Source organism: Agrobacterium sp. ST15.16.055, assembly GCF_027956555.1.
Taxonomy (GTDB): Bacteria; Pseudomonadota; Alphaproteobacteria; order Rhizobiales; family Rhizobiaceae; genus Agrobacterium; species Agrobacterium salinitolerans.
Genome location: NZ_JAQKGN010000018.1, coordinates 1 through 54817 on the forward strand (window position 1 = coordinate 1; position 54817 = coordinate 54817).

At 59.7% G+C, this 54817-nt stretch carries 59 protein-coding genes and 1 other RNA gene (1 of these 60 cut by a window edge); 31 read left to right on the plus strand and 29 right to left on the minus strand.

Features of this window, described 5'->3' with window-relative positions; genetic code table 11:
• Positions 1 to 233: 233 nt before the first annotated feature.
• Both pyk and PL599_RS20010 read right to left on the minus strand, forming a co-directional pair.
• The gene (pyk, locus tag PL599_RS20005; protein ID WP_077984889.1) at positions 234 to 1673 is read right to left on the minus strand and encodes a pyruvate kinase; all 1440 of its coding nucleotides are present in this window, start codon (positions 1671 to 1673) and stop codon (positions 234 to 236) included.
• Complete coding sequence (locus tag PL599_RS20010; RefSeq protein WP_373692768.1) at positions 1673 to 2059, minus strand: DUF1036 domain-containing protein; 387 nt, start codon at positions 2057 to 2059, stop codon at positions 1673 to 1675. The genes pyk and PL599_RS20010 overlap by 1 nt, the downstream gene beginning before the upstream one ends.
• A gap of 292 nt (positions 2060 to 2351) precedes the next feature.
• Here PL599_RS20010 and PL599_RS20015 point away from each other — a divergent pair, with 292 nt between their 5' ends.
• From PL599_RS20015 to PL599_RS20025, 3 genes are all read left to right on the plus strand, one after another.
• Positions 2352 to 3140, plus strand: a complete 789-nt coding sequence (locus PL599_RS20015) for an N-formylglutamate amidohydrolase (protein WP_142914122.1) — start codon at positions 2352 to 2354, stop codon at positions 3138 to 3140.
• Between the two features lie 15 nt (positions 3141 to 3155).
• Positions 3156 to 3461 (plus strand): DUF1244 domain-containing protein, encoded by a 306-nt coding sequence (locus tag PL599_RS20020; RefSeq protein ID WP_077984886.1) that lies wholly within the window; start codon positions 3156 to 3158, stop codon positions 3459 to 3461.
• A 147-nt stretch (positions 3462 to 3608) separates the two neighbouring features.
• On the plus strand, positions 3609 to 3866 hold the full coding sequence (locus tag PL599_RS20025; protein WP_006314683.1) for a DUF2312 domain-containing protein: 258 nt from the start codon (positions 3609 to 3611) through the stop codon (positions 3864 to 3866).
• Between the two features lie 66 nt (positions 3867 to 3932).
• Here PL599_RS20025 and PL599_RS20030 read toward each other — a convergent pair whose 3' ends face one another.
• The 5 genes from PL599_RS20030 to PL599_RS20050 all read right to left on the minus strand — a co-directional run bounded on the left by PL599_RS20030 (position 3933) and on the right by PL599_RS20050 (position 6732).
• The gene (locus PL599_RS20030; protein WP_173991108.1) at positions 3933 to 4553 is read right to left on the minus strand and encodes a hypothetical protein; all 621 of its coding nucleotides are present in this window, start codon (positions 4551 to 4553) and stop codon (positions 3933 to 3935) included.
• A gap of 99 nt (positions 4554 to 4652) precedes the next feature.
• On the minus strand, positions 4653 to 4778 hold the full coding sequence (gene ykgO / locus PL599_RS20035; RefSeq protein WP_003497670.1) for a type B 50S ribosomal protein L36: 126 nt from the start codon (positions 4776 to 4778) through the stop codon (positions 4653 to 4655).
• A 146-nt stretch (positions 4779 to 4924) separates the two neighbouring features.
• Positions 4925 to 6001, minus strand: coding sequence for a 5-(carboxyamino)imidazole ribonucleotide synthase (locus PL599_RS20040; RefSeq protein ID WP_269823902.1), 1077 nt, complete (start codon positions 5999 to 6001; stop codon positions 4925 to 4927).
• 11 nt (positions 6002 to 6012) lie between these two features.
• Entirely contained in the window at positions 6013 to 6513 is a 501-nt protein-coding gene (purE, locus tag PL599_RS20045; protein WP_077984884.1) for a 5-(carboxyamino)imidazole ribonucleotide mutase, read from the minus strand.
• 15 nt (positions 6514 to 6528) lie between these two features.
• Complete coding sequence (locus tag PL599_RS20050) at positions 6529 to 6732, minus strand: YdcH family protein (protein ID WP_003497661.1); 204 nt, start codon at positions 6730 to 6732, stop codon at positions 6529 to 6531.
• A gap of 233 nt (positions 6733 to 6965) precedes the next feature.
• Here PL599_RS20050 and PL599_RS20055 point away from each other — a divergent pair, with 233 nt between their 5' ends.
• Positions 6966 to 7142: a YdcH family protein gene (locus PL599_RS20055; RefSeq protein WP_006314700.1), complete on the plus strand. Its 177-nt coding sequence runs from the start codon at positions 6966 to 6968 to the stop codon at positions 7140 to 7142.
• A 100-nt stretch (positions 7143 to 7242) separates the two neighbouring features.
• Here the strand turns inward: PL599_RS20055 and PL599_RS20060 are convergent, their stop codons facing one another.
• Positions 7243 to 8007 (minus strand): sulfite exporter TauE/SafE family protein, encoded by a 765-nt coding sequence (locus PL599_RS20060; RefSeq protein ID WP_269823818.1) that lies wholly within the window; start codon positions 8005 to 8007, stop codon positions 7243 to 7245.
• A 104-nt stretch (positions 8008 to 8111) separates the two neighbouring features.
• On the opposite strand from PL599_RS20060, the gene PL599_RS20065 reads away from it, so the two are divergent.
• The 6 genes from PL599_RS20065 (at position 8112) to PL599_RS20090 (ending at position 14826) form a co-directional block, all read left to right on the plus strand.
• Complete coding sequence (locus tag PL599_RS20065; protein ID WP_269823817.1) at positions 8112 to 8765, plus strand: thiamine phosphate synthase; 654 nt, start codon at positions 8112 to 8114, stop codon at positions 8763 to 8765.
• A gap of 8 nt (positions 8766 to 8773) precedes the next feature.
• Complete coding sequence (locus tag PL599_RS20070; protein WP_162520612.1) at positions 8774 to 9874, plus strand: tetratricopeptide repeat protein; 1101 nt, start codon at positions 8774 to 8776, stop codon at positions 9872 to 9874.
• A 164-nt stretch (positions 9875 to 10038) separates the two neighbouring features.
• Positions 10039 to 10839 (plus strand): inositol monophosphatase family protein, encoded by an 801-nt coding sequence (locus PL599_RS20075; protein WP_077984894.1) that lies wholly within the window; start codon positions 10039 to 10041, stop codon positions 10837 to 10839.
• A 200-nt stretch (positions 10840 to 11039) separates the two neighbouring features.
• Positions 11040 to 12056: a flagellar motor protein MotA gene (locus PL599_RS20080; protein WP_269823816.1), complete on the plus strand. Its 1017-nt coding sequence runs from the start codon at positions 11040 to 11042 to the stop codon at positions 12054 to 12056.
• A gap of 2 nt (positions 12057 to 12058) precedes the next feature.
• On the plus strand, positions 12059 to 13090 hold the full coding sequence (locus PL599_RS20085; protein ID WP_003520358.1) for a peptidoglycan -binding protein: 1032 nt from the start codon (positions 12059 to 12061) through the stop codon (positions 13088 to 13090).
• An 89-nt stretch (positions 13091 to 13179) separates the two neighbouring features.
• The gene (locus PL599_RS20090) at positions 13180 to 14826 is read left to right on the plus strand and encodes an FAD-binding dehydrogenase (RefSeq protein WP_269823815.1); all 1647 of its coding nucleotides are present in this window, start codon (positions 13180 to 13182) and stop codon (positions 14824 to 14826) included.
• Between the two features lies 1 nt (position 14827).
• On the opposite strand, the gene PL599_RS20095 is transcribed toward PL599_RS20090, so the two are convergent.
• Positions 14828 to 16627 carry an ABC transporter transmembrane domain-containing protein gene (locus PL599_RS20095; RefSeq protein ID WP_269823814.1) on the minus strand — a complete coding sequence of 600 codons (1800 nt, stop codon included), beginning with the start codon at positions 16625 to 16627 and terminating at the stop codon, positions 14828 to 14830.
• A gap of 261 nt (positions 16628 to 16888) precedes the next feature.
• On the opposite strand from PL599_RS20095, the gene rpmE reads away from it, so the two are divergent.
• A complete protein-coding gene (rpmE, locus tag PL599_RS20100) occupies positions 16889 to 17110 on the plus strand; it encodes a 50S ribosomal protein L31 (protein WP_003497640.1) in 222 nt (73 codons plus the stop codon).
• Positions 17111 to 17260: 150 nt separating this feature from the next.
• Here rpmE and rcdA read toward each other — a convergent pair whose 3' ends face one another.
• From rcdA to PL599_RS20115, 3 genes are all read right to left on the minus strand, one after another.
• A complete protein-coding gene (rcdA, locus tag PL599_RS20105; RefSeq protein ID WP_077984878.1) occupies positions 17261 to 17776 on the minus strand; it encodes a protease adaptor protein RcdA in 516 nt (171 codons plus the stop codon).
• 403 nt (positions 17777 to 18179) lie between these two features.
• Entirely contained in the window at positions 18180 to 18371 is a 192-nt protein-coding gene (locus PL599_RS20110) for a DUF1192 domain-containing protein (protein WP_077984877.1), read from the minus strand.
• Positions 18368 to 19657, minus strand: coding sequence for an MFS transporter (locus PL599_RS20115; protein ID WP_077984876.1), 1290 nt, complete (start codon positions 19655 to 19657; stop codon positions 18368 to 18370). The genes PL599_RS20110 and PL599_RS20115 overlap by 4 nt, the downstream gene beginning before the upstream one ends.
• A gap of 137 nt (positions 19658 to 19794) precedes the next feature.
• Here PL599_RS20115 and PL599_RS20120 point away from each other — a divergent pair, with 137 nt between their 5' ends.
• Complete coding sequence (locus tag PL599_RS20120; RefSeq protein WP_003520354.1) at positions 19795 to 19950, plus strand: hypothetical protein; 156 nt, start codon at positions 19795 to 19797, stop codon at positions 19948 to 19950.
• A gap of 87 nt (positions 19951 to 20037) precedes the next feature.
• Here the strand turns inward: PL599_RS20120 and PL599_RS20125 are convergent, their stop codons facing one another.
• Complete coding sequence (locus PL599_RS20125) at positions 20038 to 20523, minus strand: Lrp/AsnC family transcriptional regulator (protein WP_137411389.1); 486 nt, start codon at positions 20521 to 20523, stop codon at positions 20038 to 20040.
• A gap of 161 nt (positions 20524 to 20684) precedes the next feature.
• Between PL599_RS20125 and PL599_RS20130 the strand changes: the two genes are divergently transcribed.
• Both PL599_RS20130 and PL599_RS20135 read left to right on the plus strand, forming a co-directional pair.
• Positions 20685 to 21251, plus strand: coding sequence for a DUF296 domain-containing protein (locus PL599_RS20130; RefSeq protein WP_269823813.1), 567 nt, complete (start codon positions 20685 to 20687; stop codon positions 21249 to 21251).
• A complete protein-coding gene (locus PL599_RS20135) occupies positions 21238 to 21645 on the plus strand; it encodes a PPC domain-containing DNA-binding protein (protein WP_162520610.1) in 408 nt (135 codons plus the stop codon). The genes PL599_RS20130 and PL599_RS20135 overlap by 14 nt, the downstream gene beginning before the upstream one ends.
• A gap of 38 nt (positions 21646 to 21683) precedes the next feature.
• On the opposite strand, the gene PL599_RS20140 is transcribed toward PL599_RS20135, so the two are convergent.
• From PL599_RS20140 to PL599_RS20190, 11 genes are all read right to left on the minus strand, one after another.
• Positions 21684 to 22577, minus strand: coding sequence for a PCC domain-containing protein (locus tag PL599_RS20140; RefSeq protein WP_269823812.1), 894 nt, complete (start codon positions 22575 to 22577; stop codon positions 21684 to 21686).
• A complete protein-coding gene (locus PL599_RS20145; RefSeq protein ID WP_077984873.1) occupies positions 22574 to 23353 on the minus strand; it encodes an SDR family NAD(P)-dependent oxidoreductase in 780 nt (259 codons plus the stop codon). The genes PL599_RS20140 and PL599_RS20145 overlap by 4 nt, the downstream gene beginning before the upstream one ends.
• 31 nt (positions 23354 to 23384) lie before the next feature.
• Entirely contained in the window at positions 23385 to 25010 is a 1626-nt protein-coding gene (locus PL599_RS20150) for an acyl-CoA synthetase (protein WP_269823811.1), read from the minus strand.
• Positions 25007 to 26176 (minus strand): acetyl-CoA acetyltransferase, encoded by a 1170-nt coding sequence (locus PL599_RS20155; protein ID WP_269823810.1) that lies wholly within the window; start codon positions 26174 to 26176, stop codon positions 25007 to 25009. Before PL599_RS20155 ends, PL599_RS20150 begins: the two co-directional genes overlap by 4 nt.
• The gene (locus tag PL599_RS20160) at positions 26173 to 27030 is read right to left on the minus strand and encodes an IclR family transcriptional regulator (protein ID WP_142914111.1); all 858 of its coding nucleotides are present in this window, start codon (positions 27028 to 27030) and stop codon (positions 26173 to 26175) included. The genes PL599_RS20155 and PL599_RS20160 overlap by 4 nt, the downstream gene beginning before the upstream one ends.
• Before the next feature lies 1 nt (position 27031).
• Complete coding sequence (locus PL599_RS20165) at positions 27032 to 27835, minus strand: SDR family NAD(P)-dependent oxidoreductase (protein ID WP_170985604.1); 804 nt, start codon at positions 27833 to 27835, stop codon at positions 27032 to 27034.
• 76 nt (positions 27836 to 27911) lie between these two features.
• Positions 27912 to 28922 carry a TRAP transporter substrate-binding protein gene (locus tag PL599_RS20170; RefSeq protein ID WP_003520342.1) on the minus strand — a complete coding sequence of 337 codons (1011 nt, stop codon included), beginning with the start codon at positions 28920 to 28922 and terminating at the stop codon, positions 27912 to 27914.
• A gap of 66 nt (positions 28923 to 28988) precedes the next feature.
• Entirely contained in the window at positions 28989 to 30866 is a 1878-nt protein-coding gene (locus tag PL599_RS20175) for a TRAP transporter large permease (protein WP_269823901.1), read from the minus strand.
• Between the two features lie 681 nt (positions 30867 to 31547).
• On the minus strand, positions 31548 to 32573 hold the full coding sequence (locus PL599_RS20180; RefSeq protein ID WP_003523197.1) for a class I fructose-bisphosphate aldolase: 1026 nt from the start codon (positions 32571 to 32573) through the stop codon (positions 31548 to 31550).
• A 191-nt stretch (positions 32574 to 32764) separates the two neighbouring features.
• Positions 32765 to 33967: a phosphoglycerate kinase gene (locus PL599_RS20185; RefSeq protein ID WP_077984868.1), complete on the minus strand. Its 1203-nt coding sequence runs from the start codon at positions 33965 to 33967 to the stop codon at positions 32765 to 32767.
• A gap of 67 nt (positions 33968 to 34034) precedes the next feature.
• Positions 34035 to 35900: a potassium/proton antiporter gene (locus tag PL599_RS20190; RefSeq protein ID WP_269823809.1), complete on the minus strand. Its 1866-nt coding sequence runs from the start codon at positions 35898 to 35900 to the stop codon at positions 34035 to 34037.
• A 473-nt stretch (positions 35901 to 36373) separates the two neighbouring features.
• On the opposite strand from PL599_RS20190, the gene PL599_RS20195 reads away from it, so the two are divergent.
• Entirely contained in the window at positions 36374 to 36550 is a 177-nt protein-coding gene (locus PL599_RS20195; RefSeq protein ID WP_244614297.1) for a hypothetical protein, read from the plus strand.
• A gap of 198 nt (positions 36551 to 36748) precedes the next feature.
• Here PL599_RS20195 and gap read toward each other — a convergent pair whose 3' ends face one another.
• Both gap and tkt read right to left on the minus strand, forming a co-directional pair.
• A complete protein-coding gene (gap, locus tag PL599_RS20200; protein ID WP_137411395.1) occupies positions 36749 to 37759 on the minus strand; it encodes a type I glyceraldehyde-3-phosphate dehydrogenase in 1011 nt (336 codons plus the stop codon).
• Between the two features lie 62 nt (positions 37760 to 37821).
• A complete protein-coding gene (gene tkt / locus PL599_RS20205; RefSeq protein WP_077985291.1) occupies positions 37822 to 39804 on the minus strand; it encodes a transketolase in 1983 nt (660 codons plus the stop codon).
• Between the two features lie 324 nt (positions 39805 to 40128).
• Between tkt and PL599_RS20210 the strand changes: the two genes are divergently transcribed.
• From PL599_RS20210 to PL599_RS20240, 7 genes are all read left to right on the plus strand, one after another.
• Positions 40129 to 40401 carry a DUF4164 domain-containing protein gene (locus tag PL599_RS20210; RefSeq protein WP_003506205.1) on the plus strand — a complete coding sequence of 91 codons (273 nt, stop codon included), beginning with the start codon at positions 40129 to 40131 and terminating at the stop codon, positions 40399 to 40401.
• Positions 40402 to 40411: 10 nt separating this feature from the next.
• Positions 40412 to 40789 carry a cell division protein ZapA gene (locus PL599_RS20215; protein ID WP_080795010.1) on the plus strand — a complete coding sequence of 126 codons (378 nt, stop codon included), beginning with the start codon at positions 40412 to 40414 and terminating at the stop codon, positions 40787 to 40789.
• Positions 40790 to 40868: 79 nt separating this feature from the next.
• Positions 40869 to 41027, plus strand: a non-coding RNA gene (ssrS, locus tag PL599_RS20220) — 6S RNA.
• A 229-nt stretch (positions 41028 to 41256) separates the two neighbouring features.
• Positions 41257 to 42519 carry a hemolysin family protein gene (locus PL599_RS20225; RefSeq protein ID WP_162520614.1) on the plus strand — a complete coding sequence of 421 codons (1263 nt, stop codon included), beginning with the start codon at positions 41257 to 41259 and terminating at the stop codon, positions 42517 to 42519.
• Entirely contained in the window at positions 42519 to 43136 is a 618-nt protein-coding gene (locus PL599_RS20230; RefSeq protein ID WP_137411397.1) for a 5-formyltetrahydrofolate cyclo-ligase, read from the plus strand. The genes PL599_RS20225 and PL599_RS20230 overlap by 1 nt, the downstream gene beginning before the upstream one ends.
• Positions 43137 to 43209: 73 nt before the next feature.
• Complete coding sequence (locus PL599_RS20235) at positions 43210 to 44034, plus strand: TIGR00282 family metallophosphoesterase (RefSeq protein WP_077985287.1); 825 nt, start codon at positions 43210 to 43212, stop codon at positions 44032 to 44034.
• A gap of 116 nt (positions 44035 to 44150) precedes the next feature.
• Complete coding sequence (locus PL599_RS20240; RefSeq protein WP_269823808.1) at positions 44151 to 44993, plus strand: MBL fold metallo-hydrolase; 843 nt, start codon at positions 44151 to 44153, stop codon at positions 44991 to 44993.
• Positions 44994 to 45030: 37 nt separating this feature from the next.
• On the opposite strand, the gene PL599_RS20245 is transcribed toward PL599_RS20240, so the two are convergent.
• Entirely contained in the window at positions 45031 to 45534 is a 504-nt protein-coding gene (locus PL599_RS20245) for a pyridoxamine 5'-phosphate oxidase family protein (RefSeq protein ID WP_269823807.1), read from the minus strand.
• 196 nt (positions 45535 to 45730) lie between these two features.
• Between PL599_RS20245 and PL599_RS20250 the strand changes: the two genes are divergently transcribed.
• Positions 45731 to 46477 (plus strand): YebC/PmpR family DNA-binding transcriptional regulator, encoded by a 747-nt coding sequence (locus PL599_RS20250; protein WP_003523214.1) that lies wholly within the window; start codon positions 45731 to 45733, stop codon positions 46475 to 46477.
• Between the two features lie 53 nt (positions 46478 to 46530).
• On the opposite strand, the gene PL599_RS20255 is transcribed toward PL599_RS20250, so the two are convergent.
• Together PL599_RS20255 and PL599_RS20260 are read right to left on the minus strand one after the other, a co-directional pair.
• Positions 46531 to 47532, minus strand: coding sequence for an LLM class flavin-dependent oxidoreductase (locus PL599_RS20255; protein WP_173991081.1), 1002 nt, complete (start codon positions 47530 to 47532; stop codon positions 46531 to 46533).
• 143 nt (positions 47533 to 47675) lie between these two features.
• Positions 47676 to 49985, minus strand: a complete 2310-nt coding sequence (locus tag PL599_RS20260) for a methyl-accepting chemotaxis protein (protein WP_269834073.1) — start codon at positions 49983 to 49985, stop codon at positions 47676 to 47678.
• Positions 49986 to 50234: 249 nt separating this feature from the next.
• Here PL599_RS20260 and ruvC point away from each other — a divergent pair, with 249 nt between their 5' ends.
• The 8 genes from ruvC to ybgC form a co-directional block, all read left to right on the plus strand.
• Positions 50235 to 50747, plus strand: a complete 513-nt coding sequence (gene ruvC / locus PL599_RS20265) for a crossover junction endodeoxyribonuclease RuvC (protein WP_077985356.1) — start codon at positions 50235 to 50237, stop codon at positions 50745 to 50747.
• A 31-nt stretch (positions 50748 to 50778) separates the two neighbouring features.
• Positions 50779 to 51396 (plus strand): Holliday junction branch migration protein RuvA, encoded by a 618-nt coding sequence (gene ruvA, locus PL599_RS20270; RefSeq protein WP_077985283.1) that lies wholly within the window; start codon positions 50779 to 50781, stop codon positions 51394 to 51396.
• A 126-nt stretch (positions 51397 to 51522) separates the two neighbouring features.
• Positions 51523 to 52563 carry a Holliday junction branch migration DNA helicase RuvB gene (gene ruvB, locus PL599_RS20275; protein ID WP_077985282.1) on the plus strand — a complete coding sequence of 347 codons (1041 nt, stop codon included), beginning with the start codon at positions 51523 to 51525 and terminating at the stop codon, positions 52561 to 52563.
• Between the two features lie 51 nt (positions 52564 to 52614).
• A complete protein-coding gene (locus PL599_RS20280) occupies positions 52615 to 52833 on the plus strand; it encodes a DUF2945 domain-containing protein (protein WP_137411402.1) in 219 nt (72 codons plus the stop codon).
• A gap of 36 nt (positions 52834 to 52869) precedes the next feature.
• Positions 52870 to 53451 (plus strand): DinB family protein, encoded by a 582-nt coding sequence (locus PL599_RS20285; RefSeq protein WP_269823805.1) that lies wholly within the window; start codon positions 52870 to 52872, stop codon positions 53449 to 53451.
• Positions 53448 to 53972, plus strand: a complete 525-nt coding sequence (locus PL599_RS20290) for an NUDIX hydrolase (protein WP_269823804.1) — start codon at positions 53448 to 53450, stop codon at positions 53970 to 53972. The genes PL599_RS20285 and PL599_RS20290 overlap by 4 nt, the downstream gene beginning before the upstream one ends.
• Positions 53969 to 54505, plus strand: coding sequence for an NUDIX hydrolase (locus tag PL599_RS20295; protein ID WP_269823803.1), 537 nt, complete (start codon positions 53969 to 53971; stop codon positions 54503 to 54505). Before PL599_RS20290 ends, PL599_RS20295 begins: the two co-directional genes overlap by 4 nt.
• Positions 54502 to 54817 carry the 5' portion of a tol-pal system-associated acyl-CoA thioesterase gene (gene ybgC / locus PL599_RS20300; RefSeq protein ID WP_065656478.1) on the plus strand. It continues 125 nt past the right edge of the window, so 316 of the gene's 441 nt are visible here — the first part of the coding sequence; it begins with the start codon at positions 54502 to 54504; its stop codon lies beyond the right edge, outside the window. Before PL599_RS20295 ends, ybgC begins: the two co-directional genes overlap by 4 nt.

A 54817-nucleotide genomic window follows, 5' to 3' on the forward strand; every position in this document is an offset into this window, starting at 1 on the left:
CCCGGCCGCGGGGAAAGGGCCCCGGTTGTTGCCCCCACCCGCATGCCCAGCACCGATTGGCCGCTTCCCGCGCCCCCCGCGAGCTCCAAGCCGGGGCCCGCGGCAATCGAACCCACCCGCTTCAGCACGCGGGGAAAGATGAACGGACCCAATTTTCATAAGGAAGAGGGCGGAGAGCCAAAAAAAAACCCCGCCGTTACCGGCGGGTTTTTTTATGCTGGATAGTTCAAGCTTTAGACGCCGCTTTGGCCGTCCGAGCCGATATAGGCGATGCGTACCATATTGGTCGCGCCGGGGGTGCCAAGCGGTACGCCTGCGGAGATGATGATACGATCGCCCGGCTTGCCGAAACCTTCGGAAACCACGATACGACAAGCGCGGTTCACCATGTCGTCCAGGTCGCTGGCATCGCCGGTGACGACGCAGTGCAGGCCCCAGACGACCGACAGGCGGCGGGCGGTCTGGATGATCGGCGACAGCGCGATGATCGGAACCTGCGGCCGTTCACGCGCGGCGCGCAGGCCGGTCGTGCCCGAGGACGTATAGGTGACGATCGCCGCAAGCTTCAACGTTTCGGCGATCTGGCGGGCGGCAAGCGAAATGGCGTCGGCGCCGGTCGGTTCCGGCTGGGCGCGCTGCGCATAGATGATATTGGAATAATAGGGGTCCTGCTCCACCGTGCTGGCAATGGAGGCCATGGTGGAAACCGCTTCGACCGGATAGTCGCCCGATGCGGACTCGGCAGAAAGCATGATGGCGTCTGCGCCTTCGAAGACGGCGGTGGCGACGTCTGATACTTCGGCGCGGGTCGGCACAGGTGCTGTTATCATCGATTCCAGCATCTGGGTGGCAACCACGACCGGCTTGCCGGCGCGGCGGCAGGCGCGGGTCAGCTGTTTCTGGATGCCCGGAACGGCTTCCAGCGGCATTTCGACGCCGAGATCGCCACGGGCGACCATCAGCGCGTCGGAAAGCTCGATGATTTCCTCGATGCGCTCGACAGCCTGCGGCTTTTCGATCTTGGACATCAGGCCGACGCGACCGCGTGCAATCTTGCGCACTTCGGCAAGGTCTTCCGGACGCTGGACGAAGGAAAGCGCCACCCAGTCGACTTCGCCGGTAGCGAGAACGGCATCGAGATCGACGCGGTCCTTGTCGGTCAGAACACCGACGCCGAGCAGAGTGTCGGGCAAGCTGATGCCCTTGCGGTCGGAAATGCCGGTGCCGGAAATGACGGTGGTGACGATGCTTTTGCCGTCGCTCTTTTCAGCGCGCAGATGCAGCTTGCCGTCGTCGATCAGCAGGCGATGGCCGGGCTTGACCGCTTCGAGAATTTCCGGATGGGGCAGGAAAACGCGGGTGTTGTCACCAGGCGTTTCGTTGTTGTCCAACGTAAAAGTCTGGCCGGGAACGAGGTCGACCTTGCCTTCGGCGAATTTTCCGACGCGCAGCTTGGGTCCCTGCAGGTCGGCCAGAATGCCGATAGGGCGGCCGTTCCGGCTCTCGACGGAACGGATGCGCTGAATGAGCGTCCGCATCACGTCGTGGCTCGCATGGCTCATGTTGATCCGGAAAAGATCCGCGCCAGCAAGATGCAGCTTCTCGATCATCGCCTCTTCGGAGGAGGCCGGGCCGAGAGTTGCAAGAATTTTGACTTTGCGGTTACGCTTCATCAGTTTTGATTTCCCTGTGTGCCTGGCGTATCGGAGAGCTGGACCATCCAGCTGCCCTGTCTGCCCGTGTCATATTCCTTGAAACCCATTCTCTGGAAGCTGCGGGCATAACAATCGTCCACGCCGTTGATCTTGAACTCGTTTTCCGCCACGCACATGTTGACGTCACCGGTCCAGCGGCCGCCATGGGCGGCGTCTTCGGCATAGAGATAATAATAACGTGACTGCAGCTCACCCTCGATCAGCGTTGCGCAGGTCGAGGAGGGGACCTGCCACCAGCCTTCGCTGACCCAGCCTTCCTGAGCACGGTAGCCGATGGCTACCCCGACGAGGTTCTGCGTGCTGTTGCACACGCGAAAATCCGCGTGCGCGGGCGCCGCTATCATGAGCGGGGTCAGAAACAATGCCGCTACGGAAAAAAGACGGGCGAGATGCCTGAAGTGGCGAGGAAGAGCGAGAGATGACTGAGTCACGGCTTCCATCCGGATTCCATGGTTATAATGAACACACTTCTTGGCGTGGCCGCCAAAGAAAGTCAACGCGAGTTTAATCGATTATATTGTTCGTGGGATCGTGAGTGCGACAAGGTAGATGGCTGTTCTTCCGCCGTAACTTGCGCGCGGCCTCAAGCCATGCCATCAAGTTTCTCTCCTCAATCCTGCCCCAGAAAAATCATCGATGAACGACTTCATACCCTATGAAATCATAGAAGGCGATTATGACAAAGGCATGGTTCTTCTGGCGGACCATGCCATGAACCTCCTGCCGGCACACTACGGCAATCTTGGCCTTCCGCAAACCGCTTTTCATCGCCATATCGCATTTGATATCGGTATAGAGGGACTGACCCGCTCACTCGCCGCCCGCCTTGGCGTGCCGGCCGTGCTCGGACGGTTCTCTCGCCTGCTGATCGACCCGAATCGCGGCGAGGACGATCCCACTCTCATCATGAAGATTTCGGACGGAGCGATCATTCCCGGCAACCATCCGATTTCGGATGAGGAATGGCAAAGGCGGATCGAGGTCTTTCATCGGCCCTATCACAATGCCGTGGACCGTGTGCTGACCGGCGTGGCGAAAGCGTCCGAAGAGGCGCCGCTCGTGCTGTCGCTCCATTCTTACACGCCGTTCTGGAAGGAAACACCCCGGCCATGGCATGCGGCGGTTCTGTGGGACACGGATCACCGTGCTGTCGATCCGCTTCTGGCGCATCTGCGCGCCACGGGCGATATCCTCGTTGGCGATAACGAACCCTACGACGGGGCGCTCAAAGGCGACACTATGTATCGCCATTGCATGATGAAGGGCATACCGCATGCGCTTCTCGAGGTTCGGCAGGATCTGATCGCGAATGATGAGGGGATCGCCGAATGGTCGGACCGGCTCGCTCCCATTTTCGCCGCAATGAATGACGATCCCGTTTTGCATGAATATCAGCTGTTCGCCTCTCGCACCGGCCCCTATTGAGCCTGGAGTTTTGCCATGACGAATGAAAACGACAATCGGCAGGTTGAATTCGAGGCGGCGGCCTTCCGGCGCCTTGTCAATCATCTCCGTGAGCGCCACGACGTGCAGAACATCGACCTGATGAATCTCGCGGGCTTCTGCCGCAACTGCCTTTCCAACTGGTACAGGGAGGCGGCCGAAGAAGCCGGTGTTCCGCTCAGCAAGGATCAATCCCGGGAAATCGTCTACGGCATGCCTTACGAGGATTGGAAATTGCAATATCAAGGCGAAGCGAGTGACGACCAGAAAGTCGCTTTCGAGCAGAACCGACCCAAGGAATAGGTCTCCGCTAACGGAAACGACTTGACGGAACGCCTTTCTATGGGCAGTTCACAGGCCTGAATTTTGCTGTCCGCTGGCAACGACCGGCGAGGGCTTCGCCCGGATCAATGAATAAGGCTCGCATGCGAGCCGACAACGAAGGATAATATGATGGACGAAACGAGCACCACCGAAACCGTCGCCGCCGCAGAACTGCGCCAGTTCATCGAGCGCGTCGAGCGCCTCGAAGAGGAAAAGGCTGCCATTCAGGGTGATATCAAGGACGTTATGGGCGAGGCTAAAGGTCGTGGCTACGATACGAAGGCGATCCGCACCATCATCCGCCTGCGCAAGAAGGACGCCAATGAGCGCATCGAGGAAGAAACGATTCTTCAGACCTATATGGCCGCGCTCGGCATGGAATGATCGGCTGGAAACGCCTCAATGAAAGATCGCCGCTTTTGCGGCGATTTTTTTGCGCATCTTGCGAATTCAGCCGCGCGTGCCGGCGAGCTTCTCCGAAAGGTCGATTGCCTCCTTGCGGGCATCCTTGTCCGCGGGGTAGAGCGCCAGATAACGCTCCCAGGCCTTCAGCGCCAGCTCCTCTCGGCCCGAAGCTTCGAGGATGTTTGCTAGGCTTGCCAGCGCCGGGAAATAGCGCGGTTCCCTTTCCAGGGTCAGGTTGATATCCGCCATTGCCTTGCGAGTGTCGCCATCGGCAAAATGCACCATGGCGCGGCGATAGGGCGCCTGCACATAGTCCGGATCGAGCAGAATGACCTGGTCGAGAAAATCGTAAGCGGCGGCGTTGCGTTTCTCGTCGGCGGCTTCGCCTGCCCATTGCATCAGCAGATTGATCGTTGCGCTGCCGGAATCATTCCATTCGGAGGCGATCTGATTGGCGATGCTGCGCGCCTTGACCGCATTCCGTTCTTTTTTCAGCGATGCAAAAAGAGTATCGATGGTCTTGGCCGGTGAGGGCGCGGACTCCACAACGGCAGGCGGCTTTCCGTCCGCCGCATGAGCAACCGCAGCCATTCCCGGAAACGGGAGGCTTGAAAACAGGAAGCCCTGAGCGAGAATGAATGCTGTGCAAAAACGATTTGGGCGCATGGGGTTAAGCTTAACCCGGCTGCGCCCAATATCAAATGCAAACTTCTGCACTGTCAACAAAGTGATCCGCGAAACATCGCGAACCGCAGTTGCGATCAATCAGCCCTGACGAGCCTTGAAGCGCGGGTTCTGCTTGTTGATGATGTAGACGCGGCCCTTGCGGCGAACCAGGCGGTTATCGCGATGACGGGCCTTAAGCGCTTTAAGCGAATTCTTGATCTTCATTTTACTGGTCCGCAGTTTTGCACGGATTTTGCCGTGCTATTCAAACAATCAAAAGCGCGCAACGGGGCGCGCTCTTTTCGGTTGGCAGGCAGATACCTGTTTGAGCCCTGCCTGTCAACACTTGCCCGTGTCTTTGCCTTAAAAGACTAGGCTTTTCCTGTGTGCAGAAGCTGCGTCACATGGCCCATCTTGCGGCCCGGCCGTGCTTCCGTCTTGCCGTAGAGATGCACGAGACAGTCTCTTTTCGCCAACCATGCTGGAACATCATCGATGTCATCGCCGATCAAATTGGTCATAACGCAATCCGAATGGCGATCCGTGCTGCCGGGCACGAGGCCCGATACGGCCCGGATATGCTGCTCGAACTGCGAGATCACGCAGGCGGCCTCCGTCCAGTGACCGGTATTGTGGACACGCGGCGCCATTTCATTGGCGACCAACGAACCATCCGGCAGGACGAAGAATTCGATGCCGATGACGCCGACATATTCGAGCGCTGCCAGAAGCTTTTCCGCCGATTGTACGGCAACTGCCCTGGCGGCATTGGAGAGCGCTGCCGGAACGGTTGAAGTGTGTAGGATGCCGTCCAGATGGACATTCTCGGCGGGATCGTAACAGGTGACGGTGCCGTCCTGGAAACGGGCGGCAATGAGCGAAATTTCCCGCTCGAAGGAAATGAAGCTCTCGAGGATCAGCGGCACGCCGCCGAGCGCCGCAAAGGCGCCTGCGAGGTCTTCGCCACCCCGGAAGAGACGCTGGCCCTTGCCGTCATAACCCATGCGGCGGGTTTTCAGCACGCCCTTGCCGCCGAAGGTGGCCAATGCGGCCTCCAGCTCTTCCTGGCTGTCCACGGCGCGGAAATCGGCGGTCGGGATGCCGCAGCCGTTGAGGAAGCGTTTTTCCGTCAACCGGTCTTGTGAGGCGCTGAGTGCTCTCGGAGGTGGATAGACGGGAACGGAGAGGCTGAGCTTTTCGGCCGCCGCGACAGGCACGTTCTCGAATTCGTAGGTCACGACATCACAGCGGCTTGCGAGTTCCGCAAGCGCCTTTTCGTCGTCATACTCCGCGACGATCTGGTCGTTGCAAGCTTGCGCTGCCGGACAATCCGCCTGCGGTTCAAGCACGATGGTGCGGTGGTTGAGGCGCGCAGCGGCCATAGCCAGCATACGCCCGAGCTGCCCGCCGCCGATAATGCCGATGGTCAGGTTACTGGTCTTTGCAATCGTTCCTGTCGTCACTGGGCGCTGTCCATGGGGTATTCCGCGACAGCCGCAGACTGGCGTGCGCGCCAGGCGTCCAGCCGGTCGGCGAGGTCCTCATCGCCAAGCGCCAGAACCGCAGCGGCAAGAAGGGCGGCATTGATCGCGCCGGCCTTGCCGATTGCGAGCGTTCCGACGGGAATACCGGCCGGCATCTGCACGATGGAATAAAGGCTGTCCTGCCCGGACATGGTCTTGGACTGTACCGGAACACCGAAGACCGGCAGCGGCGTCATCGAGGCCGTCATGCCTGGAAGATGGGCGGCGCCGCCTGCACCAGCTATGATGACCTTGAAGCCTTCGTCCTTCGCACCATTGGCAAAATCATAAAGCCGGTCCGGCGTGCGGTGGGCGGAAATGATGCGGGCTTCATATTCGATGTCGAGCGCATCCAGCGTATCGGCGGCGTTCTTCATGGTCTCCCAGTCAGACTGGCTGCCCATGATGATGGCGACGGGGGGCGTTTCTGCTGTCACGTAATGTCTCCGGGCTCAGGCGATGATATCGGGAATGACCTGATCTTCAAGCTGGGTCATCTTGTCCTTGACGGCCAGCTTCTTTTTTTTCATGCGCTGTATTCTCAGCGCATCGCAGCTGGTCTGGATCATCGCGTTGATCGCCGCGTCGTAATCCTCATGCTCCTGGCGCAGCCGCGCCAGCGTGAGCCTGATGTCCGCCTGGTCCTGATCGGGCATCTGTTCATCCCCATTTTATGCCGCCGGATCGGCTCCGGCGCGTATGTGATCGTTCACGAGGCTCTATCATCAAATCGCGGTAACGGGAAGTTATCCCTTGCGACCAAATTGCCCACTTATTGCCTTCATTTCGCCTTCGACAAGCGGCGCGATCCGTGTCACATTGCCGTCGTAAACCTGAAACTCCAGCGATGGAGAGCTGGAGGTAGGTTCAAAAAGGAAGGACGTGCCGCATGACCATTCAGGCTCATATTGCATCGCTCGAAAAGAAACACGGTGCTCTGGAGGAGGAGCTCGAAAGTATTCTTGCTTCCCCGTCGTCTGACGACAAAGAGATCGCGGACCTTAAACGTCGAAAACTGCGCCTGAAGGATGAACTGCAGAGGCTCAAGGCCTCGACGAGACATTAATTTATGCCAGGCCGCGGCTCTCGATGAATGAAGGGCCACGGTCTGAGCGTTTCAAGCTCTGGCGGCGAAAACCTGCTGCCAGAGCTTTTTATTGCCGAATCTAGAGCGGCAGTCCGTCCCACAGCAGTTTAAGCGCCGCAATCAGCGCCATGGCGTACATGAGCGGGTAAAACACCGCGGGTTTCAGATATTTCACCACCTTGGCGCCGGCAAGCGTCGCCAGCATCGCCACCGGCAACAGGCTTGCCGATGTCTTGAGGTTGGTGGCGTCCAGTGCGCCGAGCGCGAAATAGGGAATGAGCTTGATCGCGTTCATGATGGCGAAGAACCGCACGCTCATGCCGGTATAGGTCTTTGGATCGAGCTTCAGCGGCAGAACGTAGATCTGGAAGGGCGGGCCGCCCGCATGGGCCACGAAACTGGCATAACCGGACAGACCGGACCAGAGGGTCGCAGCCGCCGGTCTTTGTGGCTTGGCCGGGATTTCCCGGCCCTTGCGGCTTTTGAAGCTTTCATAGAAATAACGCAGCACGAACAGGATCGTGACCGAGGCGACAACAAGGCGCATGGCGTCTGCGGAAACGAGGCTTGAGGTCGCCCAGCCCAGCGCGATGCCGGCAATAGCCCCCGGCAGCATGATGAGCAGCGTTCCCCGGTGGTTGTCGTGCCGCCAGGCGAAAAGCGCCACGATATCCATGACGATCAGGATCGGCAGAAAGATGGCCGCCGCCTGCACCGGCGATACGGCAAGCGCCATCAAAGGAACGCCCATCAGCGCCAGCGCGCCGCCCAGCCCTCCCTTGGAAAGGCCGACGAGAACGACTGCGGGAATGGCGACGAGATAAAAATGAAAATCGGTGAGCATGGATGGACGGTTGATCCTTTCGCCGGTCCGGTTTATCGGATTTGTCATATGAAAACGAGTGCAGATTGCGCAGCAAGCGTCTTCTGTCTGAAATGGACGAATCGATGACCCTAGTTGAAGACCGTTGCCGCCTTGTCCTGATCGTTCCGCAATCGGACGACGCGCAAAAGCAGGCTAAAGAGGTGGAAAACGCATTGCGGGGCGGTGATGTCGCTTCCGTCATCATTCCGCAATATGGTCTGGATGACGCCGCTTTCCAGAAACGCGCCGAACTGATCGTGCCCGTCGTCCAGAAGGCGGGTGCGGCGGCGCTCATCGCCGGTGATAGCCGCATTGCCGGCCGCGTGAAGGCGGATGGCCTGCATGTGGTCGGTAATGGCGAGGCGCTCGCGGAGGCCGTGGAAAAATTCACGCCGAAGCTCATCGTCGGCGGCGGCAATGCGGACGACCGTCATAAGGCGCTGGAGCAGGGCGAGGCCAATCCGGATTACATGTTTTTTGGAAAGCTCGAAGGCGACATCAAGCCGGAAGCGCATCCCAAAAACCTGGCGCTCGGCGAATGGTGGGCCTCGATGATCGAAATCCCGGCCGTCGTCATGGGTGGCGCCGATGTGTCCTCGGTTGTTGCCGTGGCCGAAACCGGGGTGGAGTTCGTGGCCATGCGCAGCGGCGTTTTTGAAAATGCCGGCGGCGCCGCCCAGGCCGTTTCTGAAATCAACGCCCTGCTTGACGAAAAAGCGCCACGGTTTGGCGGTTGATACAGGCGATGATCATGCGCTCGGTTCACCTCTGCCTTTCCGTTTCACTGCTGGCGCTCGCTTTCGGCGCGCCGGCGGGTGTTGCGTTTGCCCAGTCCGGACCGCAGAGCGAAAGCAATGCGCTGTCCCGCCAGCTGGAAAACGAGGCTCAGCCGACCCGTCAGGGCAGGGTGCAATCCGAAGAGCAGAAGGACTTACAGCCGTCTGCGGGGGTGAACGTCTATCAGCGCATGGGCGCGGAATTGCCGGCGCTGCCGCCTGAAAAAGAATTCAAGGGCCGGGTGGACGAAGCTTACGGGCATTTCCAGCGCGGCGAATATGTGCAGGCGCTCGACAAGGCGCTGAACCGCGCGCAGAACGGTGACGCACCTGCCCAGACGCTGGTGGCGGAAATGATGTCGCGTGGTCTGGGCATCGCCCGTGACGAGAAGACCGCTGCTTTCTGGTACCAGCAGGCGGCTGAGGGTGGCGATCCCGTCGCCATGTTCAAATTCGCGCTGATTCTGATGGAAGGCAAATTCGTCACCCGCGACAAGGCGAAGGCCGACGATTTCATGCGCCGTGCGGCGGAAGCCGGCAACGCCTCCGCCCAGTTCAACTGGGGCCAGATACTGGTTTCGGAAAACCCCGGAGCCAAGGGCCTGCTCATGGCTTTGCCGTTCTATGAAAAATCCGCCGAACAGGGCATTGCCGATGCGCAATATGCTGTGTCGCAGATTTACTGGTCGCTCAAGGATGTGCCGGCCGAGAAAAAGGCAAAGGCGCGGGACTGGCTGACGCGGGCTGCGAAAGCTGGATACGATACCGCGCAGGTCGATCTCGGCATCTGGCTGGTCAATGGGTTTGGCGGCGAGCGCAATCTGGATGAGGGTTTCCGCTGGCTCTACGGCGCGGCGCAGCGCGGCAATGTCGTGGCGCAGAACAAGGTGGCGCATCTTTACATTCAGGCGCTCGGCACGAGGCCGGATCCCGTGGAGGCGGCCAAATGGTATGTGCTTTCCCGCCGCGCCGGCCTGAAGGATCCGTCTCTCGAGGACTTCTATCTCGGCATCACCGACGAGCAGCAGAAAAAGGCGATTGAGGCCGCAAATCGTTTCCGCCCGACGTGATGGAAGGGTAGCCTTCCTGCGCTGGCGTTGACCCATGGGCTTTTTGCCTTGAATTTCCGCGCGTTTTGTGGTCTTGAACCGCAAACTTTCAATTCAAGAAAATAATGACGTGCCTGCCCGGTGAGCTTCCGGGCGGTTCGCAAGCTTTCCAGGAAACAACATCGATGGCCCGTTCAGCCCTTCTCAATGTCATGGTTCAGGCCGCCATCAAGGCGGGTAAGTCTTTGTCGCGTGACTTCGGTGAAGTGCAGAACCTTCAGGTCTCGGTCAAGGGACCGAGCGATTTCGTTTCGCAGGCGGATCTGAAAGCCGAGAAGATCGTGCGCGACGAATTGATGAAGGCCCGCCCGACCTACGACTTCCTGGGTGAAGAAGGCGGCGAGGAAAAGGGCACGGACGGCGCACATCGCTGGATCGTCGATCCGCTGGATGGCACCACCAACTTCCTGCACGGCATTCCGCATTTCGCGGTTTCCATCGCGCTCGAGCGTAATGGTGAAGTCGTCGCCGGCGTGATCTTCAATCCGGCCACCGACGAACTCTACACCGCCGAGCGCGGCGGCGGCGCGTTCCTCAACGATCGCCGCATCCGCGTCGCTGCGCGCAAGGCGCTGACCGATTGCGTCATCGGCTGCGGCGTTCCGCATCTCGGCCGTGGCAATCATGGCAAGTTCCTTGTCGAACTTCGTCACGTGATGGGTGAGGCTGCCGGCATCCGCCGCATGGGTGCGGCTTCGCTCGATCTCGCTTATGTCGCTGCTGGCCGTCTCGACGGTTACTGGGAAGCTGATCTTTCGCCATGGGACATGGCCGCAGGCCTGGTGCTGATTCGTGAAGCCGGCGGTTTCGCTTCCGATATCAAGGGCGGCGCGGATATCTTCGGCAGCAGCTCTGTCGCTGCCGGCAACGAATATATCCACAAGGCGCTCGTTGAGGTCGCCAACCGTCCGATCCCGGGCCGCTGACGGGTTTTCGACGGAAAACCTGCCGTTTCTGCAAGTTTTAGACGCCCGGCGGATGTTCGCCGGGTGTTTTTGTTTTCCATTGCCGGGTGCTCACACATTTTCCTAAAACGCCTGTGACGAAAGACCGGCTTTTCGCTTCAAATCGTCGCAATTTTCAAATAGCTTCCGCTGGATACCTGACCAGAGGGAATGCGAACGTTATGGCGGATTCGGAGCTGCTCGATCTTGGCGTCGAGAAACCGGTGACCACACGGCAATACAGTCACAAGCTGTCCAGTCCGACACCGTTTCTCTGGACGATGGTTCTGTTTCTGATCCTTGTGGGCTTTCTGGCGGCCATTCTTTACCGGCAGGCCCACACCGCCTTCATGTCCAATCCGGGGCTCAACGGCTTCATTCTAGGCGTGCTGGCCATCGGCATCATTCTGGTGTTTACGCAGACGATGAGCCTGCGCTCGGAAGTCAGCTGGTTCAATGCCTTCCGCGCTGCCGGCAGCGTCGACAAAGTTGGCCGTGCGCCCAAGCTGCTCGCGCCGATGAGCACGCTGATCGGCAAGCGCGGCGAAGTCCGGCTTTCCGCCGTTACGCAGCGGACGATCCTCGATTCCATTGCGACGCGCCTCGACGAGATCCGTGATACATCGCGTTATCTTGTCGGCCTGCTGGTGTTTCTCGGCTTGCTCGGCACCTTCTGGGGCCTCATCGGCACCATCGGCGCGATCAGCAATGTCATCCAGTCGCTCGATCCGAGCGCCGGCGACAGCAACGACATTCTTGGCTCCCTCAAGGCCGGCCTGACTGCTCCTCTTTCGGGCATGGGAACGGCGTTTTCCTCGTCGCTGCTCGGTCTTTCGGGTTCGCTTATTCTCGGTTTCCTCGATCTTCAGGCCGGTCGCGCCCAGAACCGTTTCTATACACAGCTTGAAAACTGGCTTTCCTCGGTGACGGATACGACGGAAGGGCCGAGGGAGTTCAAGGGCGAACCCGGCGCCGTTGTCAGCACCGAGCGCTCGCTTGCGGCCATGACCAGCCTTGCCGAAGGCATTCAAGGCCTGGTCAAGAACATGCGCAGCGAACAGCAGATGCTGCGTGACTGGATCGAGGCGCAGCAGGAAGAATCGAAATCGCTCCGCCGCACGCTCGACCGGCTGTCAGAGCGGATCGACAGCGATACGAAGTCTTCCGGACGCATTCGGCACGATAACGGGAGCGAGTAGCCATGGCGCTTGCGCGCAACCGCCGCCGCGACAGGGGTGTGGATTATTGGCCGGGGTTTGTCGATGCGCTGTCGACCTTGCTCATGGCCATCATGTTTCTGCTCACGGTTTTCGTGCTGGCGCAATTCGTTCTATCGCGGGAAATCACCGGCAAGGATGAGGTGCTGACGCGTCTCAACAGCCAGATTGCCGAACTGACCGAACTTCTGGCCATGGAAAAAGGCAACAAGCAGGATATTGAGGACGCGCTTGCCAGCCTGCAATCCACCCTTGCTGCATCCGAAAATGAGCGTTCCCGACTGCAGGCGCTTCTCGATGCGGGATCGGGAAGCAATGCGAACGCCAATGCGCGGATCGGCAGCCTGACCGGCGAACTGGACGAACAGCGGCAGGCCAATTCCCGCGCGTCCGCGCAGATCGAATTGCTCAACCAGCAGATTGCGGCGCTGAGAGCGCAGATCGCGTCGGTGGAAGCCGCGCTTCAGGCCTCGGAAGCCAAGGACGCCTCTTCTCAGGTCAAGATCGCCGATCTTGGCCGGCGGCTCAATGTTGCGCTGGCGCAGCGGGTGCAGGAACTGAACCGCTATCGCTCCGATTTCTTCGGGCGACTGCGCGAAATCCTTTCGGACCGCGAAAACATTCGCATCGTCGGTGACCGTTTCGTCTTCCAGTCCGAAGTGCTCTTCCCATCCGGTGGCAATGAACTCAATCCGGAAGGGCAGGCGGAGATGGAGAAGCTGGCGGTCGCGCTGCTCGATCTCGCCAAGGAAATTCCGGCGGAGATAAACTGGGTCCTGCGTGTGGATGGTCATACGGACAATGTCCAGCTTTCCGGTTCCGGCCGTTACCGTGACAATTGGGAGCTTTCCTCGGCCCGCGCCACCTCGGTGGTGAAATTCCTGATCTCCAAGGGCGTGCCGGCAAACCGGCTGGTCGCCGCCGGTTTCGGCGAATATCAGCCGATTGCCGAAGGCGATACGCCTGAAGCACGGCAGCAGAATCGCCGTATCGAACTCAAGCTCACCGAGCGTTGAAATCGCGGGCCGCGTCATCGCGGTTGCCTTCTGGTGAAAGAAAATTTACGTTCGCGTAAAAGTAATTCCGTCATATCTGGGAGGGGCTGATGGAAGTCTATGACGTGATCGTTGTCGGCGCGGGGCTTGCCGGCCTCGTTTCGGCAACCGAGGCGGCTGAGCGGGGTTTCAGCGTCTGCGTCTTGGATCAGGAGGGCGAGCAGAACCTTGGCGGGCAGGCCTTCTGGTCGCTGGGCGGTCTGTTTTTCGTCGACAGTCCCGAGCAGCGCCGGATGCGGGTGCGAGACAGTCTTGATCTTGCAAGACAGGACTGGCTCGGTTCGGCCGGTTTCGACCGTCCGGAGGACTATTGGCCGCGCCGCTGGGCGGAGGCCTATCTCGATTTTGCCGCCGGTGAGAAACGCGAATGGCTGCACCGCATGGGCATGCGCTGGTTTCCCGTTGTCGGCTGGGCCGAGCGCGGCGGGAGCCTCGCCCACGGCCACGGCAATTCCGTTCCGCGTTTCCATGTCACATGGGGCACGGGTCCGGGCGTACTTGCACCCTTCATCGAAAAGGCGAAGGCCATGGCAGAAACCGGCCGGCTGACTTTCCGCTTTCGCCACCGGGTTGATCGTCTGGAGATCGCAGACCGCCGGGTGACCGGCGTTTCGGGTGCGATTCTAGCGTCCGACCCGGTACAACGCGGGCAGGAGAGCAGTCGGGAACAGCAGGGCGATTTTACCCTCTCCGCTGCGGCGGTCATCGTCAGTTCCGGCGGCATCGGCGGCAATCAGGAACTGGTGCGGCGCAACTGGCCGGTGGAACGGCTGGGCCAGCCTCCCGCGAGCATGGTCTGCGGTGTTCCCGCGCATGTGGATGGCCGCATGATCGCCATTACGGAAACGGCCGGCGGAGCCGTCATCAATCGTGACCGCATGTGGCATTATACCGAGGGCGTGAAGAACCACGATCCGATCTGGCCGGATCACGGTATCCGCATCCTGCCCGGTCCCTCGTCCTTCTGGTGCGATGCGGATGGAAACCGTCTCACCGCCCCCGCCATGCCGGGTTTCGATACGCTCGGCACGCTAAAAATGCTGGGCGAACGCGGCAGCGGCCATAGTTGGTTCATTCTGACCAAGGCGATTATCAAGAAAGAATTCGCGCTTTCAGGCTCGGAACAGAATCCGGATCTGACCGGCAAGGATATAAGGTTGCTGCTCAAACGGCTGGGCAAGGAACCGCCGGGACCGGTGCGGGCCTTCATGGAGCGCGGCGAAGATTTCGTCGTTCGGGATACGCTCGAAGAACTCGTGACGGCGATGAACGCCATCAACGGCGACGACCGGCTGCATATAGAGCATATCCGCCGGCAGATAGAGGCACGCGACCGCGAAGTAGAAAACGGTTTCAGCAAGGATGCGCAGGTAACGGCCATCCACGGCGCGCGTCGTTATCTCGGCGACCGGCTGATGCGGACGGCAAAACCGCACCGGCTGCTCGATCCGGCAATGGGGCCGCTAATTGCGGTAAGGTTGCATGTGCTGACGCGCAAGACGCTCGGCGGTCTTCATACGGACCTTGAAGCGCGGGTACTGGACGCCGCGGGTGAGGCGGTGCCCGGCCTTTATGCCGCCGGTGAGGTTGCCGGTTTCGGCGGCGGTGGCATGCATGGTTATAATGCGCTGGAGGGCACATTCCTTGGTGGCTGCCTGTTTTCAGGCCGCGTTGCGGGACGCAAGGTACTGGGTTAGTTCACGCTTTTGCGCGCAATTCGTCCGGCCCGGTCTGGAATTGCAGTCGGGCAAGCCGCGCATAGAGGCCATCCTGGCGAATGAGGCTCTGATGCGTGCCTTCTTCGATGATGCGGCCTTCATCCATCACCAGAATACGGTCGGCCTTCAGCACGGTGGCGAGACGATGAGCGATGACGATGGTGGTGCGGGTTTTCATCAGCTCATCGAGGGCCTTCTGCACCAGCGTTTCGCTTTCCGCATCCAGCGCTGAGGTGGCTTCGTCGAGAAGCAGGATCGGGGCGTTGCGCAGGATGGCGCGGGCAATGGCGATGCGCTGGCGCTGGCCGCCGGATAGCGTCACGCCGCGCTCGCCCACCTGCGTATCATACCCGTTGGCGAGACGTTCGATGAAGCTGTCGGCCTGCGCGGCGATGGCGGCGGCGCGCACCTCCTCGCGTGTCGCATCCGGCCGGCCGAAGGCAATGTTATCGTGGATGGAGGAGGCGAATATCGCTACATCCTGAGGAACGATGGATAGGCGTGCGCGTAGATCGGCAAGGCTGACATCGCGAATATCCGCGCCATCGACGGTGATGCGGCCATGCTGCGGATCGTAAAAGCGCATCAGCAGCGAAAAGACCGTGCTCTTGCCGGCGCCGGAAGGCCCGACGATGGCGAGGGTTTCGCCGGCGCTGACCTTGAAGGAGAGGCCGGAAACGATCGGCCGTCCTGTCGCGAGCGGATAGACGAAATCGACATTCTCGAATTCGGCTTCACCGCGCGGCGGTTGCGGCATGGCGACGGGCGAGGTGGGTTCCGCGACGGGTGAGCGCTCGTTCAGCAGTTCGGAAAGCCGTTCGGCAGCACCACCCGCCTGCGCCAGTTCACCCCAGACTTCCGAGAGCTGACCGAGTCCGCTTGCCGCGATGACCGAATAAAGCACGAACTGGCCGAGCGTACCGGCCGTCATAGTGCCCGACAGGACGCTTTGGGCGCCATACCAGAGAATGCCGACAACGCTGCCGAAGACGAGCGCGATGGCGACGGCGGTGAGGATGGAGCGTGCGCCGATGGCGGCGCGCGCGCCCTGATAGGCGGCTTCCACGGAAGCGCCATAACGGGCATTTGCCAGCACCTCGGCATTAAAGGACTGCACGGTGCGGCTCGCCGCGATCGTCTCGGAGGCATAGGCGGCGGAATTGGCCAATGTGTCCTGCGTGGTTCGGGAGCGGGCGCGAACCGAGCGCCCGAAGGCGATCAGCGGAAAAACAATGAAGGGAATGGCAAGCAGCGCAAGGCCGGAAAGGCCGGGGCTGGTATAGATCATCATCGCCACAGCACCGCAGCACATGATGATGTTGCGCAGCGCCACCGAGGCGGACGAGCCAAAAGCCGAGCGAATCTGCACGGTATCGGCGGTCAGCCGCGAGGTCAGTTCGCCGGATCGATTGCTGTCGAAAAACTGCTGTGACAGCGTGGTAAGGTGGGCAAAGACATCGCGGCGCAGATCGGCGACGACCCTTTCGCCGATGGTCATGACGTAATAATAACGCATGGCGCTGGCGAGAGCGAGGACAACGGCAATCGCCAGAAGCATGGCGAAATAGCTGTTGATCATGCCGCCATCCGGCGTCTGGAATCCGTGATCGATGATACGGCGAACGGCAAGCGGCAGGGCGAGTGTCGTGGCGGAAGAAAGCACGAGAGCGAAAAGGGCGGCCGCCATCAGGCCGCGGTAACGCCGGAGATAGGGAAACAGGCCAAGAAGCGGCTTCAGGCTTTTCTGTTTCGCCGCTTTCTGCTCGTCAATGTCTGCCACGTTCTCTATGCTCCTCGTTCCCTGCTGTTTTTGGGCCTTTTACGGGTGAATTTCCGGTGTACGGCAAAATTCTCGCCCCTTTGGCTATCTCCTTTCACAAGGGGATAGCAGGCTCTTGTTATCTGGGCGACCTTCATGTATAGGCTCCGCATCGAATTGGGAAGCCATAGCCCATCTGGTCTATGGCTTCATTTATTGAAATGGCTCAGTTGACGCAATTGCGGCAAATGGACCGCACGTCACTTAACCAGGAAGATTGTCATGAAGGCTGATATCCATCCCGATTATCACACGATCAAGGTGGTCATGACCGATGGCACCGAATACGAAACCCGCTCCACCTGGGGTTCGGAAGGCGCTGTCATGAACCTTGAAATCGACCCCAAGTCCCATCCGGCATGGACGGGCGGCAACCAGCAGCTTATGGACCGCGGTGGCCGCGTTTCCAAGTTCAACAAGCGTTTCGGCGGCCTCGGCCTCTGATCCTCTTGCGGACGGATCGTTTAAAAAAAGCCCGGTTTTGCCGGGCTTTTTGTTGCCATTTTTCGGCGATGGCGCTCGCGTAGCACGCAAAAGAAAAAAGCAGGCCGGTGAGCCTGCTTTTCAAATTGTCCGGATAAGGGTCGTCTTTTCTCAGTTGATCGAGAAAGCCGTGCGCAGGAGGTTGAGCTGCGCCTGCACGCTGTTTTCATTGTCCGGCACCTTGGCAGCTTCGGACGGGCGATAGATTTCGCGGTCGAGCAGGGCGATGCGGTTCTGGAGACGCAGCGAGCGCTCGATGAGATCGCGGAAGGATTCTGGCAGGTCGTTCCAGCCTGGCGCGTTACGGTCGACGTTGAAGCTGTCGAGTCGTACCTTGTTCTTTTCGCTCAGAACCTGATCACGGGTCATTTCGCCATTGTTCACGGCCCGCTGCAGCAGCAGCCAGGATGCCATCTGCATCAGGCGGGTGGTGAGGCGCATCGACTCCGCCGCGTAAAGCACGGACGCCATGCGCGGCAGAACCTTGGAGGCTGTGCGGCCAGCGCCATCGAGATAGCTCGCCGTTTCCTCAACCAAGGTCATGCCTTCGGTATAGAGGGCCTTGAACTGGTTGGAAGCAGCCGCGCGACCCGCAAAGCTTATGGTATTTAAAACCTGTTCCGACATTTCTTTAAATCCCTGCTCACGCACCACACTGTCAGGCAACGACGATCCGGATATTTTGTTCCGGCCTTTAGTGTTTTCAGGATGGTATCTTTACCTGAAATGCGCAAGGCAATTATTAAAGAAGGGTTAATACCCACAGTTTTACGAATTGCGGCGACGGGCAAAAAAAGAGCCGCGAAAGCGGCTCTCAAGGTAAAACAGGGAGAAAAATCAGACCAATTCGCCGTATGGAGAAGATGCCTGAGGTCCAGAAGAACTGGACATGTATAGTAATCTCTCAGAAAGCTTAATTTTTGGTTAATGGTAAACGAAAGACTGCCCCGTAATATTCATGTTCGGATACTGGCGGAGCCTTATCTTACGGTGGCGGAAGTGCAGTCGCGTGTCTATTCTGAAGCGCGCATCAGGATCGGAAGAGATTTTCCGCTGCCTGTCTTCCGGCGGATTTCCGTGTCCTCTCCTCTTCGAGTCGGATGATTTCGGCTTGCAGAAGATCGATACGGCTGCTCAACTCGTCCACCGAAAGAAGGCTGAGATCGCCGCCAATCTCATGCGCTGCCGGTTTTTGAGGACGGTCATCGTCAAAGAGGCTCATATACCTGCTCCTTTTTCCACATAATCGCCATCGTCGTCTGGATATTGCGGCGCGCGCGGGTCAAGCGCAATACTTTCCGGCGTCACGAGCGGTGAGGGTGTTGTTGGCATCATCGTCGAGAAATTGTCTTTTTCCTCGGTTGAAAGCGCAGCGCGCCGGCGGCTTCTGATGATGGCGTAGGCGGTGATGAGCAGATGCGCCACAGCCGTCACCAAGAACAGCGCATAGGGGCCGGAATAGGTCATGATCGCGCCGCCGAACGTCGGGCCGATGATGGTGCCGATGCCGTAAAGCAGAAGCAGGCCACCGGAAACCTTGACGAAGTCTTCCGATGCGGCGAAGTCGTTGGCATGGGCCACGGCGATGGGATAAAGCGCGTTGGCGGCGGCACCGTAAATGGCGATCATGGGGATGAGCACATAGACATCATGCGGCTGCACGGCCGCGACGGCCAGGCCCGCGACAGCGCCAACCCCGGCCAGCCCGGCCAGCACGTAGCGGCGGTCTATCCGGTCTGAAAGCCGGCCTGCGGGAAATTGCGCCAGCGCACCCACGAAAATCGTGACGGACACCATGATCGCGATCATGGTCGGATCCAGCCCTGCCCGCGCACCGAAGACGGCGCCGAGCGTACCGTAAGCGCCGTTGGCAATGCCGATCATCAGGATGCCGACGAAAGAGACCGGTGAGTTGCGGTAAAGGGCCGGCAGGTCCAGCTTCACCTTCTGCAACGGCTGTGGGCTCGCAGCTTTCGAAAGCGTGGCCGGCAGAATGGCGATGCAATAAATGATGCCGCAGATCATGAACAGCGAGGTATTGCTGATATCGCCCATCGGCACGATCATCTGCCCCGCCACGACACCGAGCAGCGTGATGGCGATATAAAGCGAGAAGATCATGCCACGACTTTCATTGGTGGCGCGCTCGTTCAGCCAGCTTTCGATGATCATCGAGGTTCCGGCCGTGCAGAAACCGGTCAGCGCGCGCAGCGCGATCCATGAGGTGTCGTCGATGATAAGGCCGGTCATCAGCACCGTCAGGCACACCAGCGCCACGAAGGACCCGAAAGCCCGCACATGGCCAGCGCGGCGCACGATGGCGGGCGCGACAAAGCAGCCAACGACGAACCCCGCCGCCCAGGAGGTGCCTAGAAAGCCAAGAATTTCATTGGAATAACCTTCCGCTGAACCACGCACCGGCAGCACGAGGCCCTGAAGGCCATTGCCGAGAAAAAGAAACAGAGTGCTGGATAAAAGAGCGAATACGGGTAGAAGATTTCTGCTCATGAAAACACTCTCATGCGTTCGGACGGACGGTCGGACAGGTCATAGGACGGGCGTTACCCGAATGAGTTGCACTCTTCTGGTGAACGGTAAAAATGTCCAGCCTGTGACGATGCAGAAATAAAGAAAAGGCTCAATAAATGACGAAGGCGATCGGCCTTTTTTTACTGCTGGCCATGGTGGTCCAGATCATCCGGCCGCTCGGTCTGCCCGGCCTGAAAAAAAGAGGCGATTGCTGGAAGATCGCGGTTGCCGCCTTTGTCATCTGGTCGGTGACGCTGCTTCTGCGCCCGTAACGCAAAAGCCGCCTGTCGGAATGGTTTCAAAGGCTGGCAAAGTGCGAATATCTCCACCGCGCCATTCCCGTATCTGTCCAGACCCGTTCAGGCAGACGGAGGCCCGGAATCGGGGACGACTGACAATGTGTGCTTGAGGCATTTAAGCGCGAAACAGGAGCGGGAGTGGCGCACACCCTCGATCTTGTAAAGCTTGCGGCGCAGAAACTGCTCGTAGCCCGCGGTTCCCGCCACCGCCACCTTGATGAGATAATCATATTCGCCGGTTGTCAGATAGGCTTCCAAGACTTCGGGAAGAGCGGCCATGGCTTCACCGAAACGTTCCAGAACCTCATCGTCGTGGCGGTCCAGCATGATCTCGATGATCACCGTTTCGGTCAGCCCCAGATGGGCCTGATCGAGAATGGCGGTATAGCCGCGAATGACCCCTTCGTCTTCCAGCCGCTTGACGCGCTGCCAGCAAGGGCTGGGCGACAGCCCCACCTTTTCCGATAGCTCCGTATTGCTCAGCCTGCCGTTCTCCAGCAGGGCCCGCAATATTTTGCGGTCAATTCTGTCCAGCGGCTTCGTCATGCCGGCCTCCCTGAAATATATCGCAAAAAAATCTGCCGTCCGTGGGGTCGCTCGCGAAAGAAGTGTTTTCCGAAGGGCGCTTTGGCGGCGCCATTCGAAAGCACCTTTGGCTCGTCTTTGAGTACCGTACTGCAAGGTACAGGCAGCAGGGAGGAGCAGGCATGGCACCCACACGGCAACAGCATTTTCCAAGGCCGAGAACGCTGATACATCCCGGTATTTCTTCGCCGGTGCGCATCAACAGCCTGCGCTCGCCGTCTGCGCGCCATATGCGGCTGTTCATCGCGCCGGGGTGCAGCCTTTACGATGGCATCGTGCGGTCTTTGGCCGCAAACGGCATCGAAAATGCCTCTTTGACCATTCTTGGCGGTTATTTCGACATCCTGTCCTATTGCGTGGCCCCACCCGATCCTTCCGGCAGGGCGGTCATCGCCTATACGAAACCCATCGACGCGGGGGCGGCCTGGCTGGTTTTCGGCAATGCCACGCTGGGGCGGAGCATGAAGGGCGAGCCGATCGTGCATTGTCATGCCGCCATGCGGACTGCGGCGGGTGTGGTCAAAGGCGGCCATTTGCTGACGGAATCCTGTATCGTCGGAGAAGGCGGCATTTCCGCACTTGTGACTTCGCTCGACAGTTTCGTGCTGCAGCAGTCCTTCGATCCCGAAACCAATATTCCCCTTCTTCAACCCAGGAACCGCGCGGAGCACGCCGATGAACACGCATAACACTGTCGAATCCGGCTCCATGGGCCGTGTGGCCTATGCCCGCATCGCACCCAATGAAGATCTCGTGCTCGGCGTGGAGAAACTGTGTCTGGCCGAAGGTTTCCGCAACGCCTTCGTGCGTGGCGCGCTGGGCAGTCTGGTGGATGCGTGCCTCGGCACCCGCAGCGGCGCGTTTTTGCAGATAAACGGTCCTGCCGTTGAGATCGTTTCGATTGCCGGCGAGGTGCGCGCCCAGCCAGATGGTTCGCTGCGCGCCGCGCTGACCGGCGTTGTCGCCGATACCGATGGCGCGGTTTACGGCGGTCCCTTCATTGCCGGCGCCAATCCCGTATGCATGACCTTCGAGGTGACGCTGGAAGAATGGTTGCCTGTGGAGAAACCGCAGGCGGCGTGAGGTACGGTAAGGCGGGCGGTGGAGTTGCACGGCGCAACTCATGCGGCCGCCCCCTGTGTTTCGGTCAGAAGCAGTTCGAAAGTGACGCAGACCGGGTTCTTGCCGCGCACCAGCCGCCCGCCGCTGATCTGCGTGGTAAGATCGACCATCGCAATATCCAGCATTGCCCGTTCGCCACCCGTGGCGGAGGGGTGGATGCGGCCATTGCGGATGAGGATTTCGCTGGCATAGGCGGTGAGACTTGTTCCGTCTTCATAATCCGCACCAATCAGGCTGCCGATACCATTGATCTCGGCCTCCCGCAGGTCGAATTGTTTGCAGGCGGCTTCAAGCGCTGTGCAGATATCGGTATTGGGCCGCACGGTGCACAACAGCGCCCGGAGCCCTGCATCTTTCCGGTTGCGCGGCTGCGGGATGGGCGTGAAGAGGGGGAAGTTGGTTTCCTCATCCTTCTGCACGTCCAGGATCGCGCCATCCAGCGCCAGCGCCTCGAGCGGTGTTTTCCCGGCAAATTCGGACTCCAAAGGCAGCAAGTGTCCCATGGATAGAACGCCTTCGGCGCTTTTCCACGAACCATGGCAGTGCAGGAACGGCTGACCGTCGCGTCGCCCCATATGCAGGCCGGCATCGATGATCGTGCCTCCCGGCATGGAGAATGTCTCGCTATACCAAGCGGCATGGGCCTCATCGGGGGCGGCCGCGGGCATGACATAGTGCAACCGCTTCATCGGCACATTTTTCAGTCTGACATAACCGCCATCGAAACCCTGTTCGACAAAGGCTTCTGCAATCGCCTCGTTGACGCAGACACCGGTTTTGGCATTCAGCCTGACCGGATGGGCGTGGCAGACGACGACGCGGAAGCGTTCGGGTGTTGGCGGTCCCGGATGGACGATACTGCGCGGAAGCCCCTCCGGGGGCATTGTCGTCATACTGCAAGCCCTGCGGTAATGAAGCCACCGTCTACGGCCAGCACCTGACCGTTGATGTAGCTCGCGTCGTCCGACACAAGGAAAGCCACGGCAGAGGCGATCTCGTCCGTCCTGCCATAGCGGTGCATGGGAACGCGGCTGTGCCACTGGCTGCGAACATTCTCCGTATGAACCGCCTGGGTGAGGGGGGTATCGACAGGGCCGGGCGCAATCGCGTTGACGCGAATGCCTGATTGCCCCAGCTCGTTCGCCATAACCATCGTCAGAAGATTGACGCCGCCTTTTGAAGCGCCATAAGCGCTGCGGCCGCGATTGCCGCACATGCCGGAGACCGAGCTGATATTGACGATCGAACCGGAAATTGCGCGGTCCAGCCAGTAACGCGCGGCGGTGCGGGCCACGGCGAAGCTGCCGACGAGATTAACGTCAACGATACGACGGAATTCTTCCACGCTGGTATCGACCGAAAGCTTGTCGATGCCGATGCCGGCGCTGTTGACGACGGCCACCAGATCAACGGCATGATCCGCGCCGCCTGCCGTCAAGGCGGTGAAAGCTTCCTCTATAGACGTCTCATCCGCCACGTTGCAGACGATGCCGCGCGAGGCATCGATCCCGAGTTTTCCGCAAGCGGCATCCAGCGCCTCACGCTTGAGATCCAGTAGCCATGGCTGCCAGCCGCGCGCCATCAACAGCTGCGCCGTGGAAAAGCCGATACCCGATGCGCCGCCGGTGATGGCGACAGCGCCTTTCATCTCTCTCGTCTGCTGTGTCATACCGTCTCCTCCCGGTTATACGTTGCGGCCTTCAGCCGGTCAGTTTTTCCTCGAAAACCGGCATCTGGCCGCGCTTTTCCAGCTCCTCGCGGATCATCTTCTTGGTGATCTTGCCATAGGCGGATTTTGGCATGGCATCCCAGAACACAATGGCTTTCGGCAGCTTGTAACGGGCCATCTTGCCGTCGAGATAGGCTTTCAGGTCGATGCCGGCGATATCCGCGCCCTCCCGCGCCACGCAGACGGCGACGCCGACCTCGCCCCACACCGCATCCGGCACGCCCAGAACCGCTGTTTCGCTGATATCTGGGTGCATGAGGATTTTCTCCTCGATCTCACGCGGATAGATGTTCGAGCCGCCGGAAATATACATGTCGGAGGCGCGGCCGGTGATGTATACGAAACCGTTCTCATCGCGGTGGCCAAGATCGCCGGTGCGGAACCAGCCGTTGCGGAACGCTTTGGCATTGGCGTCGGGATTATCGTAATAACCCGCGAAAACAGCGGGACCGATCACGCAGATTTCGCCGGTTTCACCGGCCTGAAGCTCCTCGCCCGCATCGTTCTGGATTTGCACTTCCATGCCGGTGCGATCAAAACCGCAGGTGCCGATCCGCGCATCAGGGCCGTCTTCGGCGGTGTGGAAGGAAGGCGGCAGCACGGTGATGTTGCCGGTCACTTCGCCGAGGCCGAAATATTGCACCAGCACCGGGCCGAGCTTGGCGAGCGCCCGTTTCTGATCGGCACGATACATGGGCGCGCCGGCATAGATAACGTAGCGCAGCGAGGAATGATCGAAACGATCCACGGAAGGGTCTTCGATCAGCATTTTCAGAATGGTCGGCACGGTGAAGGCATTGGTTACGCGCCATTTCTCGATCAGCGCCCACACCGCGGGCACATCGAGCTTTTCCGCGGCCGGAAGCACCGTTTTTGCCCCATGCGCCACCTGCACCAGCTGGTGAATGCCCGCGCCGTGCGAAAGCGGCGCAACGACGATGGAAGCGTCGCCCGGTCCGGTGCCGGGCATCAGATCGCAGAGATGGTTGGTGATGACAAAGGCCATCTGGCCATGGGTCAGCACCGCAGCCTTGGGCCGGCCCGTCGTGCCGGAGGTGAAGAAGAACCAGCAGGGATCGTCCCGATCCACCGCCTCGCTTTTCACTTTCTGACCCAGATGGCGGGCCACGATAGTATCGTAGTCCTCGCCGAATTCGGCCGTGCCAATGGCGATGGTGAAATCGATCGCGGTCGTCTCACGGCTGGCCCTTGCATGCTCGGGAAAAGCGCTGGCGCAGATCATGCCGCGTGCGCCGCTGGCTTTCGCCAGATAGGCGACCTCGTCGGGCGACTGGCGATAATTGGTCGGCACCCAAACCGCGCCCACGCGAAAGCAGGCGAACATGGATTCGAACATCTGGTTGTTGTTGGAAGACTGCACCAGAATGCGGTCGCCTTTCCTGACGCCGAATTCGATCATCAGCGCCATCGCCATCGCATCGACGCGGGCGTCCATTTCAGCCCATGTCCAGCTCTTGTCACCCCATACGAAGCCGATGTCGGCAGGGTTGCGGAGCGCAGCCTGGGTCAGGAAATGCGAGAGGTTCATGACCCGCGTGGTCGAAGGCGCAACCCCGCCCGGAGGATGTATCGTCATTTCACGCGCTCCATGATCGAGACATAGTTGGCAACCGCAGTCCCTCCCATGTTGAAAACACCGGCGAGCGAGGCGCCGGGGATCTGCATGTCGCCCGCTTCGCCCATCAATTGCATCGCCGCCATGACATGCATGGAAACGCCGGTCGCCCCGACCGGATGCCCCTTGGATTTCAGCCCGCCGGAGGGGTTGATCGGCAGACGCCCGGTTTTCAGGGCTGTGCCTTCGCGCACCACCCGATGGCCTTCGCCGGGCTTCGCCAGCCCCATCGCCTCATATTCGATGAGTTCGGCAATGGTGAAACAATCATGGGTTTCGACGAAGGAGAGGTCGTTGAGCGTCGCCCCGGCGAGTTCCAGCGAACCTGCCCAGGCGCGGCGTGCGCCCTCGAAGGCCAGCGGATCGCGGCGGCTCAGCGCCAGAATGTCATTGACATGCTTGCGGCCCCTGAAACCGATGGCGCGGTTGAGTGTCGCTGCGGTTTCCTCATCGGCCAGAATGATGGCGGCAGCGCCGTCGGAGATCAGCGAGCAGTCGGTGCGGCGCAGGGGGCCTGCGACATAGGGGTTCTTATCCGATACCATGTTGCAGAAATCGAAGCCGAAATCCTTGCGCATATGGGCATAGGGATTGACCGCGCCATTGGCATGGTTCTTGGCGGCGATCATCGCCAGTTCTTCGGAACGATTACCATAGCGCTGGAAATAGGCCTCAGCGATACGTCCGAACTGGCCGGCAAAGCCGCCGGAAATATCGGCTTCCTCAGCACGGTAGCAGGCGGATAGAAGGATTTCACCCACCTCGGCGGTTGGCAGCGCCGTCATTTTTTCGGCACCGACAACGAGCGCGATGCGCCCGCGTCCCGCCTCGATGAAATCCATGGCGCTGTAAAGGGCGGCCGATCCCGTCGAGCAGGCGTTCTCGAAACGCACGGCGGGCGTATAGGCGAGGCGCTCATCGCCCATGGCCACCAGCGCGCCTTGAAAATCCTGCTTCGAGAAACCGTTATTCATCACGCCGACGAAAATGCCGTCTATATCGCCGACATCGACGCCGGCATGGTCTATGGCCGGCGCCACGACCGAAGCCATCAGTTGCTCGGTATTTTCAAGGGCCGATTTGCCGAAAGGCGAGTGCGCCCAGCCGACGATCTGTGCTTTGCTCATTTGCTCGTTCTCCTTGTTTGCCGTTTCGCGTCGCCTTCGCCGCGTGTGCGGGCGCGGCTGGCCATCATTTCCGCAATGCGTGTCTCGATGCGGGTTACTTCCTCGCGCAGCACTGCCGCCAGTTCCGGCTGACGCTCCGGCCGCATGCGGCTGTCGACGGCGGCAATGCTCAACGCCCCCGCCACCGCGCCATCCGGGGTTCGGATGGCAACGCCGATACCCCAGGAATTCGAGAGGATCAGACCCGGATTGAGCGAATAACCATTGGTTCTCGTCAATTCGACGTCGCGGCGCAGTCCGTCAAGCGTGATGCCGGGATAGTTCGCGGCGATCAGCCCGCTATTGGCGGCAATGACGCTTTCCACCTCGGCGTCGGGCAGCGCCGCCAGCATGGCGAGCGATCCCGCGCCTATGCCCAAGGGGTGCTCGAAACCGGCCTGAAGCGCGTGGGTGCGCACCGGCCAGGTGCCTTCTTCGCGATAAAGGCACAGTGCAAACGTGTCGCGGCGCACGGAAAGGAAGCTCGAATCCTCAGTGCGGCGGGAAATGCGCGTCAGACTGTCCTGGGCCATCTGCAGCAAGCCGAAACGGCGCGATGACAGGCTGCCCAGCACATAGGCTTCCTCGCCCAGATAATAACGCCGCGTTTCCTCATCCTGCTCCACCAGGCCTGCGCGGATCAGCGCCAGCAGCAGGCGGCGGGCCGTGGGCTTGTTCAGCCCGCTTTCGGTAACGATGACCGAAAGCGCCACACCGCGTTCGGCATGACGCCCCACCATCGATAGAAGTCCCAGCGCCCGGTCTACCGCGCGCGCGCCTGTCAGGTCGCTTTCTGTGGGAACCATCGTGGCCATATCAGGAGAACGCTCCCACCGCACAGCTTTGCCCGCCATCGACCGGCAGGCAGACGCCGGTGATGAACTTGGCTTCATCGGATGCCAGAAAGACTGCCGCGCGGGCGATATCGAAGGCATCGCCCATGCGTCCGACCGGGACCGCGGCATTGCGCGCCGCCACCATATCTTCGACGGAGGCATATTGATTGCTGATCTGCTTGTAGATCAGCGGCGTATCGATCATTCCGGGCAGAACGCAATTGGCGCGAATGCCTTGGCGGGCATATTGCATGGCCAGCGCCACGGTCGCCTGGTTTACGGCGGCTTTCATGGCGTAATAGGCAAAATAGGGATAGCCGGTCCAGCGAATGGAGGCGAGCGAGGAGATGTTGACGATGGCCCCGCCGCCTTGCGCCAGCATTACCGGCAGTACGGCCTTGGCGGTGCGATAAACGGAGCCGATATTGAGATCGACCGAGGCTCGAAAGCGTTCCTCATCCAGCTCGACCGGGCCGCCCATATGGGTCACGCCGACATTATTGTGCAGGATATCGATGCCGCCGAAGACCTCGCAGGTCCGAGCAACCGTGGCCGATACGGAATCGAGCTTCGTCACATCGGCAGCAATCGCAATCGCCTCGAAACCTTCGCCTCGAATGATCTGTGCGGTTTCCTCGGCCGCGTCAACGGAGAGGTCGACACAGGCCACACGCGCGCCTTCGCGGGCAAATTGCATGGCCGCGGCCTTGCCATTGCCGAAACCCGGACCAGATGATCCTGCGCCAAAAACAATGGCGCGTTTTCCCGTCAGGCGACCTGTCAAAACAGTCTCCATTACAATCGTCAGAAATAGTCGGGTCGGCCCCGCCTGACGCGGGGCCAGTTATTCAGCGGACCGATCAGGTCAGGCTGGCGCCAACGGCCTTTTCGAGAATGGCCCAGGCTTCATCGCCATATTTGCCCTTCCATTCGGAATAGAAACCGGCTTCCTTGAGGGTTGCACGGAAGAGTGAGGCGTCCGTGTCGTTGAAGGTCATGCCCTTGGCAATCAGGTCTTCCTTCACCGAGGCGTTGAGTTTCGCCACATCGGCCCGCTCGTCCTTGCCGGCCTGATTGAGGTTTTTGGCAACGATGGCGCGCAGGTCATCCGGCAGGCGCTCCCAGGCGCGCTTGTTTGCCAGGAACCAGAAGCCGTCCCACATATGGTTCGTGACCGAGCAGAATTTCTGCACTTCGAACAGCTTGGCGGTAGAAATGATCGCCAGCGGGTTTTCCTGGCCATCGACAACGCCGGTCTGCAAGGCGGTGTAGACTTCAGCGAAATTGATCGAGGCAGGGGCAGATTTGAACGCCTTGAACATCGAGGTCCAGAGCGGGCTGACCGGCACGCGAATCTTGAAGCTTTCGAGATCGGCCGGCGTGGCGATGGGCTTCGAAGCGCTGGTGATCTGGCGGAAACCGTTATCCCAGATCGTGTCCATGGCAACGAGGTTCTGCTTGGCGATTTCGCCGCGCACATATTTGCCGAGATCGCCATCCATGGCCGCCCATACCGAATCGTAGTTCGGGAAGGCGAAGCCGATGCCGCTGATGGATGCATTCGGCACCAGCGTCGAGAGGATCAGAGGCGAAAGCGTAAAGAATTCAACACCGCCCGAACGTACCTGGCTCAACACATCGGTATCAGCGCCCAACTGGCTGCTGGGGAAGATGTTGATATTCACCTGGCCGTCGGTTTCCTTGGCGATACGGTCAGCCGCCTCCTTGGCGCGGATGTTCATGGGGTGCGCGGCAGGCAGGTTGTTGGCATATTTATAATTGAATTGCGCAGCGCGGGCGCGCGACACAAAAGCGGTGGCAAGAACGGCGGAACCGGCGCCGGCCAACACGGTACGTCTGTTGATATTCATTGCTTTCTCCTCCCAAAATAAAAGCATATGTCATTCATCGGCGTGGCGGATGGACCCGCCACGGTCTCAGAGCAGAATTGTCGAGAAGCCCGGAATTGCTGCAATCAGCAGCAGACCGATGACCATGGCTGCAAGATAGGGCCAGATGGCGCCCATGGCCTCATCAGGCGAGACGTTGCCAATCTTGCAGGCGATGTAGAAACCGATGCCGATGGGCGGCGCCATCAGGCCGATATTCATGGCGACCACCACGACCATCGAATAATGGATGTCGTTGATGCCGAGTGTGCGGGCGATGGGGAACATGATCGGTGCAAGCAATACGATTGCCGGCAGGCCTTCCAGCACGCAACCGAGGATCATGAAAATCAGGATCGACACGACCATATAGGTCATCCAGCCGCCCGGCAAATCGGTGATCATCGCGGTCAGCTGGAAGGCAAAGCCGCTCTGCGTCAGCCCCCAGGCCATCGCCGAGGCGCAGCCGAGGATCAGCAGGATCGCGCCGGAGAGGGCTGCCGTCTCCACCAGCATCGAATAGAGCTTTTTGAAGCTGATGCCGCCGTAAAGCACTGCGCCGATGATCAAGGCATAGAGTACGGCGATGGTGGAAACCTCGGTTGCCGTCGCCACGCCGCCGCCGACCAGACTGCGGATGAGGAAGGGCAAAACCAGCGCCGGGGCGGCAATCAGGGCCGCCTTGCCCACCAGTGGCCATGGGGTGCGTTTTGCGCCTTCCATGTTTTCATGGCGCGCCTTCCAGCGGGCCAGAACGGCCAGCACCAGAAGCAGCACCATGGCGATCATGAAGCCGGAGGTGAAGAGGCCTGCAATCGACACGCCAGCGGCCGAACCGAGAACGATCAGCACGATGGAGGGCGGAACCGTATCGGCCATAGCGGCGCCGGTGGCCAGAAGCGCAATCATTTCCTTGGGCTTGTGACCGCGACGCTTCATTTCGGGAAACAACGCCGGTGCAACCGTCGCCATATCCGAAACCTTGGAGCCGGAAATGCCCGAGACCAGAAACAGCGAGCCGAGCAGCACATAGGACATGCCCGCGCGAATGTGGCCGAACATCGAGGATAGCAGCTCCACAATCGCCTTGCCCATGCCGGTGGCGTCGAGCACGCAGCCCAGCAGCACAAAAACAGGAACCGACAATAGGATGATGCCCGACATGCCTTCGTCGATGCGCCCGATCATCACGATGGTCGGAACCCAGGTGGTAGAGGTCAGGTAGGCGAGGGTTCCAAGGCCGAAACAGAAGGCGATCGGTACGCCCAGCACGAGAAACAACGCCACGAACAGGCCGAGGAAGATCGCCAGATTGAAATTGCCGAAAGTTTCGAGCGTCGGCGATGCCAGATAGAGCAGGCCGGAGGCGACCGCGACGGTGACAATGGCTGCGACGATGTCCCGCAGATTTTCCCTGCGGAAGAGGTTGTTGAGAACCAGCAGCAGCATAAGACAGCAGCCAACCGGCAATGCCGCGGCGCGGTAGGACATTGGAATATTCAGCGCCGCCGAGGTAACGACCCATTCCTCAATGGCATATTCTATCGCCGGCTTGATAATGGCCGCAAGAAATGTCGCCACCAGCACGAGGGCGAGCGAATTGACATAGCCCAGAATGCGCTGCGGAAACATGTTGAGAAACAGCGTCAGGCGCAGATGTTCGCTGCGGTCGATGGCAATTGCCGCACCCAGCATGGCAAACCACAGGAAGCTCAACGACGCCGTTTCATCGATCCAGACGATTGGCAAATGCAGGGCATAACGCGACGCCACGCCCAGCAGAAGCAGGCCGATCATCACCGCCAGCAGCACCGCCGCCACGGCCTCAATGGGTCGCATGAACCACGAGCCTGTTACCGGGCCGGTATGCAAAAGCTCTCCATCGAGTACAAATACGTCGTCATTCGCGTTTGCGGTCATGGTTATCGGGGCCTCCTCTCCCACAGAACAACCTTCGCAACGGACTGCGGCAGACAAAGAGAATTTTACCCACGCCGAGGCCGTAATCGTGGCCTGCGCATCAGGATATATCTGTCATTGCCAGACCGGCGAGACCCCTCCAAAAGCCTGAAACTAGCGGTATATTGCCTCCACAATATGGACCGTTAAATAACTGTGCATTCGGGATACACAGGAAAATTGCCAAAATCAACTGTATAAATGCAGTATTGCGTGGTTTTCATTGCATGTTTACAGGTCCACATAGTGGATCGTATTGTAATTGATTGAAATTCATCTGTGAGGTAACGAGTACGCAGCAATTTCCGGGGCTTTTCGAGAGCCCGTCGAGACGAAAGCGCTTATGGTGCCGGGCGATCCGGATTGTCTGGCGCTATGCGCTGGAGAAGCCGGGGAGCGCATCCGCTGTCTATTGCGGCAATGACGGTCATAAAGTCGTCAGGTCGCACGGCTTCAGCGGATAAGGCTGCCCATGGTGGACATGCTTCCACGCAGGTAGCGATGCACAATCAAACGGTTGAGAATTATCAGTCAGGTAAAATGAAAGACGATTGGGTCCGTGTGACGGAGTACGGATGATCTTGCTTTATCAAACGCAGCAGCCGCCCGTTGGGGCGGCTGCTGTTTATCTGATGTTCTCTGTCAGCCTCAGGCGGCCTTTTCGAGTTCCTGTTTCCAGTTGCCCTTGGCGGCGAGGCTGTTCATCGCGGCGCGGTGCGTGAAGGCGCGCTGGCCGGCGGCGACGTTTTCCTGCTTGCCGCCCCAGGTCTTGAGGGCCGTATCCTGAAGCGCGCGGCCGTAGGAATAGGTCAGCGACCAGGGTAGGTCGTAGCCGGCATTCATGGCGGAGAGATGCGCCGTTGCCTCTTCGGAGGACTGGCCGCCGGAGAGGAAGGCGATGCCCGGAACGGCTGAGGGCACGGTGGCCTTCAGAACCTTCACGGTCTTTTCCGCCACTTCCTCGACGGAAGCCTTGCGGGCCTTCTTGCCGTCGATGATCATGTTCGGCTTGAGGATCATGCCTTCAAGGTTCACGCGGGCGTCGAACAGATCCGCAAACACGGTCTGCAAAACCCATTGCGTAACTTCCGCACAGCGGTCGATGTCATGCGTGCCGGGCTCGCCGTCCATCAGCACTTCAGGCTCGACGATTGGCACGATGTCCGCCTGCTGGCAGAGCGCGGCGTAACGGGCGAGCGACTGGGAGTTTGCCTTGATAGAGCCCCAGCTCGGACGCTGTTCACCGATAGTGATAACGCCGCGCCACTTGGCGAAGCGGGCGCCAGCTTCATGATATTTACGCAGGCGCTCGTAAAGACCGTCGAGGCCTTCGGTGATGAATTCATGCGGGTGGAAAGCCATAGGCTTGGCGCCAATATCCACCTTGATGCCCGGCAGGCTGCCGGCCGCCTTGATGATATCCACGAAAGGCGTGCCGTCGGCGGCCTTTTGGAACAGGGTCTCTTCATAGAGGATGACGCCGGAGATGTATTTCTTCATGGCGTCGTCGGAACGGAACAGCATTTCGCGATAATCGCGGCGGGCGGTCTCGGTCGACTCCAGATTGATGCTGTCGAAACGCTTTTTGATCGTTCCCGTGGATTCGTCGGCGGCGAGCAGGCCCTTGCCGTCGGCGACCATTTTGATTGCGATGTCTTCGAGACGTTCGGTCATTTGCTATTCTCCCAAGGCACAATAAATTTCCGATAACAGAAGTTCCAGGGCAGGGAAATGGCACGCTAACTCATTGAAACGATTGAAATCATTTCAATCGTTTGAAACTTTTCCTCCCGCGTGCACTTACCAAAAAACAAGGCCGGACAAGCATGGCTTGTCCGGCCTTGTGTCAGGCAAGTTAGATAAGTTTACTTGGCGGCGGAGAGGATGGCAACGCCCGGCAATTCCTTGCCTTCCATCCATTCGAGGAAGGCGCCGCCGGCCGTGGATACATAGGAAAAATCGTCCGAAACACCGGCATGGTTGAGCGCCGCGACGGTATCACCACCGCCTGCAACGGAGACGAGCTTGCCGGCCTTCGTGCATTCGGCGGCATGTTTTGCCGCAGCCACAGTCGCTGCATCAAAGGGCTCGATTTCAAAGGCGCCGAGCGGGCCGTTCCAGACCAGCGTTTCCGCACGGGAAATCCAGGCCTTGATGCTTTCAACCGATTTCGGGCCGACATCGAGAACCATGGCATCGGCGGGAATGGCGTTGATATCGACGGTTTCATTGGCCGCACCAGCCTTGAATTCGCGAGCCACCACGCCATCTTCCGGCAGCACGATGGCGCAGCCGGATGTCGCCGCCTCGATCATGATCTGCTTTGCGGTCTCGGCCAGATCATGCTCGCAGAGTGATTTGCCAACATTTGTGCCGCGTGCGGCGAGGAAGGTGTTGGCCATGCCGCCGCCGATGACGAGGGCGTCGACTTTCTTGACGAGGTTCATCAAGAGATCGATCTTGCTCGAAACCTTGGCGCCGCCGACGATGGCGACCACCGGACGGACCGGCTGGCCAAGACCCTTTTCCAGCGCCTCTAGCTCGGCCTGCATGGTGCGTCCGGCATAAGCGGGCAGGTGGCGCGCAAGTCCTTCGGTGGAGGCGTGGGCGCGGTGGGCGGCGGAGAAAGCGTCGTTCACATAGACATCGCCGTTGGCCGCCAGCGCCTCGACGAAGGTGGGATCGTTCTTTTCTTCGCCCTTGTGGAAGCGGGTGTTTTCCAGAAGCAGGATATCGCCGTCGTTCAGTTTCGCGACGGCGTCCGCCGCCGGTACGCCGATGCAGTCGGTCGCGAAGGAAACGGCGTGATCCAGCACTTCCTCGACGGCGGGCACGATCTGGGAGAGCGACATGTCGGCGACCGGTTCGCCCTTCGGACGGCCGAAATGAGCGAGCAGGATGACTTTCGCACCCTTGGAGGACAGCTCCAGAATGGTCGGCGCAACACGTTCGATACGGGTTGCGTCCGTCACCTTGCCATCCGCGACCGGCACGTTGAGATCAACGCGGACGAGAACGCGCTTTCCGGCAATGTCGTTGAGGTCGTCGAGGGTCTTGAAAGCGGGCATAGGTCGATCCTGATTTGTTGCGAGTTCGGCACGGACCATACTATGCCTGAATGCCGACGCAAGCGGGTCAGGTCTCATTTTCTCTCACTGTATTGGCAGGTGCCGGGGTGCTTTCTTCCAAGCCGGCGGGGCGCGGCTGGCGCTTCTCTGCGAGATAATGGCGCACACGGTTGAGGATTTCCGAAAAGCTGATGAAGATCGGCAGGCTGGTGGCCGGTTCTACCGGTTCGAGGGAGATGCCCACCCCGGTTATCGCCTCGTGTTCGTCCAGTGTGCGAACGATCAGAACGATGGAGCCGAGGCGCACGCGGTCGGCGTAAGCAGCCTTGCCGGCAAGGCGTGCTTCGATCAATTCTGCAACGCTCATCGTCTGTTCGGCGGCCGATAGCAAACCGGGACCATAGGCCGCGTCCAGTTCCTTCGCCGGGCGGGCGGGTGAGATCGCGAAGGTGCCGAAGAACTCGGCGTCGTCATCGGCAACCGGCAGGGCGCTGGCGAACAGCCGATCGATCAGGCGGGAATAGCCCGGTGCGATGAAGAGGTAGACGAGATCGTTCTCCCGCAGCCGCCCGGCATATTGATAGCGGATCGACTTGCCGTCGCGCACCACCAGCGAAGGCATGGCCCAGCGTGGAATGCGCTCGCCCTGCATGATGGCGCTGCCCTTCGCGACCCGGTAGGAGATCAGTTCATGATTGGCCGTGCCGGGAAGATCGACCTCCAGCTTGTCCACCTCGCCCATGCGCGGCGGCACGATCAGTCCGAGCCGTGTCGCCACGGGCTTGATGGTCCAGCCTTGCACGAGAAGTGACACCAGCACGATGATGAAGGCGGCGTTGAAATAAATCTGCGCATCGTCTAGCCCGCCGAGAATGGGCATGATGGCGAGCAGGATGGAGACGGCGCCGCGCAGGCCGACCCATGCCACGAAGGAGGTTTCCTGCTGGGTATAATTGAAGGGCATGAGGCTCAGCCAGACCGCAAGCGGGCGGGCGACGAAGATGAGGAAAAGCGCGAGCAGCACGGCCGGAATGGCGATTGCCGGAAATTGCGACGGGGTGGCGAGCAGGCCGAGCATCAGGAACATGATGATCTGTGCAAGCCAGGTCAGCCCCTCATGGAAACGGCGGATGGTTTCCTTGGCGAAAATCCGGCGGTTGCCGGCAACGATGCCAGCCACATAGACCGCCAGAAAACCGCTGCCGCCAATTGTACCGGTGAAAGAGAAGACCAGCAGCGCCAGTGCGAGCACGAAGATTGGAGCCAGTCCGCGGTCGGCGGCGAACCGATTGACGACGGTGGCGATCATGACGCCGCCGAGCAGGCCGAAAATCACGCCAAGCCCCATCTGCTCGATGAAAAGCAGCAGAAAGCCGCTGTCGATGCCGGCCAATCCCTGACCCTTGGCGATGATTTCAACCAGGGCAATGGTGAGGAAGATCGCCATTGGATCGTTGGTGCCGGATTCGACTTCCAGCGTCGAACGAACCTGATCGCGTATGTGGATGCCGCCGATGCGCAGCAGGAAGAATACGGCCGCCGCATCGGTGGAGGCGACGATGGCGCCAAGCAGCAGTCCTTCTAGCCAGGAAAGCCCAAGCAAAAGCGCCGCTGCGCCCGCAAAAAAAACGGATGTGAGGATGACGCCGACTGTGGCGAGAGTGACGGCGGGTGCGGCCGAAAGCCGGAAGGACTGGATGGACGTGCCGAAACCGGAATCGAAGAGGATGACGGCAAGCACCAGCGAGCCAAGCATATAGGCCAACGGATTGTTGGCGAATTGGATGCCGAGGCCGTCCACGCCGGCTGCAAGGCCGATCATCAGGAAAAGCAGGAGGAGAGGCGCGCCGAAGCGGAAGGCGATGAGGCTCGAAAACGCGGCGACGAGAACGAGAACAGTTGCGACCAGCAACAGAAGATAAAATGATTCCACGTCCACCCGCCTTACTCAAACCGCCTTGGCCGCTGCGATGATGGCTCTGCGCGTTTGCAGTCAATGCGCCACGGGTTGCGGTCTGTCACCGCTGTTTCGGGCGGCGTTGAAAGACGATGCAAGGCGGGGTGTATCGAATGATACGGCAGGGCCGCAGTGCATTGCGCACGACCATTATCCCTGTGTTTCTTGTCAGTCCCAAAATGGACCAGACAAAGGCAGGGAATCAGATTTTTTCCGGCGTGCAGGGAAAAATGCAAGGCGTGGAGACGCGGCGCATACCCCGCAAAAACAATTCACCTGCCCGTGTTTCAACGTAACATAGAGACAATGCAGCTGGGTTAGTTCTCGCCTCCGAATTGCTTTTTCATTACCGGAGCGATCGGATGAAACGGATAACTACCTTTATAATACTACTGGCCGCCGGCCCGATAGTTTCGGGTTGCTCGAGTACGGAGCAGACGGCGGCAAACATGGCCGCGCAACGAGAGCGCTGCCGCGTCTTCGGCTACTACGAAGGCTCGCGGGATTTCGCCGACTGCATGATGAAACTCTCCATGCAGCAAAGCGAATTGAGGCAACAGACTTTCGATACGATCTGGAGCAGCGCCGGGAACTCGGGTCCGGTCGTTATCAACAATAGAAAATGACGAGTGCGCGCGCCTCTTGCGGATGGATGAGGGACGGCTTGCATCGTCAATCGGCCGGTGACGGTTTTCGATCCGAAGCGCTCCGCCTTGTTTCGGGATCGACGCCGGCGGGATCCCTCAGTCCCGTCGGCATTTTTCAGGCAAACAAAAACCGGCAGGATTGCTCCTGCCGGTTCTTTTTATGGACGCGACGCCTGATTAGATGGTCTTCGCGAATGCGACAGCCGTGTCCGACATACGGTTGGAGAAGCCCCACTCGTTGTCGTACCAGGACAGGATGCGCACGAAATTGCCTTCCATGACCTTGGTCTGGTCGATTGCGAAGATCGAGGAATGGCTGTCGTGGTTGAAATCGCGGGAAACCAGCGGCTCGTCGGTGTAGCCGAGGATACCCTTCAGCTTGCCATTGGCGGCAGTCTTGATGGCTTCGTTGATTTCTTCAACCGTGGTGGCGCGCTTGGCAATGAACTTGAAGTCGACAACCGAAACATTCGGAGTCGGAACGCGGATCGACGTGCCGTCCAGCTTGCCCTTGAGGTGCGGCAGAACGAGGCCAACGGCCTTGGCGGCGCCGGTCGAAGTCGGGATCATGGACAGGGCTGCGGCGCGGGCACGGTACAGATCCTTGTGCATCGTGTCCAGCGTCGGCTGGTCGCCGGTGTAGGAGTGGATCGTGGTCATGAAGCCATGATCGATACCGACGACGTCATCGAGAACCTTCACGACCGGCACGAGGCAGTTGGTGGTGCAGGACGCATTGGAAATGACGAGGTGATCCTTGGTCAGCTGGTCGTCGTTGACGCCGAACACGACTGTCAGGTCCGCGCCGTCAGCCGGAGCCGAAACGATGACGCGCTTTGCGCCGGCCGTCAGGTGAGCGGCGGCCTTGTCGCGGGCGGTGAAGATGCCGGTGCATTCCAGCGCGATATCGACGCCGAGTTCCTTGTGCGGCAGCGTTGCCGGATCGCGAACGGCGGTCACCTTGATCGGCTTGCCGCCACCGACGGTGATCGTGTCGCCTTCGACCTTCACTTCGGCCGGGAACTTGCCGTGGATCGAATCGTAGCGCAGCAGGTGGGCGTTGGTCTCCACCGGGCCGAGGTCGTTGATGGCGACGACTTCGATATCGGTGCGGCCGGATTCGACGATGGCGCGCAGGACGTTACGGCCGATGCGGCCGAAGCCGTTAATGGCAACTTTTACAGTCATTTACAGTCTCCCGAACAAAAATGGGCGTGGTCTTTGCGGAGTGGTAAGGGCTTTTGAAGCCCTCACGCAAGTTTTGCCTCGACTGCGGCGACGACGGCTTCCGCCGTGATGCCGAAGTGCTTGAAGAGATCCTTCGCTGGCGCGGAAGCTCCAAAGGAGTGCATGCCGACGAATGCGCCATCGTTGCCGATGAAATAATCCCAGCCCTGGCGGATGGCGGCTTCCACCGCGATCTTGACCGGAGCCTTGCCGATGATGGCGTTGCGATAGGTTTCCGGCTGTTCCTTGAAAAGTTCGAAGCAGGGAACGGAAACGACACGGACGGAAACGCCGTTGTCCTTCAACGTTGCGGCGGCCTTCAGCGCCACTTCGACTTCCGAGCCGGATGCGAAGATTGAAACCTTGGCGTCGCTGGCGGAGACGATTTCGTAAGCGCCGTAAGCCGAGAGGTTCTTCTCTTCATATTCCTTGCGCGAAGGAGCCAGATTCTGGCGGGTAAGCGCCAGCGCCGAGGGACGGTGCTTCTGCTCGAGAGCCAGCTGCCAGCATTCCGCCGTCTCGGTTTCATCCGCCGGGCGGAAGACGAGCAGGTTCGGGATCGCGCGCAGAGCTGCGATCTGCTCGACCGGCTGGTGGGTCGGGCCGTCTTCGCCAACGCCGATGGAATCATGCGTCAGGACGTGGACGACGCGGATGCCCATGAGGGCAGCCAGACGGATCGACGGACGGCAGTAGTCCGAGAAGATCAGGAAGCCGCCGGCATAGGGAATGAGACCGCCATGCAGTGCGATACCGTTCATGGCAGCGGCCATGCCGTGTTCGCGGATGCCGTAATGCAGGTAACGACCGGAGAAATCCGTCGGGGTGATGGACTTCATCTGGCTGGTCTTGGTGTTGTTGGACGGCGTGAGGTCAGCAGAGCCGCCGATCATTTCCGGCAGCACGCCGTTGATGACTTCGAGCGAGTCTTCCGAGGCCTTGCGGGTCGCAACGGTCGGGTTGTTCTCGATGATCTTCTTCTTGAAGGCGTCGATCGAGCTGTCGAAGTTGCCCGTCAGGTCACCGGCGAAGCGGCGCTTGAATTCGGCCTTCTTAGCCGTCTCGGTGGCTTCGAGGCGTGCTTCCCAGTCCTGGCGGGTCTTGGTGGAGCGCAAGCCGGCGAGACGCCATGCGTCGAGCACATCTTCCGGAATGACGAAGGCTTCGGCTTCCCAGTTCAGGCTCTTGCGGGCGGCGGCGATTTCTTCTGCGCCGAGCGGGTTGCCGTGAACCTTGTGGGTGCCCTGCTTGTTGGGCGCGCCGAAACCGATGACGGTCTTGCAGGCGATGAAGGTCGGGCGGTCGGATTTCTGTGCGGCTTCGATGGCGGCGGCAATCGCGTCCGGATCGTGGCCATCGACGCGGATGGTGTTCCAGTGAACGGCCTGGAAGCGGGCGATCTGGTCGGTGCTGTCGGACAGGCCGACTTCGCCGTCGATGGTGATGTTGTTGTCATCCCAGAACAGAACGAGCTTGTTGAGCTTGAGATGGCCGGCAAGAGCGATGGCTTCGTGGCTGATGCCTTCCATGAGGCAGCCGTCGCCGCACAGGACATAGGTGAAGTGGCTCTGCAGGTCGGAGCCGAATTCCTCTTCCAGCTTGCGTTCGGCGATTGCCATGCCGACGGCGTTGGCGATGCCCTGGCCGAGCGGGCCGGTCGTCGTTTCAATGCCGGTCGCATGGCCATATTCGGGGTGGCCGGCGGTCTTGGAGCCGAACTGACGGAAACGTTTGATCTCGTCGATCGTCATGTCCTCGTAGCCCGTCAAATAGAGCAGCGAGTAAAGCAGCATCGAGCCATGCCCTGCCGATAGCACGAAGCGGTCGCGATCCGCCCAGAGCGGAGCCTTGGGATCGAATTTCAGGTAACGGGTGAAGAGAACGGTGGCGACATCGGCGGCGCCCATCGGCAGACCGGGATGGCCTGAATTGGCCTTCTCCACTGCATCCATGGCAAGAAAGCGGATCGCATTTGCCATCCGGTTGTGTTTGTCGCGAGAAATCATGGCTTTTCCGTCTGTTTCCGGGTGAAAGGAGATAGTTTTACGCAACTATCCAAAAAGCGGGTTGATCCATAGCAGGTGAGGCCGGCAAGTCAATAAATCCACGGGCGTTTGCGGTTCGTCCGAAGATAAAAATCGTTTAGAAAATCGGCTGTCACGATAAAATTCATGCGACAGAGGCTAGTGCTTCTTCGTTCATCCACAGAGCAAAACGCCTCAATGCACTGGTTTGATTGACGGGATGGTAAATCGGGTAATAACCTCTTGGATGTTGAAAAGGCCTGAAACCGGACGATTCGGCCGGTGGTGTGCGAGTTGGAAAAAACGATGTCGGCTGAGAAGACCGTACAATCTGCGCTGACGGAGCTGAATGCTGCCATCACAAATCTCGAAAACGCCATCGATATGCGTATCGAGCGGCAGAGGGAGACGGGCGAAATCGACAATGAGGTCAAGCGGGTCCATGTCGACCGCGCACGGCTGGCGCATGAGCTGGATCAGGCCGAGTTTCGCGCCAACCGTCTTGAAGAAGTCAATCGCGAGGTTTCCCGCCGGCTGGTAACGGCCATGGAGACGATCCGCGCGGTGCTGGATCGATAGGAGCGGTTTCATGGCCCAAGTCACTGTTATGATCGACGGCAAGGCCTATCGCATGGCGTGCGAGGCGGGACAGGAAGACCACCTGACCGATCTTGCCACGCGCTTCGATCGTTATGTCGGGCATCTCAAGAGCCAGTTCGGTGAGATCGGCGATCTTCGCCTGACCGTCATGGCGGGCATCATGGTGATGGACGAGTTGTCCGAACTAAATCGCAAGATCGAGAAGCTGGAAGGGGAGGTTGCATCCCTTTCTCTCAACCGCGACGGCATGGCCGAACACCAAGCGAAATCGGACGAAATGGTGGCGCTCGCCATCGGCGATCTGGCCGACCGCCTGAACGGGATTACCGAAAAACTGCTGGCGCGGCCGAAGCCCGCCGCGCATTGATGGCCTGAAGGGTTCTGAGGCGACAAAATTTCGCGCGCTGCCCTCTGGCGATTTCCTCCAATCCGTCCTATATCTGGGATGCGTTCTGCGCTTCCCGACAGGAACCACAATCCCTGGGGCCATACTCGATCCAAAGGGAGCTGTCCCTGGCCAGTCCCGTGGGGCTGGACACACGGTGCCCACCTACTTTTGTAGGCGCCCAGGATCGTAAATCTCCATCGGTCGCCGTGGATCGCGCTTGAAGTTTCGGATCACCCCCCGGGCTTCCCTGTACTCTTGATATATTCGACAGTCATTTTTCATAACTGCCGGACGCGGCTTTTTTATATTGCCGTCATTGCAATGGCGGAACAATTCCCTATTATCCGGATTGGTATGTCTGTCATGCCCTTTAAAAAAGGGTGCTGCGGTCAAAACCGCGACGTGCCGTTCAACAGCCCAAAGAGCTAAACTTGTTTACTGAAATTATGATCGTGGTCCTGCTCACCGTATTGAACGGTGTGCTTGCCATGTCCGAGCTTGCCGTTGTCTCCTCCAGACCGGCGAGGCTTAAGGTGCTTGCCGCGCAAGGCAGCAGGGGCGCTACCATGGCGCTCGGCCTTTCCGAAAATCCCGGGCGGTTCCTTTCCACGGTGCAGATCGGCATCACGCTGGTCGGCGTTCTCTCCGGTGCGTTTTCCGGCGCCACGCTTGGCGCCAGGTTCACCGGATGGCTTCTGGAGCAGGGTGTTCCCGATCGTGCCGCCGATGCCATCGGTGTCGGCTCCGTGGTCGTTGCCATTACCTATCTGTCGCTGATCGTCGGCGAGCTGGTGCCAAAGCAGATCGCCCTGCGCGATCCTGAAAAGATCGCTGCCCGTGTCGCGCCCACGATGGTGATGCTTTCACGTGTCGGCGCGCCGCTCGTGTGGCTGCTGGATAAATCCGGCAAGGTGGTTCTGGCAATTCTTGGCCATAGCGGTGAGTCCAACGCTTCGGTGACGGACGATGAAATCCGCACTGTTCTGGCTGAAGCCCATAGTGCCGGCGTGATCGAGACCGAGGAATCGGCAATGATCACCAGCGTCATGCGCCTTGCCGACCGCAATGCGCGCGGCCTGATGACGCCGCGTCGCGATGTGGAAGTGGTCGATATCGAAGACAGCGCGGAGGAAATCCGCGAGCAGCTTCGCCAGACGCAGCGTTCGCGCCTGCCGGTGCGCAACGGCGCCTCGGATGAAATTCTCGGCGTGCTTTTCGCCAAGGACGCTTTCGATGCGCTGGCTTCCGGCAAGGAACTCAATATTCGCGAGCTTCTGCGCGAAGTTCCGGTCGTATCGGATCTGACGAGCGCGGTTGATGTCATCCAGTCCCTGCGTCGCTCCACCGTGCACATGGTGCTGGTCTACGACGAATACGGTCATTTCGAAGGCATCATCAGCTCCGGCGATGTGCTGGAAGCCATCACCGGAGCCTTCCAGGAAGATGATGACGAGGAGCCGGCCATGGTCGAGCGCGAGGATGGTTCGTTCCTCGTCGCTGGCTGGATGCCCGCCGATGAGTTCGCTGATCGTATGGGCTTCCAGATCGACGAGGATGCCGAGTTCGAAACCGTTGCCGGTCTGGTTCTGGACGAATTCCGGCGCCTTCCGGAACTGGGCGAACACGTCACCCGCAATGGCTGGCGTTTCGAGGTCATCGATCTCGATGGCCACCGTATTGACAAGGTTCTCGTGAGCCGGGCCGCCTGATGCCCGGTGACGTTGCCGAAAAAGCAAGGTTGCGCGGCGAAAGGCTCGCCGTGCGCGATGCGCTGACGCTCGCGGAACGGCAGCAGAAAAGCCAGTCCATTGCGGCCCATGGCTCCGCTGGCATCCCCTTCACGCCGGGCGTCGTGATTTCCGGTTTCATGCCGATCCGCTCCGAGGCCGATACCCGGCCGCTGATGGAAGCGTTGCGGACAAGGGGCGGGCGTCTTGTCCTGCCCGTTGTGCTGGATCGTGAAACCATTGTCTTCCGCGCCTTTGAAACGGATACGCCACTGGTGAAAACCGGCTTCGGCACGACCGGGCCAGGCGAGGATGCGGCGGTTCTCGATCCGGACATTTTGCTCGTGCCTCTTTCTGTCTTCGATTGCAAAGGGCAGCGGGTCGGTTATGGCGCGGGTCATTATGACCGCGCCATCGCGCGGTTGCACGCCAGGGGCCGTCGGCCTGTTCTCATCGGCGTCGCCTTTGATTGTCAGGAAGTGGCGTCCGTCCCGGCGGAGCCGCATGATGTGCCGCTTCACGCCATTCTGACGGAAAGCGGCCTGCACTGGTTTTCCGCTCCGTCATCGATCTCCGATAGTGGGCAAAAGGTGCTTTAGCACTTTTTAAAAGATGGATTACCCGCTAGAGGGGACGGAATTTTTAAAACATGCGCAAGATCGGGGCGGGTGAATGAGGCTTCTTTTTCTCGGAGACATGGTTGGCAAGACCGGACGCACGGCTGTCTGGGAGCGATTGCCTGGGCTGATTTCCGATCTGAAGCTCGATTTCGTCATCGTCAATGGTGAAAACGCCGCCGGCGGTTTCGGCATTACCGAGGATATCTATCTCGAAACCATCAATGCCGGCGCCGATGTCGTGACCACCGGCAACCATGTCTGGGACCAGAAGGAAGCCGTTTCCTTCTGCGAGCGCCACGACCAATTCCTGCGGCCGGCCAATTATCCGGATGGGACGCCGGGCAAGGGTTCGGGCATTTTTTATGCCCGCAACGGCGCGCGTATCCTCGTCGCCAACATCATGGGCCGGGTGTTCATGCATCCGGAATTGGACGATCCCTTCAAGTCGGCGGAAACCATTCTTGCCGCCTGCCCGCTGAAGGAACAGGCCGACGCCATCATCTTCGATTTCCATGCGGAAGCGACGAGTGAAAAACAGTGTTTCGGCCATTTTGTGGATGGCCGCGCGAGCTTCGTTGTCGGCACGCATACCCATGTCCCGACGGCGGATGCGCAGATATTGAATGGCGGCACGGCCTACATGTCTGATGCCGGCATGTGCGGTGATTACGACAGCTCGCTTGGCATGGAGAAGGAAGAGCCGATCAACCGCTTCATTTCCAAAATGCCGAAGGGCCGTTTCGAGGCTGCGAGCGGGCCGGCGACGATCTGCGGCGTTGGCGTTGAGATTTCCGACCGCACCGGGCTTGCCGAAAAGATCGCGCCGCTGCGCATCGGCCCGCGGCTTTCGGAAACGCTGCCTTCCTTCTGGGCTTAAACTTCTGCGGTAAGCGTTCACAATGACGAGAGTCTGATCCTTTCGCCGTTCTTGTAACTGGACGCCCCGCAAAACCTGCCTCATCCTCCCAACCTTCGCAAGTTCAGGGGAGTGGCATGATGCTGCGCGTGCTAATGCTTGCAATGACAGGGCTGATCGCCTGTGCTGGAGCCGCCTTTTCGCAATCGGCAAGCAGGCCTCCAGTCAGCCAGTGCCAGGCGATCGCCAGCAACATTCCGGGGGTCATGTTCGCGAGCTTCAATCCGTCGGGTGTTCAGCTGGCGCAGGCGACGGCAAAGGAAGAGGTGAAGATCAGCTTCATCGGCCATTCCACCTATCTCATCGAAAGCCCCGGCGGTGTGACCATCGCCACCGACTATAACGGCGTCTATCGTCCGCCCGTCACGCCGACTGTCGTGACGATGAACCGGGCGCATTCGACGCATTTCACGCTCAATCCGGACCCGGCCATTCAATATGTGCTGCATGGCTGGAGTGATACGCCGGGAGAAAAAGCCGAGCACAGGATTCTGGTGGGCGATGTCTATATCCGCAATGTCGCAACCGACATCCGCAACCGCTGGGGAGATTACGAGTCCTTCCAGGAGAACGGCAATTCCATTTTCATATTCGAGGTTGCCGGGCTGTGCATCGGCCACCTGGGGCATCTGCATCATGAGTTGACGGATACGCATTATGCCGAGATCGGCCGTCTGGATGTTCTGATGGTGCCGGTGGATGGCGGCCTGACCATGGGGGCGGATAGCATGAGCCGGGTGGTCAAGCGCCTGCGCTCCGCCTTGATCTTGCCGATGCACCGCACCGGCCCGCCGCTGGAGCAGTTTCTGACGATGTTCGGGGAGAATTTCCAGATTGCCTACGCCACGGATTCGGTGATCCGGGTTTCGATGAGAAACCTTCCCCGCCAGCCGCAGATACTGGTGCCAAAAGGCATGTAGCATGGCGGCGGGCGAGGAAGGCCGGGGGAGCCGTTTCTCAGGCAAAGGTGAGATGCTGGCGAACGCCGACATCAGGCGTCTTGTCATCCGACATATTGGCCTTGGCGATTTCCCAGCCGAATTTCAGCGTGCTGTCGGTCGACGCCCAGATGTCTGCATCATCGACGTGAAGCGCCAGCATCGTCAGTTGGGGATCAGTCTTTCCATGCTCGTACCAGGCGGCGGTAACGGAATTCCAGTATTCGTCGATCTTCGCCATGTCGTCTCGCGCCTCCAGAATACCGGAGAGGCAGGCGTGGTAATCATGATCCTTGCCGACGACGCAGAAATGCGCGCGCGAGCCTGACTTCAGGGATTTTACGAGATCGGTATCCTTCTTGGAAAAAAACCAGATGGTGTTGGTCTTAGGGTCAGCATGAGGCGCCATGGGCTGCATGTGGTTGTGCAGTCCTTCGAGACCGAGCATGCCGGCATGGACGGAATTGATCTCGTCCCAGAGCTGGCGGGCCGGGGCTTCTCGTGCTTCAGTCAGGCTGACCATATGTTTTCTCCTTCCGGTCTGTTGCTGCGATGGAGAGAAATCATGTGCCCTTCCGTCGCGTTCATGATCAGAACGAAGAGCGGATAAATCAGTTCCTTCTGATGTTGCGGCAAGAGAAAGCGCTTGCGGGGTTGAATGGCGCGGCTATCGCACTTATAAGGCCCGCAATCTCCAAATTACGACAATCAGGTTTTCCATGGCTGGTCATTCACAGTTCAAGAACATCATGCACCGCAAGGGCAAGCAGGACTCCGTACGGTCCAAAATGTTTTCCAAGCTTGCGCGCGAAATCACCGTTGCGGCAAAGACGGGCATGCCCGACCCGAACATGAACCCGCGCCTGCGTCTGGCGATCCAGAACGCCAAGGCCCAGTCCATGCCGAAGGACAATATCGAGCGTGCGATCAAGAAGGCGTCCGGTGCGGACGGCGAAAACTATGATGAAGTTCGCTACGAGGGTTACGGCCCGGGTGGCGTTGCCGTCATCGTCGAAGCCCTGACCGACAACCGCAACCGCACCGCCTCCAACGTTCGCTCCATCTTCACCAAGGCCGGCGGTGCGCTTGGCGAAACCGGTTCGGTCTCCTTCTCCTTCGACCGCGTCGGCGAAATCTCCTACAAGGCTGAAGTCGGCGATGCCGACAAGGTCATGGAAGCCGCCATCGAGGCCGGTGCCGACGATGTAGAATCTTCCGAAGACGGCCACACCATCATCTGCGGTTTCGAAGCGATGAACGAGGTTTCCAAGGCGCTGGAAGGCGTGCTGGGCGAAGCCGAAAGCGTCAAGGCCATCTGGAAGCCGCAAAACACGGTGCCGGTGGATGAAGAAAAGGCGCAGTCACTAATGAAGCTCATCGACAATCTCGAAGACGATGACGACGTGCAGAACGTCTATTCCAACTTCGAAGTGTCCGAAGAAATTCTCGCCAAGCTTTCGGCCTGACGTCTCATGTTTCAAAAAAAGCCCCGATAGCGATCCGCTCCGGGGCTTTTTGTTTAGGCGGCCTTTTTTATAGAGGTTCGGACCTCTGCGAAAATCTCGAGCGACCGCAGCCGCTTTTCGATGTCATGGATCGGCATCGAGACAATCAGCTCATCCGCCTGCGTTTCCGCCAGGAAACCGTCGAGATGGCGCTGGATCGTCTCAGGCGAGCCCACGGCTGCGAAACGCAGCGTGTGTTCGACAGAGAAACGCTCCATCTCGTTCCAGTAATCGTCCATGCTGTGCACCGGCTTCGGAAACTGCGTGCGCACGTTGCGGCGCAGGTTGACGAATTGCTGCTGCGACGAAGTGAAGAGGTGTTGTGCCTCCTCGTCCGTATCGGCGCCGACCCCCATCACCCCCACCATCACATAGGGCTTGTCCAGTACTTCGGAAGGCTGGAAGCGCTCACGATAGATATGGATTGCTTCCATCAGCATATCGGGGGCGAAATGCGAGGCGAAGGAATAGGGCAGGCCTAGGGCTGCGGCGAGATGTGCGCTGTAGGTGCTGGAGCCGAGCAGCCAGAGGGGTACGTTGGAATTCATGCCCGGCACGGCAAGGATCGCCTGATCCGGCTGCGGCGGGCCGAGGTAACGCTGGAGTTCGACGATATCGTGCGGGAAGTTTTCCGCGCCGGCATCCAGGTTGCGGCGAAGCGCCCGTGCCGTGCGCATGTCAGTTCCGGGCGCGCGGCCGAGACCGAGATCGACACGGCCGGGAAGCAGCGCCGCAAGCGTGCCGAACTGCTCAGCGATGACGAGCGGGGAGTGGTTGGGCAACATGATGCCGCCGGAGCCGACGCGGATATGTTTCGTGGCCGCGCCCACATGGGCGATGACGAGCGATGTTGCCGCGCTGGCAATGCCCGGCATGCCGTGGTGCTCCGCCAGCCAGATGCGGTTATAGCCGTGCTCTTCAGCCTTGATCGCCATGCGGCGAGAGTTTTCGAGCGCCTCGCTGACGCTCTCGCCCTCGCCGATGGGCGAAAGGTCGAGAATGGAAAAGGGGATCATCCGACGCTCCTGCGAAATTGAAATCTTTGCTGCGGATGTAAGGCGCGTGGCCCGATTTACCAGAGAAGTCGCGCAGAATTGAAGGATGGTTCAAAAAAATTGGGGCCTCCGAAGAGGCCCCGGTCTTTTGCCTATCGACCGTCTCAGCCCGCCCGCCGGAATTGCCGGTTCGCGCGATGTCCAGCGGCCGCATTCTCCGGAGCCATTACGAACTGTCCGAGCCTGCCGTCCATTTCGCCCGCTTCGGAGGCGAGATTGTGAATGGCGGCCGTCGTTTCTTCCACCATGGCGGCATTCTGTTGGGTCATGGTGTCGAGGCTTGTGACGGTGCTGTTGATTTCCGAGAGCGTATGCGCCTCCTCGCGGGTGGATTCCATGATCTCCTCAATGCGCGCGCTGATGGTCTGGACATGCTTGCCGATGCCGGAGAGCGACGTGCCTGCTTTTTCCACCAGCGCCACGCCGGCGGAAACCTCGTCGGTGGAGCGTTTCAGCAGACTGGTGATTTCTTTTGCGGCCGCCGCGGATCGCTGCGCCAGTTCGCGCACTTCCTGCGCCACGACCGCAAAGCCCTTGCCGGCTTCGCCTGCGCGGGCTGCTTCCACGCCTGCATTGAGGGCGAGAAGATTGGTCTGGAAGGCAATTTCGTCGATAACGCCGATGATCTGGTTGATCTGGCGCGACGAGGTCTGGATCGCTTCCATGGCGGCGATTGTCTGCTCCATCACGCGGCTGGATGCCGTGGCCTCTGCACTGGCGTCGCGCGCGATCCGCGTTGCCTGTTCGGCGCGTTCGATCTGGTCGCGGACGGCTTCGGTGATCGCCTTGATAGCGCTTGCCGTTTCGGTGATGGAAGCTGCCTGCCGCTCGGTGCGTTCGGCGAGCTGGTCAGCGCCCACCCGCATTTCCTCGGAGCCGCCACGAACGGCGGCGGAATTGCCGCCGATGGCCTGCATGGTTTCGCTGAGCCGGGAAAGCGCCGTGTTGAAGTTATGGCGCAGGCTTTCCAGATCTTCGGGGAAGATGGTTTCTATACGATAGGCGAGGTTGCCGTTCGCCAACCGGTCCAGCCCCTCATCCAGCGATTGCACGACCATCTGCAGAGTGCCTGCCTCGGCCTCACGCTCGGCAAGATGCGCGCGCCGCGCCGTTTCGGCTTCCTCCCGCGTGCGCGAAGCAGTCTCTTCCATTTCCCGTTGAAGGATGAGTTTTTCACGGAAACTTCCGAGCGCTCGTGCCATACGGCCAATCTCGTCCTTCCGGTCCTGATTGCCGATTTCGGCATCGAGACGGCCCGCTGCCACTTCGCCGGTCAATCCTGCAAGCTTTTCCAGCGGTGCGAACAGACGCCGCGCGAAGAAGGCCGTCGCCGCGCACATCGCGGCCAGAACGCAAAGGCCGATCATGGCAAGCGTGCCGGCAATTGAAACCGAGCCCGCATTCAATTCACTGCGCAGCATGCTTTCCACCGCCAGATATTTTTCACCGGCGAAAGAGAAAGGGCGGGCATAGGCATTGGCCTCGCCATCCGCACGGTCGATCTTGGCAATCGTCATGCCTGTCGCATTCAACGCCTGCCCGTGGAAGCCATAGATTGCCGGATCGAGGCCAACCAGCCTGTTGCCCTCCACGCCGATAACCTTGCCATCGGCGGACACGATTGCGGATTGTTCGGAACTGCCGGCCGTCACACCCTTCGTGAGGATCTGGCTGAAGACCTCTTCCTTGACCCGGAAGAGAACGACGCCCTTGAACGCGCCGAATTTGACGACCGGAACGCCGAAATAAACGCCGGCCTCTTTCGTGGCCGCATCGATGCGCAGGCCGGAGAAGCTGGTCTGTGCCATGTCGTTCACGGCCTTTTCGGCATTCGCAGCGCCGCGTGCGAAGGCCGCGCCGAGGCCGCTTTCCGCCCAGGCGCCGCCTGCGACGGTCTCCCCGAAGGCCGGTCCTTTCAGGTAGGAATAATAGACTGTGCCGGCCGGATCGATGAAGAGGACGTCGCTGAACGGCGTTTCCTGCAAATAACCGCCAATATCCGTCTGGGTCTTCTCGTGGGTCGAATAATAAAAGCCGCTCGGGCTTTCCGGCTTGATCAGCTTTTCCTTTTCGTTGAAGGGGTTTTCCCTGACGAAGACGCGCTGCAGTTCCGCCTTCGCGTCGCCGGAGTTCTTCTGCACGGTTGCCCAGCCGCTGCGCATGGAAACAACGGCCATCTGCAGCGATTCGATCTTGGCGATGGAATCCGCCTGTGTTTTCAGCTGCTCAAGACGCTCCTGGAGCATGTCGCCACGAAAGACGAGAATGCTCTCCATGGATTTCGACGCCTGTTCTTCGAGAACGCCGCTGCTGCTCTGATAGCCGAGAAGTGTCAGAGCCCCGGTCGAGATCGCCATAAGCGCCAGGAAAATCGCCAGCACTTTGGTGGATATGGAATGAAAACGGTTCAACATGGCCGATGCAGCCCTCAATGCCGGATCAGTTCCCGCGCCATGCATGCATGGCGCCATCGGACGGCTGATATGGCGAACATATTGCGCTGCGGATCGTCATGTCCGCAGCTCCCCTTTTTTTGATTTTGTGGGGGAACAATGCGACACGCGGTTTAAGCAGAGGTAAATGCTGCACTGCAAATTTGACGAATGTTGTCGTTTTGTTCACTTATGGCTGGCAGGGTCGCAGCCGGAAAGATAAGGTGCCTCATGCAACAGACGATTCGAATCATCGGTATTGACCCCGGATTAAGGCGTACCGGCTGGGGGGTGATCGACACCCTCGGAAACAGCCTGCGGTTTGTCGCCTCCGGCACGGTGACGTCGGACGGTGATTTGGATCTGGCCTCCCGGCTCTGCCAGTTGCATGACGGGCTAGCGGATATCGTGCACAGCCATCGGCCCGACGAGGCGGCGGTGGAGCAGACTTTCGTGAACAAGGATGCGGTTGCGACCTTGAAACTCGGTCAGGCGCGCGGCATCGCCATGCTGGTTCCGGCACGCGCAGGACTGCCGGTCTTCGAATATGCGCCGAACGCGGTCAAGAAGGCCGTGATCGGCGTCGGGCACGGCGAAAAGCAGCAAATTCACATGATGCTGAAAATCCTGATGCCGAAGGCCGAATTCAAGGGTAACGATGCGGCGGACGCGCTCGCCATCGCCATCTGCCACGCCCATAATCGCGGCGGTGACAGGATGCGGCGACTGCTGGCGGCCGGTTAATATTTAAAGTCTCATTGCAGCGGGCGGCATCATGATCGGAAAACTGAAAGGCAGCATCGAGGAAATCGGCGCGGACTATGTGCTGGTGGATGTGCACGGCGTCTGTTACGTGGCCTATTGTTCGGCGCGCACGCTGGCGAAAATCGGCTCCGTCGGCGAGGCGGTGGTGCTGTTCATCGAAACCTATGTGCGTGAGGACCAGCTGAAGCTTTTCGGCTTTCTTTCGGCGCTGGAGCGGGAATGGTTCAACCTGCTGCAGAGCGTGCAGGGGGTGGGCTCGAAAGTGGCCTTGGCCGTGCTTTCCACGCTGTCGCCCTCCGAATTGGCCAATGCCATTGCGCTACAGGACAAAACGATGATCTCACGCGCACCGGGCGTCGGGCCGAAGGTGGCGGTGCGTCTTGTGACCGAGCTTCGCAACAAGGCGCCTGCCTTCGCAGGAGAGGCTTCCGCCTCGATCGGACTGAAGCAGGAGCTTGGCGAAGGCGTCGCATCCGCGCCGGTTGCGGATGCCGTCTCCGCGCTTACCAATCTCGGCTATTCGCGTGACCAGGCCGCCAATGCGGTTGCCGCCGCGCTGAAGAACGGCGGTGAGGGCGGCGACAGCGCCAAGCTAATCCGGCTCGGGCTGAAAGAGCTTTCGCGGTAAGGACGCCCGTCAAGCGGATATGGAGCCCGGTCTATCCTGAATTTCGTGAAGCGCTTTGAAGCGATAGTCGTGATATAGGGGCGACGACCACCTGATGAATTCGGTTAGAACAATGGAATGCCCTGAATGAGCGATGCGGAGAGACTGATCACCCCCGAAAAGCGCGGTGAGGACATCGACACCACCCTGCGTCCGCAATCGTTGGACGATTTTACCGGCCAGGCGGAGGCCCGCGCCAATCTCAAGGTATTTATCGAGGCGGCCAAGAACCGTGGCGAAGCGCTGGATCATGTGCTGTTCGTCGGCCCGCCCGGTCTCGGCAAGACCACGCTGGCGCAGATCATGGCCAAGGAACTTGGCGTCAACTTCAAATCCACCTCCGGGCCTGTCATCGCCAAAGCGGGTGATCTCGCCGCACTTCTCACCAATCTGGAAGAGCGCGATGTGCTCTTCATCGATGAAATCCACCGCCTCAATCCGGCGGTGGAAGAAATTCTCTATCCGGCAATGGAGGATTTCCAGCTCGACCTCATCATCGGTGAAGGACCGGCGGCGCGCTCGGTGAAGATCGATCTTTCCAAATTCACCCTTGTGGCCGCGACGACCCGTCTGGGGCTTTTGACGACGCCGCTGCGCGACCGTTTCGGAATTCCCGTCCGGTTGGCTTTCTATACCGTCGATGAGCTGGAACTGATCGTCCGGCGCGGCGCGCGGCTGATGGGATTGAACATGACCGACGAAGGCGCGCGCGAGGTCGCAAGGCGCGCCCGCGGCACGCCGCGTATCGCCGGGCGGCTATTGCGCCGCGTGCGCGATTTCGCCGAGGTGGCGCGGGCGGAAGCCGTTACCCGCGAGATCGCCGATGAGGCTTTGACGCGGCTTCTGGTCGACAATATGGGCCTCGACCAGCTGGACATGCGTTATCTGACCATGATCGCCGTCAACTTCGGCGGCGGTCCTGTCGGCATCGAGACCATCGCCGCGGGCCTTTCGGAACCGCGCGACGCCATCGAGGACATTATCGAGCCCTATATGATCCAGCAGGGTTTCATCCAGCGCACGCCGCGCGGGCGTATCCTGACCGCGACAGCCTGGAAACATTTGGGCATGCAACCGCCGAAGGATCTCGAGGCGGCGCAGTTCCGGCTGACGCTGGAAGATGATTGAGGGAACAAAGCAGACTTGTCGGCCTTGATCGTCTTTTAAACGGAGATGATCATGTCGGCATATCGCAAGGGTACGAAGGTTCGCTGGAAATGGGGTAATGGAACCGGCGAAGGAAAAATCGTCGAGATCTTCACGGAAGATGTGGAGAAGACGATTTCCGGTTCCAAGATAAAGCGCAAGGCAAGCAAGGACGAACCCGCCTATTTCATCGAACAGAACGATGGTGCGAAGGTTCTCAAGAGCAAATCCGAGCTTGAACACGCCGATTGAAAGGCGCCGCATCAGGCGTCACAGGAAAGGACGCCCATGCCGTACGATTCGTTGCGGGTCTTCCGCAAACTCGCTCGCAACAACCGCCTGGCCAATTTCAGGCTGCATCACGCGTGTTTCCAGCTTCCGCAGGATGATTTCGTCGCGCACCGTGTCAGTTTCTTCCCGACGCTCAGGGCAACGCTCAATCATATCTACATTGTCGACCGGTTTTATATCGACGCCCTCAAGGGCGGCACGCTTGGCTATGCCGCTTTTGTCGATGAGGAACCCTTTGCCACCATCGCGGCGCTGCACGAGGCTCAGGTGGCGCTCGATGAGGTGTTGATCGCCTTTGTCGATGGCCTCGATGAAGACGGTCTTGCTGCGATTGTTGATATCCATCGTGGCACGCGTATTCAGCAGGATCGGTGCGACGATGTCCTGTCACATCTCTTCCAGCATCAGACTCACCACCGCGGGCAAGCGCATGCGATGTTGTCGGGAACAACCATCAAGCCGCCGCAACTGGATGAATTCATTGTGGGAGATGATGCAAAAGCGAGAAAAGACGACATGGATGCGTTAGGGTGGACGGAAACCGATTTGATGTTTCCAGTCCGCAGGCCAGTACCATGACGCACGATACCAAGCAGGACACTCGCATCCGCATGAAATTCAAGCCGAAGCGCATCTTCCAGATGCGTGTTGCGGGATTGGCGTTTCGCGACGGCCATGTGCTCGTGCACCGGGCAACGCATGAAAAATTCTGGACGTTTCCGGGTGGCCGCGCCGAAATGGGCGAGCGTTCCGACGAAACGCTGGCGCGTGAAATGGTCGAGGAACTTGGTGCCGAGGCCAAGATCGGGCGGCTCCTCTGGGCAGTGGAGAATTTTTTCCACTACGAGGGCAAGGACTGGCACGAACTCGGGTTTTATTACCTGATGGATTTGCCGGACACACTCGCATTCCATCCCTCTGACATCATTCACCGCGTTCAGGACGGCGATAACGAACTCGAGTTCCGCTGGGTCGCGGCAACCCGGCAGGCATTGACGGCGCTCGATATTCCGCCCTATTTCATCGCCGACGAAATAGAGAACCTGCCGAAGGCCACACGACACCTCGTCTGGCATGACGGCGATCTGGACGATAAATGACCTCTGCGCCTGAACGCCACATGATCCGGCTGGAGCGGAAACCGCAGCTTTTCAGCATGCGGGTTGCGGCGCTTATTTTCCAGAATGATCATGTTCTCGTTCAGCGCGGTGTTGGCGACAGCTATTGGGCCCTGCCGGGTGGTCGGGCGGAAATCGGCGAAAGCTCTGAGGAAACCATTATCCGCGAAATCGGTGAGGAACTTGACCGGGATTGTTCGGTCGAACGCCTTCTCTGGTCGGCCGAGAATTTTTTCACCTTTGGCGAGTACGCAGCCCACGAGCTGGGATTTTATTATCTGATCTCACTTCACCAGCCTTTGCCGTTCCATGAAAGCGATATCGTGCATCGGGTGCTCGATGGAGTCGAAGTGGAATTCCGCTGGCTGGCCGCCCAGCGTGCTGCCCTGCTGCAAAATGATCTCCGACCCCGGTTTATCGCGGAACGTATCGAGGCGCTGCCTCCGTTGCACGCGCATCTTATCGTTCGGGAAGGTCGGGCCCGTGTAGCCGAAATTCTCAAGGAGACACTATGAGCGAGCTTGTGGTTTCGCTTTCAGGCGAACTCATCGAACATGGCCACCGCCTGACCCAGCGGGTCTATTATGAGGATACGGATTTCTCCGGCCTAGTTTACCACGCCCGTTATCTGCATTTTCTCGAGCGCGGCCGCACCGATTACCTGCGGTGCCTGGGCTGCGAACAAAGCGCGCTTCTGACCGCCGATGAGGAGGGTCTGGTCTTCGTTGTTCACCGCATGGAGATCGATTTCAAGAGCCCGGCGCGGATGGATGACGTCTTGACCATCACCACCATCACCGAAAAGGCGGGCGGCGCGAAAATGGTGC

What these genes read in the sequence shown, in the direction of transcription:
- PL599_RS20245 (WP_269823807.1), bottom strand. Translation starts at nt 45,534, where the DNA reads ATGGTCAGCCTGACTGAAGCACGAGAAGCCCCGGCCCGCCAGCTCTGG.
- PL599_RS20065 (WP_269823817.1), top strand. Translation starts at nt 8,112, where the DNA reads ATGACCCTAGTTGAAGACCGTTGCCGCCTTGTCCTGATCGTTCCGCAA.
- PL599_RS20160 (WP_142914111.1), bottom strand. Translation starts at nt 27,030, where the DNA reads ATGGCCACGATGGTTCCCACAGAAAGCGACCTGACAGGCGCGCGCGCG.
- PL599_RS20230 (WP_137411397.1), top strand. Translation starts at nt 42,519, where the DNA reads ATGCCCGGTGACGTTGCCGAAAAAGCAAGGTTGCGCGGCGAAAGGCTC.
- PL599_RS20030 (WP_173991108.1), bottom strand. Translation starts at nt 4,553, where the DNA reads ATGCGCCCAAATCGTTTTTGCACAGCATTCATTCTCGCTCAGGGCTTC.
- PL599_RS20070 (WP_162520612.1), top strand. Translation starts at nt 8,774, where the DNA reads ATGATCATGCGCTCGGTTCACCTCTGCCTTTCCGTTTCACTGCTGGCG.
- PL599_RS20280 (WP_137411402.1), top strand. Translation starts at nt 52,615, where the DNA reads ATGTCGGCATATCGCAAGGGTACGAAGGTTCGCTGGAAATGGGGTAAT.
- PL599_RS20080 (WP_269823816.1), top strand. Translation starts at nt 11,040, where the DNA reads ATGGCGGATTCGGAGCTGCTCGATCTTGGCGTCGAGAAACCGGTGACC.
- PL599_RS20050 (WP_003497661.1), bottom strand. Translation starts at nt 6,732, where the DNA reads ATGCCCGATCAGGACCAGGCGGACATCAGGCTCACGCTGGCGCGGCTG.
- PL599_RS20140 (WP_269823812.1), bottom strand. Translation starts at nt 22,577, where the DNA reads ATGACGACAATGCCCCCGGAGGGGCTTCCGCGCAGTATCGTCCATCCG.
- rcdA (WP_077984878.1), bottom strand. Translation starts at nt 17,776, where the DNA reads ATGTCGGAACAGGTTTTAAATACCATAAGCTTTGCGGGTCGCGCGGCT.
- PL599_RS20185 (WP_077984868.1), bottom strand. Translation starts at nt 33,967, where the DNA reads ATGCCCGCTTTCAAGACCCTCGACGACCTCAACGACATTGCCGGAAAG.
- PL599_RS20075 (WP_077984894.1), top strand. Translation starts at nt 10,039, where the DNA reads ATGGCCCGTTCAGCCCTTCTCAATGTCATGGTTCAGGCCGCCATCAAG.
- PL599_RS20060 (WP_269823818.1), bottom strand. Translation starts at nt 8,007, where the DNA reads ATGCTCACCGATTTTCATTTTTATCTCGTCGCCATTCCCGCAGTCGTT.
- PL599_RS20120 (WP_003520354.1), top strand. Translation starts at nt 19,795, where the DNA reads ATGACGAAGGCGATCGGCCTTTTTTTACTGCTGGCCATGGTGGTCCAG.
- PL599_RS20015 (WP_142914122.1), top strand. Translation starts at nt 2,352, where the DNA reads ATGAACGACTTCATACCCTATGAAATCATAGAAGGCGATTATGACAAA.
- PL599_RS20225 (WP_162520614.1), top strand. Translation starts at nt 41,257, where the DNA reads ATGATCGTGGTCCTGCTCACCGTATTGAACGGTGTGCTTGCCATGTCC.
- ruvC (WP_077985356.1), top strand. Translation starts at nt 50,235, where the DNA reads ATGCAACAGACGATTCGAATCATCGGTATTGACCCCGGATTAAGGCGT.
- PL599_RS20215 (WP_080795010.1), top strand. Translation starts at nt 40,412, where the DNA reads ATGGCCCAAGTCACTGTTATGATCGACGGCAAGGCCTATCGCATGGCG.
- PL599_RS20135 (WP_162520610.1), top strand. Translation starts at nt 21,238, where the DNA reads ATGAACACGCATAACACTGTCGAATCCGGCTCCATGGGCCGTGTGGCC.
- PL599_RS20115 (WP_077984876.1), bottom strand. Translation starts at nt 19,657, where the DNA reads ATGAGCAGAAATCTTCTACCCGTATTCGCTCTTTTATCCAGCACTCTG.
- PL599_RS20235 (WP_077985287.1), top strand. Translation starts at nt 43,210, where the DNA reads ATGAGGCTTCTTTTTCTCGGAGACATGGTTGGCAAGACCGGACGCACG.
- PL599_RS20085 (WP_003520358.1), top strand. Translation starts at nt 12,059, where the DNA reads ATGGCGCTTGCGCGCAACCGCCGCCGCGACAGGGGTGTGGATTATTGG.
- PL599_RS20255 (WP_173991081.1), bottom strand. Translation starts at nt 47,532, where the DNA reads ATGATCCCCTTTTCCATTCTCGACCTTTCGCCCATCGGCGAGGGCGAG.
- PL599_RS20250 (WP_003523214.1), top strand. Translation starts at nt 45,731, where the DNA reads ATGGCTGGTCATTCACAGTTCAAGAACATCATGCACCGCAAGGGCAAG.
- PL599_RS20170 (WP_003520342.1), bottom strand. Translation starts at nt 28,922, where the DNA reads ATGAATATCAACAGACGTACCGTGTTGGCCGGCGCCGGTTCCGCCGTT.
- PL599_RS20055 (WP_006314700.1), top strand. Translation starts at nt 6,966, where the DNA reads ATGACCATTCAGGCTCATATTGCATCGCTCGAAAAGAAACACGGTGCT.
- PL599_RS20145 (WP_077984873.1), bottom strand. Translation starts at nt 23,353, where the DNA reads ATGACACAGCAGACGAGAGAGATGAAAGGCGCTGTCGCCATCACCGGC.
- PL599_RS20025 (WP_006314683.1), top strand. Translation starts at nt 3,609, where the DNA reads ATGATGGACGAAACGAGCACCACCGAAACCGTCGCCGCCGCAGAACTG.
- PL599_RS20020 (WP_077984886.1), top strand. Translation starts at nt 3,156, where the DNA reads ATGACGAATGAAAACGACAATCGGCAGGTTGAATTCGAGGCGGCGGCC.
- PL599_RS20210 (WP_003506205.1), top strand. Translation starts at nt 40,129, where the DNA reads ATGTCGGCTGAGAAGACCGTACAATCTGCGCTGACGGAGCTGAATGCT.
- rpmE (WP_003497640.1), top strand. Translation starts at nt 16,889, where the DNA reads ATGAAGGCTGATATCCATCCCGATTATCACACGATCAAGGTGGTCATG.
- gap (WP_137411395.1), bottom strand. Translation starts at nt 37,759, where the DNA reads ATGACTGTAAAAGTTGCCATTAACGGCTTCGGCCGCATCGGCCGTAAC.
- PL599_RS20130 (WP_269823813.1), top strand. Translation starts at nt 20,685, where the DNA reads ATGGCACCCACACGGCAACAGCATTTTCCAAGGCCGAGAACGCTGATA.
- tkt (WP_077985291.1), bottom strand. Translation starts at nt 39,804, where the DNA reads ATGATTTCTCGCGACAAACACAACCGGATGGCAAATGCGATCCGCTTT.
- ruvB (WP_077985282.1), top strand. Translation starts at nt 51,523, where the DNA reads ATGAGCGATGCGGAGAGACTGATCACCCCCGAAAAGCGCGGTGAGGAC.
- PL599_RS20110 (WP_077984877.1), bottom strand. Translation starts at nt 18,371, where the DNA reads ATGAGCCTCTTTGACGATGACCGTCCTCAAAAACCGGCAGCGCATGAG.
- PL599_RS20010 (WP_373692768.1), bottom strand. Translation starts at nt 2,059, where the DNA reads ATGATAGCGGCGCCCGCGCACGCGGATTTTCGCGTGTGCAACAGCACG.
- PL599_RS20150 (WP_269823811.1), bottom strand. Translation starts at nt 25,010, where the DNA reads ATGACGATACATCCTCCGGGCGGGGTTGCGCCTTCGACCACGCGGGTC.
- PL599_RS20295 (WP_269823803.1), top strand. Translation starts at nt 53,969, where the DNA reads ATGACCTCTGCGCCTGAACGCCACATGATCCGGCTGGAGCGGAAACCG.
- PL599_RS20290 (WP_269823804.1), top strand. Translation starts at nt 53,448, where the DNA reads ATGACGCACGATACCAAGCAGGACACTCGCATCCGCATGAAATTCAAG.
- PL599_RS20155 (WP_269823810.1), bottom strand. Translation starts at nt 26,176, where the DNA reads ATGAGCAAAGCACAGATCGTCGGCTGGGCGCACTCGCCTTTCGGCAAA.
- PL599_RS20180 (WP_003523197.1), bottom strand. Translation starts at nt 32,573, where the DNA reads ATGACCGAACGTCTCGAAGACATCGCAATCAAAATGGTCGCCGACGGC.
- ykgO (WP_003497670.1), bottom strand. Translation starts at nt 4,778, where the DNA reads ATGAAGATCAAGAATTCGCTTAAAGCGCTTAAGGCCCGTCATCGCGAT.
- ruvA (WP_077985283.1), top strand. Translation starts at nt 50,779, where the DNA reads ATGATCGGAAAACTGAAAGGCAGCATCGAGGAAATCGGCGCGGACTAT.
- PL599_RS20285 (WP_269823805.1), top strand. Translation starts at nt 52,870, where the DNA reads ATGCCGTACGATTCGTTGCGGGTCTTCCGCAAACTCGCTCGCAACAAC.
- PL599_RS20240 (WP_269823808.1), top strand. Translation starts at nt 44,151, where the DNA reads ATGATGCTGCGCGTGCTAATGCTTGCAATGACAGGGCTGATCGCCTGT.
- pyk (WP_077984889.1), bottom strand. Translation starts at nt 1,673, where the DNA reads ATGAAGCGTAACCGCAAAGTCAAAATTCTTGCAACTCTCGGCCCGGCC.
- PL599_RS20125 (WP_137411389.1), bottom strand. Translation starts at nt 20,523, where the DNA reads ATGACGAAGCCGCTGGACAGAATTGACCGCAAAATATTGCGGGCCCTG.
- PL599_RS20090 (WP_269823815.1), top strand. Translation starts at nt 13,180, where the DNA reads ATGGAAGTCTATGACGTGATCGTTGTCGGCGCGGGGCTTGCCGGCCTC.
- PL599_RS20260 (WP_269834073.1), bottom strand. Translation starts at nt 49,985, where the DNA reads ATGTTGAACCGTTTTCATTCCATATCCACCAAAGTGCTGGCGATTTTC.
- PL599_RS20195 (WP_244614297.1), top strand. Translation starts at nt 36,374, where the DNA reads ATGGCCGCGCAACGAGAGCGCTGCCGCGTCTTCGGCTACTACGAAGGC.